Source organism: Leuconostoc lactis (genome assembly GCF_007954625.1).
Taxonomy (GTDB): domain Bacteria; phylum Bacillota; class Bacilli; order Lactobacillales; family Lactobacillaceae; genus Leuconostoc; species Leuconostoc lactis_A.
This window is the reverse complement of sequence record NZ_CP042420.1, coordinates 1,115,514-1,173,184: the sequence shown is the minus strand read 5'-3', so window position 1 is coordinate 1,173,184 and position 57,671 is coordinate 1,115,514. Positions and strand designations below refer to the sequence as shown.

Here is a 57,671-nt window from a genome sequence, read left to right as displayed (position 1 = left end):
TGCTTTAATCCTTTAGCCAGTTCAAAGACTGATTCTGGTACATCTGCTTTGGCTACCACAGCTTGAAAGAATGCTGTACCATCGCGTAATTGCAAAAAGGCCAACTTACCTGAACCGCGCTTTTGACGAAGCCAAGCCCCAATCTTGACCGTTTGGCCAACATAGTCTTTAGCATCGATAATTTGAATTGTGGGAATATCTTGTGACATGATCATATACACGTGGTTTGTTACCGCACCACCTGCTTCTCCTCTATTTTAATTAAATGTATTGTTGAAAAAATTCTGTTAAACGACGAACAGCTTCGTCCAAAACGGCTTGGTCTTTGGCATAGCCCATTCGCAAATAACCTGGCATCCCAAAGCCTTCACCAGATGGCATGGCCACACGTGCTTCTTTCAGGACTTTCATCGACAACTCACTGGTATCAGCTACCCCAGCCGCCGCCAGTACTTGTGGGTCAACCTTTGGGAATAGGTAGAAAGCACCTTCGGGCTTGACGGCCACTTCAAGGCCTGGCACGCTGTTAAGGGCATCAAACGTGGCGTTCAAGCGTTTCTCAAAGGCTTGTCGCATCACTTCAACAGATGACTGGTCACCTGTCAACGCCGCAATCGCTGCATATTGTGCGACTGCTGTTGGATTAGACGTCATGTGATCCAACAATTTATTCATCGCCGCAATAATGTCAGCACTAGCTAACGTCCAACCAATTCGCCAACCGGTCATCGCATAGGCTTTCGACACACCATCAACGATAATCATCCGACTATTTTCAAGCGGTTGGAGTTGCAAGCCTGACGTGAATGTTGCCCCGTTATAAACGAGCTGACCATAAATTTCATCCAAAATAACATACGTGTCATGTTCGTCAGCCCAATTTAAAATAGCCTGCAATTCATCACGCGTATAAACTTGCCCGGTAGGGTTAGTTGGCGAATTTACAATAATGGCCTTAACCGGTGTTGTCAGCGCCTCTAAATCAGCTACCGTTAACTTCAAAGCGGCATTATCTGGCACAATTGTTTGCAATTGGCCGCCAGCTAGCTTAATTTGTTCAACATAGCTGACCCAAAGTGGTGCCGCTGCAACCACGACGTCGCCTGGATTTAAGAGCACCTGCATTAGCGCATAAAGTGATAATTTAGCCCCAGTCGTCACCGTCACATTGTTACGAGCGATGGTGGCATCATACCGTTGCTGTACATGATCCACAATGGCTTGCTTTAAAGCGTCTAACCCACTTGTTGGGGTATAAAAGCTGGTTTGATGGGCTTCAATCGCCGCAATCGCTGCTTGGGCAATGTGTTCGGGTGTTTGAAAATCTGATTCGCCAACGCCCAAATTAATCACATCAATCCCATCGGCTTGCATGGCCTTGGCTAAACGACTCATTGCCAAGGTAGCGGCGGCTTCGACTGCTTGCGCTCTTTCCGAAATCATTTTTTCTCCTCGTTCCTATTACTTACAGGCCGTTAATAACCCGATAAGGTTTTCCAGTTTTAAAATCTAAGGTCAGGTAATTTAAAGCATTGTTTTGCCCTTTATAGCTGACTTCCCATACCAACGTTTTTTTGTACTCGCTGATATTTGCAGAATAAATTTTCTTTGGCTGATACGTTTTCAGTAATAATTGCCCTAATTGTTGATTGGTCATCCCGTCTCGCCGATCATAAACCGTGACGCGCGGACTATTCCCGTGGACAATGGCAACCTTTTCTTGACCACGAGCCGTTGTCCCAACAACCGCATAAGTCGTTCCTTTACGATAATCAGCACTAATTTGCTTAACCGTCGCGATGTCTGTTTTGGCCTTCACCAATTTTTGCAGTCGCGCCTCATCTTGTCGCATCGGACTTAACGACACATAAAAGTAACCTAACGTAATGGTTGCCACGACAATTCCGATACCCGCCCCGACAAACCAAATCCGCGCCCAATGAATGCGGGAACGGCGTTGACGTTGGCGGATTCGAATATCATCTTTAAATTGCATCATTTTGTTTAGTCCTCCAACGCATAGCTAGATTTATTATATCAAAAATCTGTCAAAATTTGGTCATACTGTGCCAGCAAATTATTTTTTAACGCCACGTTGGCTTTAATGTCTGCTTGTGATTTGAACCGGTGGCGTTGCATAGCATTTAATTGTGTCACGAGTAATGCTTTCGGATGACGTTGCATTTCAGTTAATACCAAGGCGAGACGTGACACTGGTTGCCAAACTTCCCGTTCCGGTACAATCACAATGTTGGGTAACTCCTGATCGCGTAACCACATGGTTGACATGATTTTTGGCGTGACAATCAGAATATTTTGCTGTTCGGTATGCCGTTGGCGTTGGATTTTTTCAAGTGAGCCGGTGACCCCTTCCGCAACGAGCCCGTAATCGGTTGTCAAAACATGTTTTAACTTTTGATACCAATGATTCACCCGTTCACTATCTGGCACAATCATCATAATTTCACCCACGTTATGCTGTGTGAGCGCTTGCAAGTGCGTGACTGGCGAGGTGCGACCCATTTGAATCACGGTTACTGGTTGATTATCATGGTGAATAAAATCACGTTCTGCCGTCATCTGTTCTGGCACCTCACGCAAAAAGGCACTCACCTGATTATCTAAGTACTCACTGACAACCAAAAGTTTATGGATATGCGCCAAAAAGTGTGTTTGATACGTTGTTGCGACTGGGACGAAGAATGTTCTCGTGAGCTGTGTTTGCCCGTTTTCGTCGTGTTCTTGATCCTGCACTGTCACAACTGGTTCTTGCTGCAACCGTTTGATGTTGGTCAGTTCGTGCGGTAAGGTCGCCCATGACGCCGGGACAACGCCATGCTCGCCAATATCCAAAATCGTCATTAAGCGCATGATGATCATTAATAGACGTTCTGCGCGCTTGAGTTGCGTGGCAACCTTGTCGGTTTGCAAAATTTGCTTCACTAATTTCAAGGCTTCCGCCACACTCTGTTTGACAAACAAACGCTGCTTATGCGTGAGCCCAGCAACTTCTTGATGCATTAACCCTTTCAAACTGTTTTTAATATCAGTCAAATTCAATTGTGCCCGATAATGTGCTGATAATTCATCAACAAACGCACTCGGCGTTTCCATGACCACGACCGGCCATTTTGTACGCTCACGCGCTACCAAAAGCGGTTGCGCCTGATTAAAGTAAGTTTCAAAATTCATCGTCAACACTTCAGCACGGTTGACTAAACGCTGGGCGCGTTGATAGAAAATCCCCTGCTCATTACCACGCAATTCATCTAGAATCGGCAAATTGGTAGCGCCGACTTGGATTTCGTTTAATAAACCAGTCTGTGTTTGTGTTAACCACACTAAAATGCGGGCTTTGAAGAATTGGGCTGGCGACGTGTCGTCAGCTGTTTTTAACAATTGGTTAAAACGTTCAACATCAATATACGCACTCGGATCATGCAAAATGGCTGCCGTAAAATGGATAGCCAATAATTTAGCGATTTTCTCCACCAATGCTTGTTGCTGTTGCTGCAAACTGTCATCATTTGTCAACAACACAATTGGCCGTGCTTGCGGATCAAAAATTAAAGGCACCAAATAACCCAAAGTTTTGCCAATTTTCGGCGCAGTCAATACTGTTAACACGCCATCAGTTTTTTTAGTTAAGAACGCATAGACGCGATTCATTAAATCATTTTGGGCCTCATTTGAGGTTAACCATTGCCCAAATTGTTGCTGCTTCTCTTGAGAAGATTGTGGATAGGCTGGCAACGTCGCTGGCGCCATTGGTGGCACGGGATCTGGTTTCGTCACGGCGACTTGGGCCACAATGTCAAAATCAGCTAGTTGTCGTTTTGATTTGACCACCCGTAAAAAATCCTGTGTTTGTCTCAGGAGCGGCCACTGACCAAATTGTAATTGTTGGAGGACAACGACGGGTAACTGTTCCGCCTTTTGCCATAATTTCAAAAATAGTAACGCTGTTGCTTGCGCATCAGCATTTGCCCGATGGGCGTTATTGAGCGTAATATTTAAAAATGTTGTCAGATCCAACAACCGATAGCCTGGCGCTGTTGGCAACAAAATTTGTGCTAATTGGACCGTGTCAATGGCAGGATTATTCAACACTGGAAAGCCTGTTCGTGCTAACTCGTCGTTCAAATAAGGATAATCAAAATTAATATTATGCGCAATTAGTACCGTATCTTGTAACATGTTACGTAGAACTGGTGCGATTTCTTCAAAATAAGGCGCATCGCGCACATCTTTTTCTGAAATATGCGTAAGTTGTTGAATGTTGCGATCAATTGGTTGCCCTGGATCCACAAAAGATTCAAAATGATCAATGATGCGGCGATTTTTGATAAAAGTCATCCCAATTTGGATGATGCGCCCACCGCGAGCAACACTTTGTCCAGTTGTTTCTAAATCGACAACAACAAACGTTTTATTGGCGTTCATAGCAAACACCTTTCTCTGGAATTTAGTGATGAATTGCGTTGTTAACTTTGCCCTAATCAGACAACACTACGACAAACTTAACAACGCAATTCATCTATCATTTTACACTATTTAGAAAAGTGCGGTACAATAGTAAAGGAAATTCGGAGAAAAATCATGATTAGTCAAATGCTTGGAGTGGGAATTGCCCATGCCAAAATTATTTTAGTCGGTGAACATGCCGTCGTTTATAACCAACCAGCTATTGCCATTCCATTAACGAACCTGACCGTGACTACAACAATTCGCCCAGCCTTTAGCGGGCAGACGATTGAAAGTAGCACGTTTCACGGCGACCTCGATGAATTAGGCGCGAATGTGGAAGGCTTACGTCAGCTCATCCTTAAATTACTGCAATCGTTAAATTTGGTTGATGCCCCTTTCACGCTAGAAATTGAAACCAATATTCCACAAGAACGTGGTTTCGGCGCGTCAGCGGCTTTTGCAACCTCGATCACAAAAGCCTTTTTTGATTACGTGAAGGCTCCCTTGTCACCTGACCAATTAAAACACTTTACCGATTTGGCGGAAGGCATTTCCCATGGCTCCGCATCTGGTTTAGATGCTGCCACTGTCGGTTCAGATGATCCCATCTGGTTCGTCAAAAACGATACCTTAACGGCTTTTAAAATGACCTTAACCGGGACACTTGTGGTCGCTGATACAGGCATTCATGGCCAAACGATGCACGCCGTTAATATCGTGAAAAGTAATTTGGATGATGATTACGACCTCACTTGGCAAAAAATTGTCCATTTAGGCCAAATCGCAGAAAAAGTTCGGACTGATTTAACCCATAATCAGCCCGAACACGTCGGTTTGTTATTTACGGCAGCACACCACGAATTACAATCACTCGGTGTGTCGCACCCCAAACTTGACAACCTTGTCAATGCTGCCCTACATGCTGGCGCATTAGGTGCTAAGCTGACCGGTGCCGGTATTGGGGGGGCAATGTTTGCCCTGGCCAAAAATAACGATGATGCAATTAACATCGCCAATGCCCTCACAAAAGCAGGCGCGCAAAACACTTGGATTCAACCATTATAAAAAGCATCCCCAACGGGATGCTTTTTTCTATTTCAAAATCATTTCAATTTGAGCCACTTCGTCATCAGTGAAAGTCATGTTATCACTAAAGGCTAAGTTATCTACCAGATGGTCAATCTTACTTGCCCCGATGACAACAGTGGCAACGCGACGGTCGCGGAGCAACCAAGCTAATGCCATTTGTGACAACTTCTGACCACGGGCTTGCGCAATGGCGTTTAAGGCGTTTAACTTGGCAATCAACGCTGCCTTCCCGTCTTCAAATAAGAATGCATTCGTCCGGTGAATTGGGTAATCTTCCGGAATATCCTCTAAGTAACGATCCGTTAACAAGCCTTCAGCTAATGGGCCATAGGCAATCAAACCAGCATGGTTCTCATCCAATACGTCCAACAAACCATCATCAGCAGCCGTTTGATTTAACATGTTATAAGACACTTGATTACCAATAAATGGTGTACCAAGTTCAGCAAACAATTTTGCAATGGCAGCTGTTTGTTCAGCATTATAATTGGATACCCCGACATATAACGCCTTACCTTGCTTAACCAACAAGTCCATCGCATAAGCAGTTTCTTCTAAACGCGTGTTGGGATCCCAACGATGCGCATAAAAAATATCAACATAATCAAGTCCCATGCGTTGGAGACTTAAATCCAAGGCGGCCGTCAACGTCTTTTTACCAGAAAACTCACCCAATGGCCCAGGCCACATGTGATAACCAGCCTTGGTCGTGATAATCAGTTCATCACGATACGGCTTCAAATCACTGCGATATACCTGACCAAAAGTTTCTTCCGCTGTGCCATTACTTGGGCCATAATTAGATGCATTATCAAAGCTAAAAATACCACTATCAAATGCCTTCAACATCACTTTTCGAGAATTTTCAAGTGGCATTTGGTCACCCAAGTTACGCCACAAACCAAATGATACGACCGGTAAAATTAAGCCAGAATCACTCACCCGACGGTAAGGTAATTTTTCATAACGTTGTTCATCTGCTGCATATACCATGATTTAAAGTCCTTTCATTATTTGCTCTGCAATAATTTGATGCGCTGCACAATTCGGGTGGACATCTGTCATGGCTGGTAACCATGACTTGGTTTCAATTAACGTGAATTGATCAAAGCGTGCCGTTTCGGCCAAAAATACCTCACGAAACGCCCCATTCAATGGCATCATTAATATAATTTTAGCATTGTGAAAGCGCTTTATCAATTCCAATAAATAGATGCGCAAGCCAAACGCAAACGCAGTCGGTGTGGCACCATAGTTAAAATCGTTGGTGCCATAATTTACTAATACAAGGTTAGTCGTCACTAATGGCCGCGACACATTGTCACCAACGTGCCATAAGGCTTCAATCGCTGTTGGGATTTGGTATGGCGCAGTAGCGGTTAAGCCAGTTCCCCCATACGCAATACGCGCTAACGGTTGACCTAAGGCATCAGCCACCAGTTGTGGGTAGCTCAATTCGGGATGATGCCCATCAGCGGCCATGGCTTCCCCAGCAGTGATGGAATCCCCAACAAACGTCACATAAGGCTGTACATTTTCAATTGGGGCCACTTCGCCCTGATCAATTGTCATGACTGTCACATAGACAGGATCTTGCCAGAAAGCTTCGCTACTGCCCGCGCGATCACGCAATACCATGCGAACCTCGGCCGTCTCTGTAGGTATGGTCACTTGCAAGGTTTGGTCTGTGACCGGCATCTCCTGCCAATCACTGGCATTGATTTGCACCGCAAAAGTCAACCCGTCGTAGTTTTTAGCAAACGATACTCGCACTACGTGAACATGGGTTGTCACAAAGGCTATTGACGCCCCAAATTGGGTAGTCATCATGCCATCATCCGCCACGCCCCATTCTGGTGACAATAGTCGTGTTATGTCAACTGTTTTCATAATTTAACATCCAAGTTATCCGGACTTCTCATAATGTCCTCAATACTTTCGCACGCATCGACCCGTCGAATCGCTTCGGCAAATGTTGCTGCAACTGATAGTTGTACTAACTTATCAAAGCGCTTATCATCGGGTACTTCAATCGTGTTCGCCACTAATGTTTTTGAAATTGCCGATGTGGCTAACTTGTCAACAGCTTGTTCAGACAACACTGCGTGTGGCGCAACAGCATAAATATCTGTCACGCCAGCCGCTGTTAACGCTTCGCTCGCCAGCGTCATGCTTGTGCCCGTGTCAATAATATCATCAATCAAAATCGCGCGCTTCCCCTGCACATTGCCAGTAATGCCAAATGGTGCCGTTTGCAAATCTTCACCGACGCGACGATCAATGACTGCCCATTCTGCATGGAGTAGTTTAGCAAACTTACGCGCACGACCAACACTCGCGTGATCTGGTGCTACAACGACTAAATCTGATCCCAACAGGTCATTTTCATAAAAGTAATGGCCTAAAGTTGGCATTGAAATCAAATGATCAACTGGAATATCAAAGAAGCCCTGCACTTGGTCGGCATGAAGATCCATCGTGATGACACGCTTAACCCCTTGCGATTCTAGCATGTTCGCAATCAAGCGTGCAGCGATTGGTTCACGTGAACGCGCCTTGCGATCTGATCTGGCATAACCAAAATAAGGAATCACGACATTAATAGTCTTAGCAGAAGCACGGCGTGCCGCATCAATGAAGATCATCAACTTCATAAAATTATCATTGACCGGATCGGAAATGCCTTGAATCACATAGACATCCCGACCACGAACTGTTTGTTCAATGCGTTCATAAATTTCATCATCGGCAAATTGCCGTACATCAATATCTGACAAGTTGGTGCCTAAAATATTGGCGATTTCATCAGCCAACTTTGGATTACTTCCAAGGCTAAATAAGCGATATTCAGGGGTCGTCATCTTCTATCTCCGTCTCGTTTTCTTAGTTTCATTATACCAGTATTCAGCTGGTTGCCATAAAATCATATGGGGTGACATCCGCCAAACCAATCATTGGCGAGATGGTTTGTGCGGCAATTAGTGCCGTAGTTAATTGATATTTCTCAGTTACCGGTGGTGGTGTTGGACGCACTACTGGTGTGGTGTTGGACGCATTTTCCGCTTGTAGCCGCTGCGTCAACCAAGTTGCCCGCATCGGCACTGGTGTCTGCGCTGCCCGATTAAATGCTGCGTATTCCCCAACCAAAATTAAAGCTTCTTTCGCGCGCGTCAGGCCAGTATACAACAAGTTTCGGTTGAGCATTAAACCAAAACGCGTGGTGAGTGCCATGACCACCAGTTTAAACTCATTGCCTTGTGCTTTATGGACCGTCGTTGCATAGGCTAACGTCAGTTGATTTAGCTGCTTCTTGGGATACACGAGCTCTTTGCCATCAAAATCAACGACAAGACTATCCTCATTTTCAGTATTGCCTGGATCTTTTTTATAGCGAATGGCGATAATTTTGCCCATATCGCCGTTGAAAATATCACGCTCACTATCGTTTTCAAGTTGCAAGACCTTATCACCCTGTCGAAAAATTGTCTCGCCAAACTGTAACGATTTTTGACCAGGCTTCAGTGGATTAAACAAAGCTTGCGCCATCGTATTTAACGCATGCACGCCCGCAGTGGTTTTATACATCGGGGCTAAAATTTGTAACTCATCAGCCGTATAGCCTTTGTTAATGGCCGCTTGCACGACTTGCTCAATCGCCGTCACCACCTGGTCTGGGCCGACCATAAAAGTCGAACGGTCACGTTGATTGGCCATAAAGTCCTCGGGCAGCTGACCATTTTTAATATGTTGTGCCAATGTGGTAATACTACTACCGCGACCCTGCCGATAAATCGTTGCCAGTTCGATATGAGCAATTCGCTGACTGGCCACAAAATCAGCCAAAACATTTCCTGGGCCAACCGACGGCAGTTGATCCGCGTCGCCAACAATAATGACTTTCATGCCACTCGGAATGGCAGCAAACAACTTTGCCGTCAATTCAATATCCAACATGGAGGCCTCATCAATGATTAACAGCCCACCTGCAATCGGATTTTCGGCATTAAATTCTGGTTCATCTAAATCTGAAATTCCCAGTAGCCGATGAATCGTCGTGGCCTCATGGCCAGTAACTTCGGTCATCCGTTTGGCCGCCCGTCCGGTTGGTGACGCTAATTTAACCGCATAATTTTTTAAAAAATCTTGGGTATTATCAGCATATTTCGCCTGTTGCTGCAACAATTTATGCCAAGTTGCCACAATTGTGCGGACAATTGTCGTTTTGCCTGTCCCAGGGCCACCCGTCAGTAGGAACACCTGCGCATTTAAGCCAGCTTTCACCGCCGAAATTTGCGTGTCATCTAACTGCAAGTGACCTGGAGTTGTGACCGCATCCGCAATCGCTTCCGGTGTGATATCAAACGGCATTGGCGCGCGTAACAAACGCTTAAGGTCTTGGGCAACTTGCCGTTCAGCTTGATAAAGCGTTGCCGCATATAAGCGACCTTCATCATCGACTAAAATGTGATTGGCAATTAACGCTTCAATGGCTTGGTCAATATCGGCTTGTAACTGCTGGTCATGCAATAATTGCCCCGTGGCTTGTAGCAGTTGTGCGCGCGATAGATAAGTATGGCCATATTGGAAACTGACATTCATCATCGTGGCGTAGACAGCCGCCTGCACTCGGCGCTGATCCGTACGTGCATGACCATTTTTTTGACCAATGGCATCGGCAATTTTAAAAGAAACCCCATCAAATTCAAAAACCAAACGATAAGGATCGGTTGTTAAAATTTCCTCAGCTTCATGTCCGTATTGGTCATAAAGACGCCCAGCCAAATCAGCCCCCAAGCCGTACTGATTACCAATTTGAAATAATCGTTCCAAACCAAGGTTCAATTGAAGACTGCGCGCTAATTTTTGCGCCGTTGCTGGTTTAACGATGCCGTCCAACACCTGTACATCATCTAAAATCAGGGTGACAGCGTCAAGGCCTAAATGGTCGACAATTTTTTTCGCCGTTTTTTGACCAATGCCTGAAAATTGGCCACTCGCAAAATACTTAATCAAGCCATTTTCATCGGGTGGCAATTCATTTTCATAATGCGATACTTTTAATTGTTGGCCGTACTTCGGATGTCGGACCACTTGTCCGAAGAAAGCATAAGTACTCCCTTCTTGGACATCAGCAAACGTTCCAGTCACAATAATTTCTGGGTTCTCCCAGTCGGTCAGCGTACTATCATCGATTTGCACGGATAAAATTTTAAAATAAGAATCACTGGACGCAAAAATGACGTGTTGCAACGTCCCAGTAACTTTGTCCAATTGGTCAGTTTCAAATGTCATCGTGTGCTTGTTTTAATCCTTCACTGCGCTCGTGTCAACTTAAATGGTGGTACCGTCATTTTGAAGCTTATTGAGATACGTTGTATTGTTCCAATCTTCGATTTCAAACTGTTGGCCATCAGTCGTTGACAGCACTGTCGTTGATGTATTACTTAAACCACCACGCTCACGAATCGCCATTCGCGGTGTTTGTAGGAGTTCATTGATACCAAAAGATAAGGCCATCCCGTGTGAAACAATCAAAATATTGTCCGTTGGATATTGCTGTGCTAGGTTTTTAATAAACCGCGCAAAACGCGCACTCGCTTTTGTATACCCTTCCCCACCAAACTCAGTACCTTCAAATTGATCTAAATCATGGCGATAGTTATGGTAGGCGGTCGCATAGTCGACTTGCACTTGCGCTACCAATTCGCCTTCCCAGCGACCTAGGCCAACTTCGGCAATATTTGAGCGCAGTGACAAGGGACCGCGATAGTTCATTTCGCGCGCAATTTGCGTAGCGGTAATCCGCGCACGCCGCAATGGCGAAGCAAATACCCGTGTGAATTCAACGTCCCGCAAAAAGTCGGCGACTTTCACCATATCATCATAACTTGAAGGTAATAAATCAGAATCACCATTGCCCCCTTGAAAGCGGCGTTCGAGATTCCAAGCCGTTTGGCCATGTCGTACAAAATAAAATTTAGTCATATTAAATCTTTTCTAGCACCCCACGTGCCACAAGCTCATCAACAAAAAAATGATACAAAGGCACCATTTCTGCTGCATGTTGATTTTTAAAAATGTCAACACGTACCACATCTCCAGCAGAAACGGTACTCATCTTGAAACCGGTCAAATCTGGGTTAACCGTCACTTTTAATTTGACTGCGTTAGCCAATGCTTTTTCCGGTTCGAGCGAGCGATGTAACGTATAGGCACCGGCATTATTCGTAATGAAGCCTAAGTCGCCAAGCGTATACTTTTTAATCTGTGGACTGAGACGGTAGGTGGCATCACCTGGAATCGTTACTTGTTGATCAAAAGCCATTTCTCATTTTGTGTCGCCAGCAGCATTTTCTGGTTAGGCATCTCACCAAAATCCGCCTGTGACAGACACTTCCTCCTAAAACATACTGACTTTATTATACCAAAAAAGCCCCGCTCACGCGGGGCTTGCTTGTGAAAATCTCTGGCTACTTCGATTAGAACTTTTGATTAAATTGTGAGCCAGCTGGGTGGTTTGGCACTTTAATCGTACCGTCAATAATACCCTTTTCCGCCTTATCTACTGCTGTCTTTTGTGCTGGTGTCAATTCTGACTTTGTCAAATAAACACCACGTTCCTTAAGGCCGTAGGCCACTGTTTTTCCACCTGGGAAACTGTGGTCTTTGTTATAGGCATCGGCGATGTTTTTAACACCTGCCCCAACGGATGTGATTGATGAGGCCATCGTTGAAGTTTCTGACTTACCATCTTTTGACTTATAAGCCCCATCAGCCTTCTGATCACGGTCAACACCAATAATATACAAACGTTGCTTTGAATCAGCATCCAACTTTGAATTTTCAGCTTTTGCTTCAGTAAAAGCACCATTCCCAACAAAACCAGCAGCAGCAAAGATTGTGCGAATGCCTGAGGCATACATTGCCGCAGCAATCGTCTTACCCTTAGCTGAGTCGGTAAATGAGTTGGCATATTGCTTTTCGACCGTTAATGTGGGATCAGTTGCCTTCACACCAGCTTCAAAACCAGCATCAAACGCATCAATAATGTTACCGTGAATACCGCCAATAAAGCCAACAGCCTTTTCACCGTTTTCCTTGGCCTTAATCGCGGCCGCTACACCGGCAAGATACGATGATTGTTCTGAACGAAACATGACTGACGCCACGTTTGGTTGCTTCGTCACAATATCATCGACTAATACAAACTTTTGCTTGGGGTTCAATTTAGCTGACTTTGTAATCGCTTGGTTTAACGAATACCCAATCCCATAAACAATCTGGTATTTATGATTTTTGGTTGCCAAATTAAAGTTTTGATCCAAATCTGAATGATCCGTGGTCGTGAAATACGTCACTGGCGCATTTTGTCCCGCCTTCATATGATGGGCTGCCGCATATTGCTTAGCACCTTCCCAGGCGGATTGGTTAAATGAATGATCATCCACACCGCCGACATCTAGGACCAAGCCAAGTGATGCGGCATTATTTGCCTGCCCGTTTTGCGTTGACTTATGCGACAAACCCGTATAAATACCGCCGCCAATAATGGCAATAGCTGCAAGACCTGCAATGATTTTAGTTGATTGTTTCATGGTGATTGTTCTCCCTTGTGAGGTATGCAAATGCATAGCACCGACCCCGTAATTTAAACTTTACGTTCACGCGACGTCAAACGTCACTGTAAAGACTAGAATCTATTATACGTGTTCTTTACTTAAGAACAAGGTCAAATCATGGGCTTGACATCACAAACAGCTGTTCGCTGTTTAATACATCTCTGCTGCTAGCGTAGTGTCTTCCGCTTTGACAGCAAAGCGAAGCCCCTTAGGGAAGAAGTTTTTAATTTGGCCATCAACGTACCGTCCCCAGCCCGCGCCATTACCGTTGGCCGTCATTAAGACCCATCCTTTTTGTAAAGGTGCAGCTGGTCGAACCACATCACCATGGACAAATTGTGCCCAATCATCAGGCGTCATAACATAAGTTTGGCTAACTGCCTGTGGTGGCAAAGCCAAGGCCAACGCATGCGCTGGCTCAAAGCGGTTTTTCTTAAACGTGCCCAACTCCAGTCCTAGTCGCAAAATTTTCATCCCTGAAATATCAGGCGTGCCCACTGGTGCCATATAAAGTCGATCACCAAATAAGGTTAACGTATGCTGGGTCATATCAAAGTCGGGTAGCGTTGTCGCCACAAAATCAGCAAAAATCTTTTCTTGGCTGCGACTCAATGGTGTTGGCACTAACGGTTTAACGACCGCGGTTGTCGGCGTTGCGTCAGCGTCTTTTTCTAATTTGGCAGCAAAGTGACCCTCACCTTGTAAGGCTTGTGGCCACAAACGAGCCGTCCCCTCAAGTACCGTGAGATCTACTGTCGTTGATACGGTGGTTTGACCAGCAGTGTAAGCCTGTTCAGCCCATGCTGGCCGACCATCTTGGACATGTGTATGGGCTGGTTTATCAATTGGTACAAGCTGCATTTCTGGATATTCTTGCATGAGCCAAGCAATCATTTGCTCATCTTCTTCTGGCGCAAACGTGCACGTCGAGTAAACGATTTGTCCACCAGGCCGAAGCATTTTCATGGCTTCGCGCAAAATCTCACGTTGTAAGTCAGCTAATTCTTGCGGGAAATCTTGATGCCATTGTGCCACTGCGGCCGGATTTTTACGAAACATCCCTTCGCCAGAACATGGCGCATCCAGCAAAATTTTGTCAAAAAATTGTGGCAACTTTGCACTTAATTCAGCTGGTGCATGCGAGCTGACGATACTATTTTGCACGCCCATCCGTTCAATATTTTCACTTAAAACTTTGGCCCGATTCATAAAGATTTCATTGGCCCAAAGTAAGCCTTCCTGTTGCATAAAAGCCGCAAGATGGGTTGTTTTCCCACCGGGTGCGGCGGCCAAATCTAGCACCCGTTCACCAGGTTTTGGCTGTAAGACTTCGCCAACAAATTGTGCAGAGGGTTCCTGAGAGTAAACAACGCCAGTGACATGGTCAACACTGTGCCCAGAAACTGCCCCAAAATGGCCCCATTTACCGTATGGTACTGGCCCGTTATCTGGGGTGTCACTGACCACGGGATTGGCTTTTAATGGATTAACACGGTAGGCTTTTTGCACCTGGTCATCAAAAGTGTCAAAAAAAGCCGGCGCTTCATCGCCTAATAAACGGGTATATTTAGTTGTAAACGCTTCTGGTAATTGTTGCATTAGAACTGATCCACTTCTTCACGGGTTGGAATTGACGGAATGGCGCCTGGTCGCGTAACGGCAATGGCACTGGCTGTGCTAGCACGATCAACAGCGTCGACTAAATTACTAAAATCGGCGGCAAGTTCACTTGCTAGGGTCCCAATAAAAGTATCCCCCGCAGCTGTCGTATCAACAGCCGCAACTTTTTTCGGCTTTGCCCACCAACGGTTGGTACCGTCAGCGATAAACGAGCCCGCTTCCCCAAGGGTAATAATACTGCGAGCCACCCCTGTTGCTAAGAGGGCATCACTGACTTGATTCAACACCGCAAGATCATTTTCAACAGTGATACCCGTTAATAATTGGGCTTCTGTTTCATTAGGCAAAATAATATCTGTCAAACCGGCCAAGGTTGGGGTGACCTCATAAACTGCTGGTGCGGGATTCAGCACAGTTTGCACATTGTGCGCTTTGGCCATTTTAAAGGCTGCGGTAATCACGGCCAGTGGTACCTCAAATTGCGCAATCAACGTATCGGCTTGGGCAATCAAATCCTCATCTAAATCATCAACAGTCAAGGCTTGATTGGCCCCACCATGAATCAAAATTGTATTGGCGCCGTTGTCTTGCAACATGATATAGGCTGAACCAGTTGGTACTGTTGCATTGGTTTGAATCGCCGCCACATCGACGGCTTGATCAGCTAAGGTCTGGCGCATAAAGTGGCCATTACTATCTTGACCCACTGCGCCAATAAAGGCCACTTGAGCGCTTTGACGGGCTGCTGCAACTGCTTGGTTGGCACCTTTACCACCAGGCGCTGTTGTCACGTCCGTTAAAGCCATTGTTTCCCCAACTAATGGCATACGAGGCATCTTCATAATGCTATCAACGTTGAGACTCCCAAGGACAACAATTTTTTTCGTCATATTTTCATTTTGGTCTTCACGCGCGCGTTGCACATGTACGAGATAACCTGTACACATGGCATCTTTTCTGCCGTGAATGACTCTCCTCCGCGTATTTTCATCTCTTATCATACCATGTTTAAACCATGCAAAAAAGCACGGCAAACCGTGCTTTTCGATTCAAAACTGGCCGATTAATGTGGTAGTTTCTGTTGCTTATCTTTTTCTCGGAAATAACGGTACACCGTCAAGGCGACCACTAAGATACCGATTGATAAGGCCAATAGCAACGTTTTCATCGTTTGATCATGATATACCAAAATCGCCCGAATCAAGGCAGTCACCCCGATATAAAGAAAACTTTCCATCGAAATATGAGCGTCCTTGATAAAATATTCGCGGACCAAACTCATAAACTCAAAGAACAAGAAGACGGCAAGCGTGGCATCCGTAATTTGATTAAAGTGTGACCGCATATCCCCCACTGTCAGGAGTAAATGCGCTAAATTATAAATTTCGCGCAACAAAAAGCCAAAAATCACAATCCCGATAAGAATCATGAGGCTATTTAAGACATATTCAAAATAATTAGCCACTTTTTGGTGCCATTCGTGTTTCATACTACACTCTCCGTTGTTGTATCTTGTTACACGCCGTAGCGCGATTGTGGTGACTGGTGGTTAAAAATCAAACAAATTCAATTGATTTTCGTCTGGCATGCCATCTAAGACTGAATTTTTCGTCAAATAATCAATGACTGTTTGGGAGACCTTCCCACGCTTTTTCAAATCTTCCTTACTCAAAAATGGCTTTTCTTGGCGCGCCACAATGATTTGCTTGGCCACGTTATCGCCCAAACTTGGGACTGCGGAGAACGGTGGGATGAGTGTATCACCATCAATCACCCACTCGCTGGCTTCTGACTTATATAAATCAACCATTGAGAAGGTAATCCCACGTTCTAAAGCTTCATTCGCCATCTCCAATACCGTCAAAAGGTTTTTATCGCCAACCGTGGCATCATTACCCAAGGCGCGTAAACGCTTTAACGCTTCTTTTGTCGCATTTTTACCGCGGCTCATGGCCACAATATCAAATTGATCAGCGCGGACTGAGAAGTAGGTCGCATAATAAATCGTTGGGAAATACACCTTAAAATAGGCAATTCGTAGGGCCATCAAAACATACGCCGCCGCGTGTGCTCGGGGGAACATATATTTGATCTTGAGCATCGATTGGATATACCATTCTGGAATCTTTGCTGCACGTAACTGGGCCTGATACTCATCCGTAATCCCTTTCCCTTTACGCACTTTTTCCATGACCTTAAACGCATCAGCTGCTGGGAAACCCCAGTTAATCAAATCCGTCATGATCTTATCACGGGTTCCAATCACGGTTCCAATCGTTGCGGTTCCGTTTTCAATTAATTCATTGGCGTTCCCTAGCCACACATCCGTCCCGTGAGACAAACCAGAAATTTGCAATAGTTCAGAATAATTGTGGGGTTGCGTTTCTTCCAACATGCCTCGCACAAAGTTCGTCCCAAATTCAGGCAAACCAAGTGTGCCTGTTTTAGAAAAAATCTGTTCTGGCGTCACGCCTAATGCTTTTGGCGAGGTAAACAGGCTCAAGACGCCAGGATCATTAACTGGAATTGATTGCGGATCAATCCCTGACATATCCTTTAATGTGCGCACCATCGTCGGATCATCATGTCCCAAAATATCCATTTTGAGCAAATTATCGTGAATCGAATGGTAATCCATGTGCGTTGTTTGCCACAATGATTTTTGATCATCGGCCGGATATTGGACCGGTGTGAAATCATAGACATCATATTCACGTGGCACAATCAAAATCCCACCTGGATGTTGCCCTGTTGTCCGCTTAACCCCAGTAATTCCTTGGGCCAAACGTTCTACTTCTGTCCCACGGTAATGCTTATCATGATCGCGTTCATAACCTTTGACATAACCAAAGGCGGTTTTTTCCGCCACCGTCGCAATCGTACCGGCACGGTACACATTGTGTTCACCGAACAAGACTTTCATGTAATTATGCGCAATCGGTTGATAATCGCCCGAAAAGTTCAAATCAATATCTGGCACCTTATCCCCTTTGAATCCCATGAAGGTTTCAAACGGAATATTTTGCCCATCACCGATCAACATTTCACCAGGATGATTTGGGTCTGGTTTATCTGGCAAGTCATAGCCTGATTCATAAACTTTTGGGTCAGCGAGTTCAAAATAGTCGCCATGGGCACTACGATAATGCGGGGCAAACGGATTAACTTCGGTAATCCCAGACATTGTCGCCACAAATGATGACCCGACTGAGCCACGCGAGCCAACCAGATAACCGTCTTTATTGGACTTTTCAACCAAACGTTGGGCGATCATATAGTGCGGCGCAAAGCCGTTACCAATAATGGCTTTTAATTCTTGATCAATACGGGCTTGAATGACATCTGGAATGGGATCACCGTACCATTTTTTAGCCGTCTCCAGTGTTCGCCGGGTTAATTCCTCACCAGCAGTCGGAATATTTGGCGGGTACGAGCCACTCTTAAGCGGCGCCACATCTTCTAGACTATCTGCAATCACATGCGTATTGTCAATCACGACTTTCTTCGCCAAGTCCTCACCCAAGAACGCATAATCGTCAAGTAGTTCTTGCGTTGTTTTGAAATGCAATTCTGGTAAGGTTGTCCGATTTTGCGGATTACCTGGCTGGGTGGCAATTAAGATTTGACGATAAATCCGATCTTCTGGATTCGTATACTTGATATCGCCAGTAACGACCACCGGCTTATCCAATTCATCACCAATCGCCACCATATCACGGAGAATATCATGTAATTTATCGGTATCAGCAATCAACCCCGATTCAATCATCGGTGCATAATTGGCGGTGGGCTGAATTTCAATAAAGTCATAATACGCCGCTTTTTCTAACGCTGCATCATAACCTTTTTCAATTAATGTGACAATCACGTCACCACCTGTATCACCTGTACCGACTAATAAGCCTTCCCGATGTTGTTCCAAAACGGAACGCGGAATACGTGGTACACGCGCAAAAAATTCAATATTTGAGCGCGAGACTAATTCATAAAGATGCTTTAAACCGACGGCATTTTTTACCAACAACGTAGCATGTACCGGTCGGCCATGTTTCCAAGCATCCCCTTCTGTCATATGATCATTTAGCTGTTGATGGCTGGTCAGATCATAGCGTTCTTTGACCTCTTTCATTAAACGCCACGCAATATGTCCGGTCGTTTCCGAATCGAAAATGGCTCGGTGCGCTTGTTCGAGGTTGATATTAAAACGCTTGGCGATTGTCCCTAATCGGTAAGATTTGTAATCAGGGTACAGCCAACGGGTAAATGGCAACGTATCAATTACCGGATTGCTGATGGCTGGTTTTTGATAGCGGGCATATGCAGCATTCATAAACCCAATATCAAACGTCACATTGTGCCCAATTAGGACCGCATCCCCAACCCAATCTCGGAAACGTTGGATGACGTCGCTTTCTGGATCGGCATTGGCAACCATTGAATCCGTAATTGATGTCAGTTCAGTCGTAAATTCTGACAAGGGAAAACCAGGATTGATGTATTCAGAGAATTGATCCACCACATTCCCGAGTTGCATCTTAACCGCGGATAATTCAATGATTTTATCCGTTACGGCTGAAAGTCCTGTGGTTTCCAAGTCGAAAGCGACAAAAGTTGTCTCTGGTCCGAGTAATGGCACATCAGCTAGATTAAAGGCAATTGGTTCCCCATCTTCAACTAAATTCGCTTCCATCCCATAAATCATTTTGAGATCATTTTTCTTGCCGGCAGCCACGGCTTCTGGGAAGCCTTGCACATTCGCCGTGTCGACCACGCCTAATGCTGTTTGGCCCCAACTTTTGGCCAATTTGGCTACTGCGCCATAGTCGGTCACCGAATCCATTGTTGACATATTGGTATGCACATGCAGCTCGATATGCTTTTTATCACCTGGATAGGTGTCAACGCGACTCTCATGGTCAATCACTTGCAAATCGTAAATGTTCATCACCAATTCACGCGCATAAGTGTCTTCTTGCACATTACCAGACAACCGGACCCACATGCCGGGTTTTAGCCCGTCAAAAACAGCTTCGTCCGTTTCATTATTTGAAAATTTCTTGGCCGCAATCGAACTCGAATAATCTGTGACTTTGATCGTCATGAGCTTACGCCCAGAACGCAACTCGCGTACTTCATGCGCAAAGATATAACCTTCGATCACTACCCGATTTTCTTCACCTTCAATCGTCTCAAGACGCGTGATGTCACCATCAGCAGCGATTTTACGTCCCAATGTCAACGGTACCCCTTCAGATGAAGCCTTGGGTTTAGCTTGTTCCGTTGCTTGGATGGCTTTTTGTAAATCTTCCTGCGCTTTGGCATGATGTTGGGCAACGCTTTCAGCAATTTGTTGGGCTAAATCTTCGTCTTGTTGCGGTGTCAACAGTAATTCTGGGAAGCCATAACGACGATAGGCCTGACTAATTGACTGCAAGGCCGTATCGGTCAGCGCGTTATACAATAATTGCGCGCCGACGGCAATGCCAAAATGTTGGGCATCAATTTGGCGCAACATCGTATTACTTGTTAATTGTTGACTCGCCGCGTGATTTAAGTCCGAGTCGGCTAAGGCAATATGCCAATATTGATTGACCTGTGTTGCATCAATGGTTTGGACCGGTGTCTCAATGTTTAATTGGGTCTGTGCAATATTGGTAAACGCCGCTTGTAATTGTTGCCGAAATTGCATGAAGACATGGACCGGTAAAATGTCATTTAATACGATATGAAAAGTCCACGTTTTGGCTTGTTTGGCGACGGTGACTTGCTTCAAACGTCCCTCAGCAAAAAATGGTTGCACATCATCAGCCAGCTGAATTTGTGAGATGAGATGTTGCAGTTGTTCTTCTTGGGATATTGCCATGGTTCCCCCTTCTTTTACTGATTAAAAAAGCCGATCAAATCGGCCTTTTGTGCGTGATTATTTATCGCCATTTAACAAAACTGAAACTGAGTCGACTACTTCACTGACCCGCATTTCAATGTTGGTATTGCTTGCACGTACTTTGACTTCGACAACGTCTTCAGCAGCTTTTTTACCGACTGTGATACGGATTGGCAAGCCAATCAAATCAGCATCGGCAAATTTAACGCCCGCGCGTTCCTTACGATCATCAACCAAGACATCAAGCCCTTGCGCTGTCAATTCAGCTTCCAGTTGACTCGTAATCCGTACTTGATCTTCATCTTTCAAGTTTACTGGCACAATGTGCACATCAAATGGTGCAACACTTGCTGGCCAAACCAACCCATCGTCGTCGGCCATCTGTTCAGCAATCGCACTCAACAAACGTGACACACCAATCCCGTATGAACCCATGATCATATCAATTTGACGACCATTTTCATCAAGAATTTGGGCACCCATTGTCTTTGAATAACGTGTTCCGAGTTTGAAAATGTGACCAATTTCAATCCCACGCGTGAACACCAAGTGACCCTTGCCATCAATGGCTAAATCACCTTCACGCGCAGTACGGAAATCACCAACATTTTCTGGATCTAGTGCCACATCACGTTGCCAGTTAATGTTCACGTAATGCTTGCCATCTTCATTAGCACCAGCAGCAAAGTTAACCAAATCAGCAGCTCGTTCGTCGACTAACAAACGCACATTTTCTGGCAAGTTCACTGGTCCTAATGAGCCAAATCCAGCCCCAATTAAGTCACGCACTTGTGCCTCATCCGCTAGTTCAAGCGTGTCGGCTTGCAAGAAGTTTTGCACCTTCACATCATTGACTTCATAATCACCAGTTGTCACAACTGCGACTAATTCGCCATCGGCAATAAAGGTAATGGTCTTAGCCAATTCCGATGCTGGCACTGACAATAATGCTGACAATTCGTCAATTGTCTTTTCATTTGGTGTGTTAATTTTTTCCAATGGCAAAGGTTCAACTGTTGACACTTGACGTTCGTAGTAATCTTTTGCCATTTCTAAGTTCGCTGCGTAGTCTGACGCATCAGAATAGGCAATGATATCTTCACCAGCTGCCGCAGGCGCTGAGAATTCTTTAGAATCTGAACCACCCATGGCCCCAGCATCCCCAACGATTGCACGGTATGACAACCCAATGCGATCAAAAATATTGGTGTAAGCCGCTTCCATGTCGTGATAAGCTTGGTCCAAACCAGCTTGATCCGCACTAAATGAATACGCATCCTTCATAATGAATTCACGTGTCCGCAACAAACCAAACCGTGGGCGATTTTCATCACGGAACTTTGCTTGCAATTGGTACACGATTAATGGCAATTTCTTATATGACTTGATGTCATCAGCCATCAATTGCGTAAAGGTTTCTTCATGGGTTGGCCCCAAAATAAAGTCACGCGCTTGACGGTTTTTGAACTTATACAAGGCAGGGCCATAAGTTTCATAACGCCCTGACTTTTCCCACAATTCTGCTGGCAAAATTTCTGGTACCAACATTTCATTGGCATCAATCCGATCCATTTCCTCGCGAATAATGGCTTCAATTTTATTCAATACCCGTTGCGCTAATGGCAAATAAGCAAACATTCCTGCTGCCACTGGGCGAATAAAGCCTGCTTTGAGTAAGAGTTGGTGACTTTTAACTTCCGCATCAGCTGGTACTTCGCGTAAAGTTGGCATTAATAGTTTAGATTGTTTCATGAGAATCCTCGTTTTTCCTTTTACAGTATGTACGGCGCTAAGCGCCTTATTATTTGAACAACTAGTTATCTAAGTAAATCATTAATGGTTACCGCGACCAGCAAGACCACCATAAAGGCTGCCCCAGCAACGGTCACCGCATTTTCGATATTTTCTGGTAATGGTCGACGCCAAATGGCTTCAATCAAATTCAAGAGCAACTTGCCGCCATCTAAGGCCGGAATTGGAATCAAATTCATCATCCCTAAATTAATGGATAGCATCGCCATATAAACCAAAATATTTAAGAAACCAGTTTTGGCAACTGTTGAGGTCGTCTTAGCAATTGATACCGGCCCCCCGAGTTTGTTCAGGCTAAAGCCACCACTAAACAAGTGCGTGATGGCATACCAGATGCGCTGCGTGGTACTACCCGTTGCTAATATACCATACTTTAGGCGTGCACCAAAGTCGGTATATGTTTTTGGCGTAATCCCAATTAAACGCGTAGTCACCCCGTCAACTTGAACTTGCTTTGGAGTCAATGTCAGTGTTGCTGGCTTCCCCTGCCGTAACACGGATAGGGTTAACTTTTGGTTGGTTGACTGGCTAATAGTTGTTGCTAACTGTTCCCAAGAGTGGATCTTTTGGCCATTAATCGTTTGCACTTGATCATTTGGCCGTAGACCAGCCTGTTGCGCCGGCATGTTAGATTGAACTGTGCCAACGATTGGTTGATTCAGGGTCACACTAGGTTGTAAGAAACCGAGTAAACAAAAAACAACCAAAGCTAAGACAAAATTCATGACTGGGCCCGCAACGTTGATCAAGGCACGTTGATAAACTTTAGCACTTTGTACCCAAGTATCACGCGGCGCAATTTGAACGGCGATGCCCTGTTTATCAATGATGGTTGCATCATGATCAACTTTAACCGTCACCATATCGGTCTCGTCCGCACGGTAACCCGTCAACGTGAGCGCGTCAGTCAAATCAAAACGATCAATTTGAAACGGTACCCCCTCGCCCAATTCCTCAATACGAGTGTCAATTGTGGTCACAATCCCCTGCGCATCAAAAATTAAGCGGACGCGTTGACCTGCGTCTAAGTCGGGTGTTTCATCCATTCCAGCCATCCGTACATAACCACCAACCGGTAAAACACGAATGGTATACGTTGTATGGTTGCGACGCCAACTGAGTAATTTAGGTCCCATCCCGATTGCAAATTCACGGACAAGCACCCCAACTTTTTTGGCGGCAATAAAATGGCCAAATTCATGAACGGTCACCAAGACCCCAAAAATAACAATAAAAGCAATGATGGCTGTTAAATTCATAAGTTATCCTAACATGCCCAAAAGTGACATCAATGGCATCACAATCAACATTGAATCAAAGCGATCCAAAATGCCACCGTGACCAGGCAAAATGTGTCCTGAATCTTTCACACCATAGTGACGCTTAAAGGCTGATTCAATCAAATCACCAAGCTGACCCGCAATCGATAAGAGCACCGTAAAGGCCAGTAATTCAATAAAATTATAAGCAGGTAACCAGTGGCAAATCGTGTACAACGCTGGGACAATGATGACGGCAACAACACTGCCACCAATTGACCCTTCCCAAGTCTTATTCGGACTAATTTTAGGCGCCAGCTTGTGCTTGCCCATTGCCCGACCTACCATGTAAGCCCCTGAGTCAGTAATCCAAACAATCAACATGCCAAACATCACCGTCGCCAATCCGACGCTATCTGCTTGATAGAAATAATGGAAGCCAGTCCCAATATAAAGCATAGCCAATGTCAAAGCGCCCGCATCATCAAAATTAAAATGATTACGCACAATGATGGTATTGAGCAACATGAGGAACGCTAGAATGTAGAAAACAACATGCGCACTTTGGACAACAGGTACCCCTTGCCAAAATTGGTTAGGCAAGATCAAGGCAACCACCCCGACAAAGGCAATCAAAGCTTCAATTGATACCAAGAAACGATGCTTCATACGTAGGATTTCACTCATGCCAACAATGCCCATTGCCAAAGTTAACACAAGTAGCGGAATACCGCCAATAATCAAGAGTGGTACAAATACAATTAAGGCCACAACGGCCGTGATGACACGTGTTTTCATATCTTAGGACTCACTTTCATCCGTCTCATTTAAACCGCCAAAGCGCCGGTCACGTTGGGTAAACGACGCAATAGCCGCCAGCAAATCGTCAGCCGTATAGTCCGGCCACAAAACATCCGTAAAATAAAGTTCGGCATAAGCTGCTTGATAAGGCATAAAATTACTCAAACGCAGTTCGCCTGACGTTCGAATTAACAAATCAGGTGCGGCAAGCGCCCCTAAAGCAGCCGTTTGTAAGGCCGCAGAGAAATTCTCAGGGGTAATATCAGCCGGATCAAGATCGCCAGCTGACACTTGTTGTGCCAATTGCTTAGCTGCTTCAACAATTTCAATTTGCCCACCGTAGTTCAGTGCGAAGTTCAACACCATGCCGGTGCCACCAGCAGTCTGCGTAATCGCATTTTGGACTGCACGCTGTGTGCCTTCCGGCAACTGAGCAATATTCCCCATCACTTCGACCCGAATATTGTTTTTAATCAAATCAGGGACAAAATCATTGAAAAAATCAATGGGTAACTGCATTAAAAAGTTCACTTCGTCATTGGGTCGTGACCAATTTTCCGTTGAAAAAGCGTAAAGTGTCAATACTTTAACGCCAAGATCACTGGCTGCCGTTGCAATCCGCTTAACGGTATTCATCCCAGTTTTATGACCCGCAATCCGCGGCATCATGCGTTTTTTAGCCCATCGTCCGTTACCATCCATGATGATGGCAATATGGTCAGGAATTTTAAGTTGTGCTGGTACAACTTTAGGATCTGTTTTTGTTTTAAAAAGCGCCAAGAGGCCCCCTCCTTCATGCGCAAAAGCGCAATGGTATCTCATTTATTTTACCAGATGTCTAGCCTTGGCACAAAAAAACGTGATAAGAATTTTCTTATCACGTTTTGGGCTTATTGCACTGTCACTGACTTCGCCAAGTTACGTGGGCGGTCAACGTCCAAACCACGATCAAGCGTTGCATAGTAAGCAATCAATTGTGCTGGGATCACCACCAACAATGGCATCAAAAGTTCATTAACTTCTGGCAAAACGTAGGCATCCCCTGGCTTTGCTAATGACTTTGTCGCAAAGACAATTGTGTTTGCCCCACGAGCTGCGACTTGGGCAATTTCACCACGCACAAGACCAGCTGTTTTCGCTTGTGTTAACAAAGCAAAGACTGGTGTGCCTTCTTCAATCAATGAGATTGTCCCGTGCTTTAATTCACCAGCAGCAAAACCTTCTGTTTGCACGTATGAAATTTCCTTCAACTTCAAGGCTGCTTCAACGGCAACTGCGGCATCCAAACCACGACCAATGTAAAAGGCTGAATGACGACCACGCAAAGCTGATTCAGCAATTGCCTTGAATTCATCTTTTTGATCGATGATGACTTGCATTTCAACTGCCACCTTCGCCAATTCATGCTTCAAGTCAAGACCGCTGTCCCCTACGGCATGGGCCAAAATGGCTTCAACAATGATTTGAGCTGTATAAGCCTTCGTTGAGGCCACGGCAATTTCTGGACCTGCCAACAATGGCAAGGCAAAGTCAGCTTCACGTGTCAAAGTTGAATTCATCACGTTAGCAATTGTCAATGAGCCATAACCTTGCTTCACCACGTTATCCAACACTTCACGAGAGTCGGCTGTTTCCCCTGATTGACTCAAGAAAATAAAGAATGGCTTCTCGCTCAACAAAGGTTGGTCATAAGCAAACTCTGATGAAATGTGAACTTCCGTTGGCTTACCAGTCCATTGTTCAAAGTAACGCTTGCCAACCAAACCAGCGTGGTAAGACGTCCCAGCAGCGACAATATAAATACGGTCAGCGGCCTTCATGGCGTCAATAATGGCTGGATCAATATTTTGAATTTGGTTGTTGTCATCAAAATAATATTGTGACAATGAACGCGCCACCACAGCTTGTTCATCAATTTCTTTCAACATGTAGTAAGGATAAACACCCTTATCTGTTTCTGAAGCATCAATGTCAATGTGGAAAGGTTCACGTGAGATTTCGTCACCTTCAGCGTTGAACAATGTCACGGCATCCTTATCGATTACCGCAATTTCACCATCCATCAATTCGATGAAGTCCTTCGTTACATCAAGCATTGCGGCGGCATCTGATGTCACCACGTTAGCTTCTTCAGACACACCAATCAACAATGGTGACTTCTTCTTAGCTGCATACATCACATCTGGTGTTTCACGATCCATCAACAAGAAACCATAAGCTGAGTTTTCATCCAACAAGCTAATCATTTGACGGAAAGCATCGAGTGTTGATAAGTTGTTTTCTTTTGAGAACTTATCAATCAATTGCACCGCAACTTCAGTATCAGTTTGTGAATGCAATTTCACACCTTGCAAATACTTTTCACGTAATTCATCATAGTTTTCAATCACGCCATTGTGGACCAAATAGAAACGGCCATCTTCTGACATATGTGGGTGGGCGTTTTCAACAGAAACACCACCATGGGTTGCCCAACGTGTGTGGGCAATACCAGCAGTTCCCGCAATCCCTTGGTCTTTCGTTGCTTCTTCTAGCTTGGCAACGCGTCCTTGTTCGCGAACTAAATAGTCACCAGCTGATCCGTTGCTGACATAGACACCAGCTGAATCATAACCACGATATTCAAGTTTTTCTAAGCCTTTTAACAAGTTTGGCAACACTTGGTTCACACCAGTATATCCAACAATTCCGCACATAGTTTATTTACCCTCTTTATTAAATTGGTCAATACGTTATATTAACCTAACATTCACTATTCTACGGCAATATTTTTACTTTGTCAACAAATTTTAAAAATTGGTCTAGTTGAAATCAAGACTTAAATTACCCGTTATCAACCCAATATTTCAGGCTGCATCACCGCCCATTTGTGGTAAACTATTAAAAAATTGAAAGCGAGTGTTATTGTGGCAAAAACCGTGTCATGGCATATTATTAACGCCAAAATATTAGATGTCTTCAACTTAACTTTTGATGAAACTGAACTCTGGATTGATGATCAAAAGATTGTCTATCGTGGGCAACGTTCCGACTTACAAGCCGCGCATACCTATGATGCCAAAGGCCAATATATCGTCCCTGGTCTCATTGATGCCCACGTCCATATTGAAAGTTCATTGCTCGCCCCCAGTGAATTTGGTAAGCTGGTCATCCCACGTGGGGTGACGCGTATTTTTGCTGATCCGCATGAAATTGCGAGTGTTTCCGGCGTTTCCGGCATTCAATATATGTTAGAAGAAGCGCGTCAGTCACCACTACACATTCATTATATGCTCCCGTCTTCTGTGCCAGCGACGCCATTTGAACACGCCGGCGCAAAGCTACATGCCGATGCGCTTAAACCTTTTTATAGCGTGCCTGAAGTCAACGGTTTGGCCGAAGTCATGGATTTCCCAGCGGTCTTTAATGAAGATAGTGACATGCACCAAAAAATTCATGACGCCCAAGCCGCCGGCAAACAAGTCGATGGCCATGTGTCCGGCCTTTCACGTAAACAGCTGGCGATTTATCGCAAGTACGGGATTAGCACCGATCACGAAAGTGAAAATGCCAAGCAAGCACTGGAACGTTTGAACGCTGGTTTTGCTGTTTTTGTCCGTGAAGGGACCGTTGAACGTGATGAATTAGCGATTTTACCAGCAATCACCACGGCTAACCAATCCCATTTTGCGTTTGCAACCGATGATAAAACTGCCAATGACCTGCAACGTGAAGGCTCAATTGACTTTAATGTTCGCCTAGCGATTCAAAACGGCATGTCGCCTGCCATGGCCTTTACGATTGGCAGTTACAATGCCGCCAAAGCTCAAGGGTTAACTGATGTCGGCGCCCTCACCGATGGGTTTGTCGCGGATTTGGTCATCATCGATCAATTAAACGACTTTACCGCACAAAAAGTCATGGTTAACGGCCAATGGTATAACGAAGCCGAAACCACGGTGTTGCCCCTGGCCAATCAGTCACTGAATTTCACCTTAACGGCGGCGGATTTGACACTACCTTTGGATCCCGAGAAACCAGCTCATGTGATTGGCATTATGCCGCATCACATCACCACAACACATCTGGTTGAAAACGTGCCAACCGTTGATGGTCAGTTTGTCGCTGATGAGACTTACGCTAAAATTGTCGTTGCTGAGCGTTATCACAACCTCGATCACGGGATTGGCATCATTAAAGGGCTTCACTTAAAAAGTGGCGCGATTGCTTCAACGATTGCCCATGATTCACATAACGTGATTATTGCTGGTACTAATGATGAGGATATGATTTTGGCAGCCAACACACTACGTGATATGGGCGGTGGTGAAGTGGTGGTGCACAACGGCCAAGTGACCACCCTGCCCTTGGCAATTGGTGGTTTAATGTCAGAGGCGCCCTATCAAACTGTGATTGAGAACGATCACAAACTGCAAGCGGCCTTTGCTGAACTCAGCGACATTCCATTTGATCCGTTTTTGACCTTGTCTTTTATGGCACTACCAGTTATTCCAAGTCTTAAAATCACTGATCAAGGCTTATTCGACTTTAACCGTTTCTCATTTATTACAATTCAGGATTAATTATGAAAACATACAGCATTTCACCAGAACACTTATTAAAAATTTTTCTCGGTCAACCCGACAAACTTGACATTGATGACACTGGTCTTGTGCTACTCGCTACCAATCAACACGACCAACCCAACCTGCCGTCAGAAATGGCGGGTGGCATTGTTTATTTAGAAAATCATCAACCAACTTTGGTTTCATTGGTCCATCCATTTGCCGTCCCTGAACAAACGGGCGTATTTGAAACGGCTGATCAACTGATTCATCGTGAATCCATTAACTGGTTTGGGCCCCAAGCCATCGTGGTTGAAAAAAAGTTACAAGACTTTGCCAAACAATATGATGGCCCACGTACTGATAACGGGCAAATTCCCCGCGCTTATATTCCCGATAATATTGCTGAACCCGCGATTTTATCAGATCGTTATTGGCAAGATTATGCCAAGTTTGTCAATGATCCAGACGGTCAGTTTCAAGCGCAAATCAAACCCCTCTTTAACGACTAAAAAAAGATCGACGCAAGTCGATCTTTTTTAATGTTCTACACCAGAACTGCCATCACTAATATTAACATGTCGTGGTTTAGAACCTTCGGCAGGCCCAATATAACCTCCTGCTTCGAGGTCATCAATCAAGCGAGCTGCGCGATTATAACCAATGCGGAAACGCCGCTGCAACAATGAGGTAGAGGCTTTTTGTTGTTCAATAATGAACTGTAAAGCTTCTTGGAACAACTCATCTTCACTGTTGCCTGCACCGCCACCATCACCCGCATCTTGAGCAATTTCTTCATCGGTCACTGTCATCGCTTCTGAGTATTGGACTTCTTGTTGTGCCTTGACAAAGGATACTACGTTTGTCACGTCAGTATTACTAATAAAGGCGCCTTGGACACGCTGCGTTGGCTTACCTGGTGGGGCAAAAATCATATCGCCACGCCCCAACAATTTTTCAGCCCCGTTTGTATCGATAATCGTGCGTGAATCAATACCAGAGGCTGTTCTAAAGGCGATGCGCCCTGGAATATTACTTTTAATCGTCCCGTTAATTACTTTAACATCTGGTCGCTGAGTGGCCAAAATCATGTGAATCCCAGCCGCACGGGCCTTTGCGCCTAGTCGGGCGATGGACACTTCGATTTCGGAACCGACTGTACTCATCAAATCCGCAAATTCATCGACAATCGCAACAATATAAGGCATTTTTTGCATCACAGATGCGCCAGTTGTCTTAGCTTCCGCATTTTGTTGCTCGACCGCAGCATTGTATTCCCCAATGTTACGCTTCCCAAATTGGGCAAGCAATTTATAGCGATTTTCCATTTCGTCAACCACTTTTTGGAGTGAACGCGCCGCTTTGCGCGGATCAGACACTACCGGTGTCAACAAATGCGGAATCCCATTATAAATCGATAATTCGACCACTTTGGGATCGACCATCATCAACTTAACTTCATTTGGCTTGGCTTTCAACAAAATCGAAATAATAATGCCATTTAACCCAACCGACTTACCCGATCCAGTTGAACCGGCAATCAACAAATGCGGCATGTCGGCCAAATTAGCCATAATGATATTACCCGTCACATCACGTCCCAATGGCACATTTAATGGATGGTCATCATCCTTTGGTGCCTGTTCAATCATATCGCGGAAACCAACTGTCGCTTGCGTATCATTTGGCACTTCAATGCCGACGTAAGGTTTCCCTGGAATTGGTGCTTCAATACGGATAGACTTGGCTGCTAAGGCCAACGCTAAATCATCAGCCAAATTGGCAATTCGGTTAACTTTGACCCCTTGACCTGGTTTCAATTCATACTGAGTCACGGTTGGCCCAAGTGATACACTCGTTACTTCCGCTTCGACACCAAAGCTTAACAGCGTATCATGCACGAGACGTGATTTTTCTGTCAAACTTTGGAATTCCTTGGTCTGATCAGTTGGCGATACCTTGGTCAACAAATCAGCCGTTGGCAATTCATAATCTGGATTATCTTGGCCTGACGTTTCTGTCGCCAAAGCCAATGGCTCGTCATCATCGCCTGTATCAGATACTGGCGGCGTCGCGCTTGCTGGCTTAGGCGTTGACACAACTGGTGCCGGCGTTGGTGACGTTTCAGCTGGTGCCACTGGTCCTTGCCATTTGATTTCTGGTTCGACAAACTCAGCAACTGGCGTGGTGGCTGGCGGTACCACAGGGTCAGCTGTGGCTGTTTTGGTTGATTTCACACCTAACGGATCATCACCAAAGTCTGTAATACTCTTTTTGGGACGTTCCCGACGTTTAAATAAAGGTTCGCGTGGTGGCATGTTCGCGCGCTGTTCTTGCACATAAGCCACCCCATTTTGTGCTTTTTCAATCCCTTTTTGCGTCAAATCACGCGCCGGAATTCTAAAGAAGATGATGACACCACTCAACAGTAAGATTAGGGAGAGCAACCAAGTCCCAATGTTGGCGACTAATGTAAAGCAGCCGTTATAGAGCATGGCACCAACTACCCCACCACCGACGGGGGTATTGGCAGATTTATTGGCAAAATCTTGACCAATCAACGTCATCACAGTTTGGACATAACCATTACTATTTTTCACAGTATAGGTAAAAAATAACAACGACGACAATGTTAACAGTGCGACAAACGCCATGATGGCACCAAGCCAAAAATGCCGCGCAATTTTTGGTAGCCGCTTATAAATCATCGCATAGCCCAGTAACACCGTCATTGGGACTAATACGCCGAGATATAAATTACCAAATCCCAATCGGAAGACATTGGCCACATAGGCGCCTAACAAGCCCAATTTAAACGTCCCCATGACGCCTAAAAAGATGCTTAGAAGCAAGGCAATGTTTTTGCCAATCACAGCATTCATGCTTTTTTTTCGAGTTGATGCAGTTGTTCGTCGGCGTTGCGGTGTTTTACGAGTTGCCAAAATCAATCCCCTCTAAATCTGATCGTTATGTCTTTTATTTTATCATGAAACCAAATCAAACTGGTGTTCGCTTTTTAATGATTATCCTGAAAACATAAAAAGCCGCAACCGAAGTTGCGACTTGATATAGCTCGTGAGAGAATCGAACTCTCGATTCCGCCGTGAAAGGGCAGCGTCTTAGCCACTTGACCAACGAGCCATGGTCAGTGTGTTTCATAACTGAAACAACTATATTATAGTAGCAAGATTTTCGCCCTTTGTCAACACTTTATTTCAATTTATCTTGTTCGTAGGTGTGCGTTGTTTCCAAATTAGGGAAACTTTGTTGACGCAGTGCCTCATATAAGACAATCGCCACAGTATTTGATAAGTTTAATGATCGAATATGCGTGTCATCTTGTGGAATACGAATCGCTTTATCTGGGTTTTGGCGCATAAAGACTTCTGGCAAGCCAGTCGTTTCTTTACCAAAGAGGAAATAATGATCGCCATCAGTAACCGAATAATCGGGTTGGGTATAGTCGTAGTTCGCAAACTTTGAAACTAAATAGAGATGATCCGTCTCACGCAAAGTGTCTAGAAAGTCTGGTAGACTATCATGCTTGACCAATTGGACATGTTTCCAGTAATCCAATCCAGCACGCTTAACATGCTTATCATCTAATTCAAACCCTAAAGGTTCAATCAGATGTAATACGGCATCCGTTCCTGCAGTTGTTCTGGCAATATTACCAGTGTTGGCCGGCATTACCGGTTCAAATAACACAATATGATTTGTCATTGTTCTACTTCTTCCGTTCCTTCTTTAAATAAGGCAGAGTTACTACGCCACCATGTATAAATTCGCGTCACAAGGACCTTGAGGACCGCGTAAGTTGGCACACCCAAAATCACGCCGAGCACCCCAAAAATATGCGCACCAGTTAACAATACCACAATAACGGTCACCGGATGAATCGCCAAAGCATCCCCTAAAATTTTAGGCGCGATAACATGTCCTTCAATTGGTTGTTCAATCACTAGCACAATAATCACCAAAATGAGCAATTTAGGGCCACCAGCAATGAGGGCCACAATGAAAACGGGTACCTGAGCTAAAATTGAGCCGACGTAAGGAATCATATTGAAGAAACCTGCCATCATCGCCAGTAAAATGCCATAAGGTAAACCAATAACCGTATACCCAATCCCAAACATAATCATGACAGCCAAACCAACGCCCAATTGTCCACGAATATATTTAGCAATTTGCTTACTAATATCGGTTAATAATTCCCGTAATGAGTGTTGTGCTTTAGGGGGAAACTTTTCAGCAACAAAGCCTGAAAACTTATGCCCATCTAGCAACATATAGTACAAAATAAACGGTGTCGATACGGCTGTAATCCCAACCGATGTCAGTGTTGACGCCAGTGAGCTAATGCCAGCTACCCCTGTTGTCAGGTATTTTTTACTCCAGTCAATCACATTTTGGTTAATGCCGGTGTTGGTCGTATTTAAGAATTCCCGTACCGGTTTAAATTGACTAGACTTAAACGTTTCGTTAATAAAGTTTTGACTGGTATGCCAATAACTTGGCCAATTATCAATAAACGTCATCACTTGAAAACGCAAAACGACGACTAACATCGTGATTAAGCCAGCAGCAAGCCCAATAATGGCAATTAATATCAAACCAATTGCCAACGCTCTTGGAATATGGGTATAACGTGTGAGTAATTTTACCAAGGGGCTCAACAGATAGTACAAAACCCCAGCGATTAAAATTGGCGCCCCAACAGCCGTAAATAAGGCACGGATAGGTTCCAAAATAAACCGCACTTGCCAACTCAAAAAAATAATTAATAAAATCAGTAAAATCACCAATAACCCGTTCAATAAGTTATTGCCTGACAGCCAGCGTCGATACCATGATTGTTCTCTCATTCTAGCTCTTAACCTCCAATCTCGTATGACCGTTTTGCAACAGTTGCGTTAGTTTATCAACGACAAACTACTATTACTACCATAGTACCATATTTAAATGGTGCATTTTATTGCAAAATTTTACCTCTGCCCACAGCTGCTCACCCCAGCTGTGGCTAAATTATGATAATATTAAGATAACTCAATTTTTGATAGAAAGAACGTTTATGACAACCACAGCAACTGCCCATACCAACATTGCCCTCATTAAATATTGGGGGAAAAAAGATCCTATTTTAAATCTACCAACCACGAGCTCAATTTCACTAACGCTCAATGAATTTTATACACGCACGACCGTAAGCCAAAATGCTTCAGCTGATGAATTACTGATCAACGGGCAACCTTTTGATAGCCAACGTATCCACCGCTTCTTAGATATGCTACGCGATACTTTGGGTGACTTTGCCCCACTGACTGTTGCATCAGAAAATCACGTGCCAACCGGTGCAGGACTCGCGTCCTCTGCCTCAGCTTTTGCGGCTTTAACTGGCGCAGTAACGCGCGAATTGGGACTCGATCTCGATAACATGACATTATCGCGTTTAGCCCGTCGGGGTTCTGGTTCCGCTTCACGCTCGTTTTATGGTCATTTTGCCATTTGGCATGAAGGTCATGATGATGCCTCATCATTTGCCGAAAGTTTGCATGCCCCCGACATGCCCATTGCCTTAGTGGTCGCGGAAGTCTCAACGGCCATGAAAAAGGTGGGGTCGACTGAAGGGATGCGGCGCGCGGCAACATCGCCTGATTATGCGACTTGGGTTAAAAATAGTGCGGCCCAATTACGTGATATGCAAGCCGCAATTCAAGCCAGTGACATTGAAAAAATCGGCACGATTGCCGAAGCCAATGCCTTAGCGATGCATGATTTGAACCGAACAGCCCGCCTGGAACCATTCACTTATTTTACCAATGACACAACCGACATTTTGACCTTGGTCGCTGACATGCGCCGTCAAGGGTTACTAGCTTTTGCAACGCTTGATGCCGGTCCAAATGTTAAAATCATCACCACGCAAGCACACGCACCACTGATTGTGTCACAGTTACAAGCCGCTATGCCTGATCTCCATCTTGAAATCACCACTAGCGGTGCAGGTATTCATTATGATAACTAAATGCTCAGTTCCCGGTAAACTCTTTTTAGCTGGCGAATATGCCATTACGGCACCTGGCCATACCGCAGTTATCGCTGCCACAGCGATGGGGCTAAACTTAACCGTAACCGATGCCCCTACCTCATCCGTCACGTCTAATAGTATTGCGACAGCTTGGCATTTTAACATGGCGGAGCCGATCACCGTTGGGCAAGATCACTGGCGTTATGTGCAAGCCGCCATTAAAATGCTTCAAGACTATACCCAATTTGAAACAACTTTACCAACGCTATCAGACGTTAACATCACCATCGAAAGTGATTTAAACGGACCATATGGCAAACTGGGGCTCGGCTCTTCCGCAGCCGTCGTTGTTGGGATTATTGCCGCCCTTGATGCCCATTTTTCACTGCATTTGCCACGCCTAACTCGCTTTAAGCTGGCTGGTTTGGCTCATTATTTCGTGCAAAAAAATGGCTCCCTTGGCGACATTGCCGCCATTACATACGGTGGCGTGATTGCGTATCAAAGTCCGGATTTAGCCCAAGTGATCGATACGGCACAACAGTGGCCAACGCCGGGAGCGATTACACGCGACTGGCCAGCCCTCAACATTACCCCCTTACCTTGGCCAAACCACTGGCGCTTATTACTCGGCGCTACCCATGAATCAGCTGATACCAAATCAGCCATTCATCAGCTCGACCTTAGCGCTACTTTCTTGACGCAGAGTCAACAAGCCGTCTCACGTGTTATTCAAGCCTTAACGACGCATAACTATTCCCAATTAGTTCAGGCATTCCAAGCAAATCAAAACTTACTGCAAAAACACTTGCCAGCAGGTTATGTGACGCCAAAACTTGCCCATTTCCTCGCCAGCTTAAACCAAGTTGCCGGAAAAATTAGTGGTGCCGGTTATGGCGATAATGGTTTTGCCGTGGTCACTGATGATGCAGCGGCACTCATCAAAGTTTGGCAAGCGGGCGGTATTGATCCCCTATTTATGACGATTTTTCCCGAAAACGAGGTGCACTATGACTGAATCTGCACAAGCCCATCGCAAAGATGAACACCTATCACTTGGTGTCAAACTGTGGCGGCAACAAGAAAATAACCCCATTGGCGCAACTTTTGCCGATGTCCGCTGGTTACCAGCCACTTTCCCTGAAATGGCGGTCGCCGAAGCGGATGTTCACACAACATTGTTTAATCATACGTTTGACTGGCCTTTTTATATTGAAGCGATGACGGGTGGCTCAAGTCTGACCGGCCGCATCAATGGTCAACTCGCAAGCGTTGCTCAAAAAACTGGTTTAGCGATGGCCGTTGGCTCACAATCGATTGCACTCAAAGAACCGGAAGCCGCACAAACCTTTAAAATTGCCCGCGAAATGCATCCTGATGGCTTTTTAATCGCGAATCTAGGCGCTGATCATCCAATTGCCCATGTTCGTGACGCCATTGACATGATCGATGCCAATGCCATCGAATTACATGTCAATGTGGCACAGGAATTAGTGATGGCTGAAGGTGATCGTGCTTTTTATTGGCTTGATAACTTAGCAACTGTCATTGCAAAGTCGCCGGTACCGGTCATTATCAAAGAAGTTGGTTTTGGCATGAGTCAAAGTGCTTTTGACACCTTAAAGCAGTTACAACCTGCTGCTATTAATGTTGGTGGGGCCAATGGCACAAACTTTGCAGTGATTGAACGACGGCGTAATCGTCAAGCCGACAATTTTAATATTGATCAGTTTGGTTTATCAACCGTTGAAAGTTTACTATCAGCACAATTGGCGCAGAACACGCTGCCGGTGATTGCCACTGGTGGCATCGCGTCGGCTAATGACATCATGACAAGTCTCATGCTAGGCGCAACAATGACGTCCAGTGCAGGTTACATGCTCAACACTTTAATGACGCATGGCGAAGCCGGCCTCGTTGATGAAATTATCTCATGGCAACGTGCTTTACCACGCCTCATGACCCTACTTGGTGCACGTCACATCTCAGAGTTACAATCAAAACCGCGGTTGTATGCCCCAAATCTACAAAACTTTATCAACCAAACTAAAAACGCAACGCCTTAAGGCGTTGCGTTTTTAGTTTGGTTACTTAATCAAATCAATTTTATCAAAATCAATAATGGCAATAACCGGTAAATTACGGAAGAAATTATTGTAATCCATACCATAGCCAACTAAGAATTCATCGGGCACATCAAGGCCAAAGTAATCAACGTCAAAGTCAACCACCCGAGCAGCCTTTTTATCAGCTAAAGCCACTGTCGTGACACTGGCTGCCCCTTTGAGTTCAAAATAGTTTTGCAACCATTGCATTGTCCGACCAGAATCAATAATTTCATCGACAATCACGACATCACGTCCTGTTAAATCCATGCTCACGTCATGGACCACTTTAACTTGACCAGTTGAAGCAGCGCCTGAATAACTTTTGACATCGACAAAGTCAAAGTCAACATCCAGTGGCATTTTCCGGAGTAAATCCGTGGCAAAAATCACCCCGCCCTTGAGGACTGCAATAAAAACTGGCCGCTTGTCATTATGCGCAAATTTACTGGTAAGTTCATTCGCCACACGTTGCACTTGTGCTTGAATATCTGTTTCTGTTGCTAAAACTGTCTTAATTGCTGGATGGTTAATTAGTGATGTCATGCCAAACCTACTCTCATAAAAATTTCATCAACATGACGCAAGTGATAGTGATAATCAAACGCGTCATCAATTTGTTCTTTAGTCAAATGGGCAGTGATTGTTGGGTCCGCGTCAACCAAGTCACGGAACATCAATTGTTCATCCCATGAACGTGCTGTCAATGGTTGCACCGTATCATAGGCTTGTTCACGTGATAAGCCGGCGTCAATTAAGCTCAACAACAAACGTTGTGAATAAATCAAACCATAAGTGCGATCCATATTGTGACGCATTGTTTCAGGGAAGACACCCAAATTCTTCAAAATACCTGTTTGACGATTCAACATGTAATCAAGGGTTGTCGTCGCATCAGGCAAAATAATGCGTTCGGCTGAAGAATGTGAGATATCGCGTTCATGCCACAATGTCACATCTTCAAGTGCTGTTACGGCATAGCCACGCAAGACACGTGCCAAACCAGTAATATTTTCATTACCAATTGGGTTACGCTTGTGTGGCATTGCTGAAGAACCCTTTTGCCCTTTAGCAAAACCTTCTTCAACTTCATGGATTTCTGAGCGTTGCAATGAGCGAATTTCCGTTGCCAATTCTTCCATTTGTGTTCCAATCAACGCAATTGTTTGCACGTAATCAGCATGCAAATCACGTGGCAACACTTGTGACCCAATTGGTTGTGGCGTCAAGCCCAATTCCTTCATGGCCACAGCTTCAACATAAGGTGGCACATTGGCAAACGTTCCTACGGCACCAGATAACTTACCTGTTTCGACTTCAGCAGCCACGCGATCAAAACGTTCAATCGCGCGTGTTGCTGACGCATAGAAACGCGCCATCTTCAACCCAAAAGTGGTTGGTTCGGCATGAACACCGTGCGTGCGTCCCATCATGACAGTGTCTTTATACTTCAAGGCCAAATCTTTAATGGCTTCGCGCCATTCTTGCAAATCTTGCTTAATAATATCGTTGGCTTGGCGCAAACGTAATGCTTGCGCTGTATCAACAACATCAGTTGACGTTAAGCCATAGTGAATCCACTTACGTTCTTCGCCAAGTGATTCTGACACGTTACGCGTAAATGCCACAACATCATGGCGCGTTGATAACTCAATCTCTGCAATGCGGTCAACGTCAAAAGTGGCGTTTTGGCGGATTTTTTCCAAATCTTCTGCAGGAATGTGCCCTGCAGCGACCCAGCCGGCATCCACAGCAATTTCAACATCGAGCCAAGTTTGATATTGGTTTTGGATTGACCAAATATCACGAAGCGCTTGACGAGAATAACGTTCAATCATGTTTAAGATTCCTCTACTTCATTAGTGTTCTAGCTTTCAATTCAATTGTAACAGGTAAAACACGAGTTGCGTTCGTTATTTTATGAGGTTTATCTCACAAAGTTAACGAACAGTTAGTAAAATACGAACAATCACGTCGTTTATCTAAGACAAAACGAACGTTAGGATTGTAAGCGTTTTACTCGATAATGGTTTGCGTTGGTTTCACCACAAACGTGGCAATCCCCAAAGCCACCGCATACAAAATCGCAATCGCGATAAAGACATTTTGATACGGCATCCCCAAACCATGCACAATCAAACTCGCTAGTTGATTTCCCGATAAACCGGCTGCTGCCCAAGCCGTTAACGCTAGGCCGTGAATTTTTGAAATCGCATGCATACCAAATCGATCTGCTAACAAAGGTGGTAAGGCTGAAAAACCACCACCATAACCGGCATTAATCACAAAAAATGTTGCCACAATCACAACCGGCATCACCGCACTCTGATCCGGTAAGAAAAAGGCTAATAACGCCATCACCAATGACAGGATGAAAATCACTTGATAAATCGTATTGCGGTCTTGTAAGCGGTCTGAGAAGCTCGCCAACCCAATGCGCCCAGCGGCGTTAAAAAAGGCATCCACACTCACTACCACCGCAATTGCTGCCAGCGAAAAGGCCGCCGTCCCCGACGGGGTACGTAACCCAGCTAAAATATCTTTTTCTTGGGAGATAATGGCTAGACCGGCAGTAATGTTTAAATAAAACATCAACCAAATCCCCATAAAGTTACCATTTTTGAGCAATACCAGGGGATTAAAAGGCTGCTTGAGGGGCTTTTCTTGCCAATCAGCCGGCTTACGAATCAACCAAGCCCCTGCCAGCATCATCACGGCAAACACGCCACCCAAAATGACAAACATTTGCCAGAGGCCAATCCGTAGTTGTAGTTCGATCATCACGGGTGAAAAAATCATCTTGGCTAAGCCAAAACCCGCTACTGCCAAGCCCGTTCCCAAGCCCTTATTTTCTTTAAACCATAACATCAAATTTTTGACTGGTGTTAAATAACCAATCCCTAACCCAATGCCCATGACCACACCATAAAAGAGATAAATTCCGAGTAATGATTTTTGTTGAATGCTGATGCCAGTGCCGATCATCCCCGTCACAAAAAAAATCGTCGCCAAGATGGCGGATTTCTTAATATCTTGTTCCACAAAGTGACCTAAAGCTGCTGCCGATAACCCTAAAAATAAGATTGCAATTGAAAAGGCCCACTCCACGTTAGCCACCGATGCCCCGATATCATCGGCAATCGCCTGCTTAAACACACTCCAAGCATAGACCGTTCCAATACTGCCATGAATCAATAACGCTGGCAATGCCGCCCGCAGCCATTTATTTTCCATTTATTCGTCTCCTCACGATTTATCTTATCATTTAATCATACATTTCTTTTTTTTGTAAACAAATGACGTACAATTATAAAATATAATATGAATTAAATAAAAAAACACGGACTTTAAGCGTTCATGCTTAAGACAACCGTTCTTCTGGTTGATAGTTAATTGGCAGCCATTCGAGGACGCGTTCGATATGTTGATCCCAATAATACCAATCATGAGTGCCGGGACTTGTTTCAAACGTCACGTCATAGCCTAAGGCCTGAATTTGTGGGATAGTGGTTAAATTATTGTGATATAAATAGTCCTGCTCCCCAATCCAGGCGTAAAGTTTCGGGCGTACAGGTTGCGTTTGGACTTGTGTTTTGGCAAGCGCGATAACATCATTTTCTGAACCTTGTAACTGATCCATATCGCCAAAGATACCGGCCCAGTAGGCCGGACTTTGCCAAGTTGTGCGTCCAGGAAAATTTGGATCGCCCAGTAGCGCGCCAGAAAGTGAGGCAGCATAACTAAACTGGTTGCTAGCCAAGGCCATTTTAAAGGCCCCGTACCCACCCATTGACAAACCAGCCACAAAATTTTTCTCACGTTTTTGTGAAATTTGTGGGAACAATGTTGCCACTTTTTGCGGTAACTCATGGCACAACGCATCAAAATAAGCCATCCCATATTGTGTATTGGTATACCAAGCTAAATCAGTCGACGGCATGACAATGGCTAACGGCGTTTGTCGCACGAGACGTTCAATACTTGTCCGCCGTGACCAGACCGCTTGATCGCCCGACATGCCATGCAATAAATACAAAACAGGAATATCTTGCAGGTCAGCTGCTGTCCATGCCGGCATGTGATCAGATAGTTCTGGTAAAATCACTTGCATCACGCGATCCATTCCTAATACTTGTGAGTAATAATTCACTTCAAGCTGTGCCATGGCGTATCCTTCGCTTTCTTTAATGCATCGCCAAAAACGTTAGCAGTAACCTGCTAACGCCGCTATTTAAAAGAGTCCAGTTATTTTACCAGTCTCGTCAATATCAATGTCGAATGCTGCTGGGTGTTTTGGTAAGCCCGGCATTGTCAAAATTGTTCCCGTCATCGCAACTAAGAAGCCGGCACCTAATTTCGGCACAAACTCACGAATGTGAATCACAAAATCTTTTGGCGCCCCGAGTTTTTTGGGATCGTCAGAGAAAGAATATTGTGTTTTAGCCATGATAATGGGTAATTTATCCCAACCACGTTGCTTAAATTCTGCGAGTTGTTTTTGCGCTGTGGCAGATAATTCAACCCCTGCACCCCCATAAATCGTGGTCACGATGGCGTTGAGCTTCGTCAGTGCGTCATCGTCAGGTTGATAGAGTGGCGTAAAGTCGGCTTCTTGATCAGCCACTTCAATCACAGCAGCAGCGAGTTCTTGCGCCCCAGCACCACCTTTGGCCCAAACTTCGGTGGTGTACGCTGTTGCCCCAAATTGTTCAGTATAAGCTTTAATGGTTTGAATTTCTGCTTCGGTATCGGCAGTAAAACGATTAATGGCCACCACCACGGGCACACCGTAACGGCCCATAGCCATCAAGTGTTGCCCCAAGTTTTCAAGCCCGGCAGTCAGTGCTGGTATATTTTCAGCATCTAAATCAGCTAAAGCCACACCGCCATGATGCTTCAAGGCGCGAACCGTCGCCACGACAACAATCGCATCTGGTGTCTTGCCCAATAATGGCACCTTCACATCCAAGAACTTTTCACCACCAAGGTCAGCGCCAAAGCCTCCTTCAGTCACCGCATAATCTGCTAATTGCAACGCCGTTTTAGTTGCCAAAATAGAATTTGTCCCTTGGGCAATATTGGCAAACGGGCCACCGTGAATGATGGCTGGTGTATGTGCTAACGTCTGGACTAAGTTAGGCTTAATGGCATCTTTCAACAAAACCGCAATCGCACCGGCAATACCCAAATCTGCTACCGTCACGGGTTCTTTGTCGTAGGTATAACCAACCACAATGCGCGCCACACGAGCTTTCAAATCCATTAAATCAGTTGATAAGGTCAAAATGGCCATCAACTCTGAGGCAACTGTAATGTCAAACCCATCTTCTCGCGGTACGCCAGAAGTCGGTCCGCCCATCCCAATGGTGATATGGCGCAACGCACGATCATTAATATCTAACACGCGCTTCCAAATAATACGACGCGGATCAATATTTAACGGATTACCTTGTTGTAAACTATTATCCAATACGGCAGCAATCGTATCATGGGCTGATGTGAGCGCATGAAAGTCACCAGTAAAATGCAAATTAATATCCGCCATGGGGATGACTTGTGCCATCCCACCACCAGTCGCACCACCTTTCATCCCCATCACAGGGCCCAGTGAGGGTTCCCGAAGGGCAATCATGGTTTTCTTACCAGCCATTGCCAACGCATCTGCCAAGCCAACCGTCACCGTTGACTTCCCTTCACCAGCAGGCGTTGGGTTAATCGATGTGACCAAAATAAGTTTGCCCAACTGCTTTGATCGGGGCATCGTTGGATCTAATTTAATTTTGGCTTTATCAAAACCGTAAGGTTCAATTTCATGGCTGGCCAAACCGGCAGCAGCAGCAATCTCTGTAATTGGCTTAACGGTTGCGGCTTGGGCAATTTCAATATCTGTTTGCATCTCTTTATCCTCGTTTAACTGCACTTCTCACATCTTATCCATCTCATGTTGGACAGCCTGATAGGCAATGTCATGACGGTACTGTAATGTTAATTGTAATTGATCAATAGTCTCATACACTTTTTGTTGCGCTGTTTGCGTATCTTGCGCATGGGCGACAACCGTCGCTACTCGGCCACCGCTGGCAAGCCCATTTTTCACACCGGCATAGTTAATCTCTAATGGTGCCACATCACTTGGTGTTGGGACACTAGCCCCTTTTTCAGGTGCTTCTGGATAACCAGCAGCCGCCAAAACAACCCCGATATAGACGTCATCTGTTTGCCATTCTGGGTCAACTGCCTGACCTTGGAGTAAATCAACAATTAATTGATAAAAATCACCCCTGTATTGTGGCAACACAACTTGTGCTTCGGGGTCACCAAAGCGCACGTTAAATTCAATCACTTTAGGTCCTTCAGCCGTTAACATCACCCCTGTATATAAGATACCGGTGAACGGTGTGCCCTCTTTTGCCATGGCGGCAATCGTTGGCATGACGAGCGTGTCAATGGCTTGTTGTCGAACTTCTTCAGACAACCAACGCACTGGACTATACGCACCCATACCGCCAGTATTTGGCCCCTTATCTTGATCAAAGCGGCGTTTGTGATCTTGTGCCAATGGGGCATGCGTGACTACGCCATCTTGACCCACTAATGAAAAAATTGAAAACTCAACGCCGTCAAGATAACTTTCAATGACCAATTTTGCTTCTGGCTGACGTGTATACAGGTCAGTTAAATAATCCGCTGCTTGGGTAGCTGTTGTGACAATCGTCACCCCTTTGCCCAAGGCCAAGCCATCTAATTTAAAGACAATTGGCAATCCAAATTCAGTCACAGCGACTTGGGCAGCTGTGTGATTGGTCACCGTCCGTGATTGCGCCGTTGGAATATTGTATTGGTCAAGTATCCGCTTCGTGAATGACTTAGACCCTTCTAATTGCGCTGCTGCTTGCGTTGGGCCAAAAATTTGCAACCCTGCTTGGCGGAACGCATCCACCACGCCCAGTGTCAAGGGTTCTTCGTTCCCAACAAAGGTCAAATCAACCGCTTCAGCCACTGCTAAGTCACGCAAGCCTTGTAAATCTGTGACGGCGACGGCTGCGCGCTGCAAGCCGTCATCCGTCATGCCATCATTACCAGGCGCAACAATGACTTGTTCAACCTGGTCACTCCGCAAAAAGGCCTGAGCAAGTGCATGCTCTCGCGCACCTGAACCAATTACTAATACTTTTTTCATATTATCCTCTAAACTGACTACTAAATATCAAACTATATACTTAGTTTAGCAGAATTTTATCGGCTTGTGTTCGTGTCTAAATTATCTTTTTCTCACAAATATAAAAAACGTTCGTTAATAACGAACGTTTTGGCGATTAGCACGAAACAAAACGAACATTAAGGATGTATGCGGTTACAACCATGATAACGACCGTTCACCAGCAATCCTTGGCCCCAATGCCAATTCATTAATTTGCGGATCATCAAAGACGGGCAGCATTTCTTTAAAAGTTGGGGGTAACAGCATGTCGTTTAACGCTTCACGCGTCGTCCAAAAAATTTGACCTTCACGTCCAGATTTAATGTCACCTTGAAACTGGGTTGCCTTAAACAAAAAGACGATGTACCGCTGACCATCTTGTAAAGGCCATTCCTTCAACCCGACCAGCTGGGGCTGTGAAATCGTCAACCCTGTTTCTTCATATACCTCACGGATAGCACTGGCCACAATTGTTTCACCCGCTTCGATGTGACCACCAGGAAAAGTCACACCTGGCCAAGTTGGGTTTTGTCGATCTTCGACTAAAATTTCATGCGTCTGTGGATTTTCAATCATAATCATGTTCGTTAATTCGACTGGGGTTGTTCTTGTCATCTGTGTACCTCTTTTGGCATTATAGCATAAAAAAAACGCCCCAAAGGACGCTTAAAAGGTTTAATGCTTAAAATGACGTGTACCGGAAAAGACTAGTACAATGCCCAATTCATCGGCTTTAGCAATCGAATCTTTATCCTTAATTGAACCACCTGGTTCAACAATCGCCTTGATCCCATGTTCGGCTGCATATTGGACCGAATCATCCATGGGGAAGAAAGCATCTGATGCCAAGACTGCTTCATCAAAGCCTGGCTTTGTTTCAGCTTTTTGAATCGCATAGACCACTGAGTCAATACGATTTGGCTGACCTGCCCCCATTCCCAAAGTTTGACCATCGCGCGCCACAATAATCGCGTTAGACTTCACGTGCTTGACAACTTTTTGCGCAAAAATCATCGCCCGTAGTTGTTCGGCTGTGGGTTGGGCCTTTGACACAACTTCAAAGTTTGTTTCAGCATCCGTATACAAATCACGTTCTTGCACCACAACGCCACCCAAAACAGACGTGACTTCTAACTTTTGTGGTACTGTCGTTGTAAATGGCACCGTCAACAAACGTAAGTTTTTCTTGGCTGACAAAATTTCAAAGGCTTCCGGTGTGAAACTTGGCGCAATAATGATTTCTAAGAAAATCGCGTGCATCTTTTCGGCCGTTGCGGCATCAACTTCACGGTTCAAAGCGACAATCCCACCAAAAATGGATACATCATCAGCGGAAAACGCCTTGTCCCAGGCTTCTTCCAAGGTTGACCCTTGCCCGATACCTGCTGGGTTCATGTGCTTCACAGTGACAACTGTTGTTTCGTCAAATTCAGCAATAATGCGCAAAGCGGCATCAGCATCGCGAATGTTGTTGTATGACAATTGCTTACCATGCAAAATGTTAGCATTCAGCACAGAATAAGCTTCTGGCAAAGCTGTCTTATAGGCCGCTGCCTTTTGATGTGGGTTTTCACCATAACGCATGTCATCAAACTTGTCGTATGGCAAAGTCAAGTTCTGAGGAAATTCTGTTGTCGTCAAATAATCCGCGATTAAGGCATCATACGCCGCTGTATGTTGGAACACTTTGGCAGCTAATGATTTTCGGTAATCCGCATCCACAGTGCCAGTTTGCAACTTGTCAATCACAACATCATAATCGGCTGGATCAACAATTGGCAAGACAGCTGCAAAGTTCTTGGCGGCAGAACGCAACATTGATGGGCCACCAATATCGATATTTTCAATGGCTTCAGCCTCTGTCACGCCATCTTTTTGAATCGTTGACTTAAAGGGATACAAGTTTACGATCACCATATCAATTGGTGTAATGTCAAATTCACTTAACTTGGCCATATGTTCTGGCAAATCACGACGTGCCAATAATCCTGCATGGACGCGGGGATGCAATGTCTTGACGCGACCATCTAACATTTCAGGAAAATCGGTGACGTCATCAATGGCAATCACGTCTAGTCCTGCTTCGGCAAGCACTTTATGGGTGCCACCCGTTGAAATCAATTCATAGCCTAAGGCAACCAACTTTTCAGCAAATGGTACCAAACCACTTTTATCAGAAACACTGAGTAATGCACGTGTCATTTTAAGAAAACTCCTTCGTTAAGTAACTGTTCTAAAGTATTGGGATATAAAACATGTTCGACCTGGTGGATTCGTGTTTCCAAATCCAACAACGTATCTTCTGGATAACGCGGAACGGCTTGTTGGGCAATAATTTGGCCCGTATCAATGCCGTTATCGACATAATGAACGGTCACTCCAGTCGTGTCAACGCCTGCCTCAAAAGCATCCAAGATACTGTGTCGGCCTGGAAAAGCGGGCAACATGGCTGGATGCAAATTGATAATTTTACCAGCATAGGCATCAATTAATTTTGGGGTCAAAATCCGCATATAGCCAGCCAGTAAAATACCATCAACTTGATCATCGGCCAGTTGGTCTAAAATCGCCTGCTCTGCTGCTGGCTTTGAGTCATACGATGAGTATTTGATAAAAATCGCCGGCACACCGAATAGTTTGGCTAAGTTTAAGGCCCCAGCTGATGACTTATCCACGATTAACCGCACAATTTCAGCATCTAAATGCCGTTGTAAAATGGCATCATACAAGGCTTGAAAATTAGTCCCTGTCCCCGACGCAAAAACGGCTAAGCGTACTTTTCTTACCATGGGGCGTCTCCTGAATAAACGACGCCAGCCCCAGCGTACGGCACCATTTCACCGATCACGTAAGCGGCTTGATCTTGCGCAGCCAATGCCGCTAATACCGCATCACGATGAGCAGGCTTCACAATCAAGACCATGCCCAACCCATTATTGAAAGTCAATAACATATCGTCAAGGGCAAGTTGCCCAGCGGCTTGTAACGTGTTGAAAATTGGCAAGATTGGCCATGAGCCCCAGTTGATTTGCGCTGAAAGTGTGGCCTCATAGGCGCGTGGTAGGTTTTCCGTCAAACCACCACCCGTAATGTGTGCCATCGCTTGCAACAAACCGGCTTCAACCAGTGGCCAAACAGGCTTGGCATATAGAGCGGTTGGTGTGAGTAAGGTTGTCTTGAGGTCTTCAGGTAATTGATTAAAGTCATCATCTGATTGAATGCCTAAGACATGGCGCACTAATGAGTAACCATTTGAGTGAATCCCAGACGATGGCAAACCAATCAAAACATCGCCAGCCGCTACATTTTGAGGATTTAAGAGTTGGTCTTGCTCAGCCACACCAACAGCAAATGCCGCCAAATCATAATGCTTAGGTGCATAAAGTCCTGGTAATTCTGCACTTTCACCACCAATTAATGCCATCCCTGAAGCTTTGGCAGCCTTGGCCACACCCGTGACAATTTCTGCCACGACTGCTGGTCGCATCTTATCCACGGCAAGATAATCCAACATAAATGCCGGCTTGGCCCCTTGGGCCAAAATATCGTTAGCCACCATCGCCACAAGATCTTGCCCAATGGTATCGTGTTTATCAGCCGCAATCGCTAGTAACAACTTTGTCCCGACACCATCAGCACCCGATACCAAGACAGGGTTTTGGTACTGATTACCTAAAGCAAAAGCTGCCCCAAAGCCGCCTAAGCCATCCAAAACTTGTGCATTATACGTATCAGCGACCGCATCTTTCATCAATTCGACGGCTTCTTCACCGGCTTTAATGTCGACGCCGGCTTGCTGATAAGCGTTTTGTTCGGTCATGCTTCTACTCCCTGAATTGTTTGTGAATCTAAATGAATCGTCCCATCAGCCATGATTTCTTCGTTGCGTAACGAAGCGACTTGGCGGGGATGGTATGTGGTCGTTGGTTCAGCAGTAAAGTCTACCGCACCCGTTGCCACAAAGTCAGCTAGACTGTCTTCATAATCATAAATTGGACTTGGGTAGTGACCGTCAAAATAAGCCGTTGTCAAACCAGTGCCCTCGCCATCGTAGGGTAAATCAATCGCCTTGACTAAAGCATCGACAGTCAAGAAACCAAGCGAATCCGCCTCAATCTTGTCGCGCATTTCATCTAACGTGTTATTGGCACCCATCAATTCTGCGGTGGTTTGCATATCAATCCCATAAAATGATGGGAATTTAAAGACTGGGCTAGCAATACGCACATGCACTGACTTCGCGCCGGCTTCTTTTAACATCCGTACAATAAACATTGAGGTTGTCCCACGGACAATTGAATCATCAACCAGCACAACATTTTTGCCACGAACAACATCTTTAACGGCACTTAACTTCATGCGGACGGCCCGCTCGCGCTTATCCTGAGTTGGTTCAATAAATGTTCGGGCAATATATTGGTTTTTTACCAAACCCATTTCATTGGGCAAGCCAGTTGCTTCCGCAAAACCAGCCGCTGCTGAAAGGCTTGAGTTCGGTACCCCAACCACAATATCTGCTTCCGGCACGGGTTGTTCTGCAGCAAGAGCCGCGCCCATACGCTTACGCGCCTTATGCACGTTGACGCCGTAAATAGTTGAGTCAGGTCGCGCAAAATAAATGTATTCCATCGAATCAATATTAAGTGTCGTCTTATCGGTGTAACGATCAATCGTTAAGCCGTTATCATCAATCGTAACCAATTCGCCAGGTTGCACATCACGGACAAAGCGTGCACCAGCAACATCCAAAGCAGCCGTCTCCGATGTGACCACATAATGACCATCAGGCATTTGTCCAATCACAAACGGCCGAAAAGCATGCGGATCTAAAGCGGCATATAGGCCATGTGGTGTGAGCAACAGATAAGCAAACCCACCGCGCACAATGTTCAAGGCTTCTTTCAACTTGTCCACAAACTTATCCGCCTTTGAGCGGCGAATCAAGTGCAACAAAATTTCTGAATCTGATGAACTTTGGAAAATAGCGCCCTCTTTCTCCAACCCTTGACGGAGTGACTTAGCATTCGTCAAATTCCCATTGTGTGCCAATGAAATTTGCATGTCGTGAAAATTCACCATCAAGGGTTGAATGTTTTCAATCCCGTGAGAACCAGCCGTTGCGTAACGGACATGCCCGATAGCACTTTCCCCAGCCAACGCTTCAATCCGCGTTGGATCACGGAAAACATCACTCAACAAGCCTAAGCCGCGTTCTTGCCAAAGATGTCCATCATGGTTGGACACGATGCCGGCACCTTCTTGACCACGGTGTTGCAAGGCGTGCAACCCGTAATAAGTCAATTGCGCAGCATCTTGTCGGCCCCAAACACCAAAAATCCCACATTCTTCGTTTAAGCTCCGCACATTGACACGTGCTGTTTCCGCCTGTCGCGCCAAATTAGCGGCCATTTCCTGTGCGGTTACGCTTGTAATTGCCATGAGATACTCTCCTGATAAACCTTTTGTGCTGCCTGACGTGACAACACAATTTCGTCGGTTGTTGTTGCCAAAACCACATCATCGCCGGTTGTGACGTCACCAATACGTGTGGCTAAATCGCCCGCCAAGGCTTCAAAAGCAGCCACTTTATCTGCCGCCACACTCACCACGAACCGGCTTGGTGTTTCGGCAAACAAATATGGTGTCGCTAAGTTTGTGTTGACATTGAAGCTCAATTGCCCAGCAAAACTGCTTTCCAACAACCCAACAATCAAACCACCTTCAGCCAAATCATGCGCGCTAGCCAGTAACTGTTGCCCAATTGCTTGACGGACAAGCGTTTGAGCAGCCATTTCTGCTGCATCATCAAATGCAAAGAGTTGGCCGTCAATCGTGCCTGTTTGCATTTTTTGGATTTCTGAACCGTTGAAACTAGCTTGTGTTGCCCCAATCACATAAATCACATCGCCGGCTTGCTTAAAGCCAATCGTCGTCGCAAGGTCAACGTTATCCAGTAACCCAACCATCCCAATCATTGGCGTTGGGTAGATGGCTTGACCATCTGTTTCGTTATAAAGCGAGACATTCCCCGAAATAATTGGTGTGTTGAGTTGCTTAGCCACCTCATTAATACCGGCAACCGCTTGATCTAATTCATAATACACTTCTGGATTATCTGGTGACCCAAAGTTCAAGCCATCCGTAATTCCAATTGGCAAAGCACCCGTTGCGACAATGTTACGGGCCGCTTCAGCGACTGCCATTTTTGCCCCAACACGGGGATTTAAGTACAAATAACGTGCATTGACATCGGTCGTCATGGCTAGCGCCTTCTTTGTGCCACGCACGCGCACCAAGCTGGCATCGCCACCAGGCTTAATAGCCGTATCCGCACGCACCATTGAATCAAAATGACGAAATAGACTGGCCTTTGAGGTAATCGTTGGCTGGGCCAACAGGTCAAGGATTGTCTGTTTGACATCAGACAAGTCAGGTTGATACTGATCGGCCGTAAAGGTTGCCAAACGCTTTGGTTCGGCCATTGGCAAATCTTGCTTTGGCGCATGTGTCAAAAAGTCAATCGGTACATCAGCGACAATTTCATCATTAAATGACAATACGTAGCGACCATTGTCTGTTACTTCACCAATCACCACGGCATCCAAATCCGCTTCATGGAACAAATCCAAAATGGCTTGTTCTTCACCGCGCTTAACCACCAACAACATGCGTTCTTGTGATTCTGACAACATCAGTTCATAAGGTGTCATGTGCGTTTCACGTTGCGGCACTTTATTCAAATTCAACGTAATACCCATGCCAGCTTTAGCGGCCATTTCAGAACTTGATGACAGCAGACCAGCGGCACCCATGTCCTGAATACCAACAATAATGTCGGAGTGTTCATGAACGGCTTTTAATGTCGCATCCATGACCAACTTTTCCAAGAAAGGATCTCCAACTTGGACTGCTGAACGATCTGATTCGTGTTCAGTTGAGAACTCTGCTGAGGCAAATGACGCCCCGTTAATCCCATCGCGACCAGTTTTGGCGCCAACATAGATAATCGCATTACCGACACCTTTGGCTTGACCGAGTTGCATGGCAGCTTGATCCATCAAACCCACCGCCATGACATTGACTAAAGGATTACCTGCGTAAACGTTGTCAAAACTGATTTCCCCACCGACTGTTGGAATGCCAATCGCGTTCCCATAACCGGCAATACCGGCAATCACACCATCAACAATGTGCTTCGTGTGCGCATTGTCTAATTCTCCAAAACGGAGTGAATCGAGTACAGCAATGGGTTGCGCACCCATTGAGAAAATATCACGCAGAATCCCACCAACACCAGTTGCCGCCCCTTCATAAGGTTCAACGAAACTTGGATGATTGTGACTTTCGGCCTTGAAAACGACCGCTTGACCATCACCAATGTCTAAAATACCTGCCCCTTCACCTGGTCCTTGCAAGACGCGTTCATTTGTTGACCAGAACTTACGTAAAATTGGCTTTGATTTCTTATACGACACGTGTTCAGACCACATGCCGGAAAAAATACCCGTTTCCGTATAGTTAGGGAGGCGTTTGAGTTCAGCAACGATCAAATCGTATTCTGCTTCAGTTAGTCCCCACTGTGTGTAAATTTTTGAATCACGAACTTGCTCAGGTGTGAGTTCGTTACTTGTGACTGTTGTCATGTTTTTTTGCCTTTCAATAAAACGTCAATAATTGCCAAACGGCATGTCCCGATGTTGTCTCAACCTCGTCTATGCGCGTGCCAAGATACCAGAAAGAATACTTTTGAAGAAGTTTTGACCATCAATGTTACCAGTCACAGCATCCACTGCCCGTTCAGGGTGTGGCATCATGCCAAAGACATTGCCCTGTTCATTCATGATCCCAGCGATATCGTTAGCTGACCCATTAGGATTTTCGACATAACGGAAGACTACTTGTTGATTTTCTTCCAACAGAGCCAAAGTGGCTTCATCGGCATAGTAATTGCCTTCACCATGCGCAATAGGAATCATAATCGTTTCTGCTGGATCATAAGCATTTGTAAAGGCAGTTTGTGCATTAGCGATGCTGAGTGGCACTTCATCACAGATAAAACCAGGGGTAGCATTAACCAATAATTGACCTGGCAACAAACCAGCCTCAGTTAAAATTTGGAAACCATTGCAAATCCCAACAATCAACTTCCCGTCATTGGCTGCTTGCGTCACTGCACTCATAATTGGTGAAAAACGGGCAATCGCCCCAGTTCGCAAGTAATCGCCATATGAAAAGCCACCTGGCAAAAAGATGGCATCAAAACCAGTTAAATCATTGGCTTTTGCGGAAATAATTTGCGCATCAACACCGAAATCTTGTAAAGCATAGAGCATATCAAAATCACAGTTTGAGCCAGGAAAACTAATTACTGCGGCCTTCATGCAGTCACCTCATCTTCAACTAAACTCAAATCAAAGCGATACGTTTCTGTATTTTGATTAATCAACAAAGCATCTGTAAAGCTTTCAACTTCTGCTGTCGCTGTATCAACATCCTTAGCATGCAACTTCACTTCAAAATACTTACCTTGGGCTACTTGTTCAACACCGGCGTAATCCATACGTTGGAGGGCTGCCTTGATAACTTCACCTTGTGGGTCCAAAATTGAGGGCTTATAAGTTACATAAATCTTTGCTAAATACATTTTTTCTCTCCTTAAATCGCTTCCTGTAATCGTGTGAGGACGTCGTGATAGCCAACAGTGACATCACCTGTGTGTTGCCGGAAAACATCTTTATCTAATGACTTACCAGTGGCAATATCCACTAAACGCATGTTGTCGGGTGATAATTCATCGGCTAAGACAATTTTGCCAGCGGCTGTACGGCCAAATTCCAGTTTGAAATCAACCAGGCGAATGCCAACTTGTTCAAAAAGCACGCTGAGTAACTGGTTAACATCTTGTGATTTTTGACGTAATTGGGCTAATTCAGCGGCAGTCGCATGACCCAACGCCAAAATCTGAGAATCATTCATGAAAGGGTCATCAAGCGCATCCGACTTGAAATAAAATTCTTGCACCACAGGCGTTAAGGTTTGCATCGGTGTGGCAGCAAACTTGCTGACAAAGTGTCCTGAGGCATAATTACGTGTCACAACTTCAATCGGCAAAATGTCTAAGGCTGTCACCAATTCATCGGTGGCTGAAATCGACTTCAAGTAGTGATTGTCAATCCCATGTCGCGTTAAATAGTCAAATAATAACTGGCTAATGGCACTATTAAGCTCCCCTTTACCAGTGATTGTTTCCTTGACTTTACCGTTTAAAGCAGTGGCTTGATCAAGATAATGCACCCATAAAATTTCTGGGTCATTGGTGGTATAAACCTGTTTGGCTTTACCCGTATATTTAAGAGTGGCTTGTGTAATCTCACGATTTTCAAATTCAACGCTGGCCATGTGTCTGACTCCATTCATATAGTTTCTGGCTATTATTATCACCAATCACCGTAATATGCCCCATTTTACGATCGCGTTTGATCGCTGCCTTGCCATAATCATGGAAATGCCATTCCGGATGATTGACGAAATCTTCACGTGCTTGCTGGATTTCATCGCCCAAAAGATTAAGCATGAGGGCTGGGGCTTGCGCGGTAATCACTGGTAGTGATAAGCCAGTAATACTGCGAATATGCCCTTCAAATTGGGAAATATTCGTTGCTTCAATGGTGTAATGTCCTGAGTTATGCGGGCGTGGCGCCAGTTCGTTGACCCAAACATGATCATCACTGACAAACAATTCAATGCCCAATACCCCACGTAAGGATAAGCTATTGGCGATACTCGTTGCGATTTGTTGGATCTTGGCTGTATCTGACGCACTTAACACGGCTGGGACAGCACTAGTTTTTAAAATATGATTGACATGGACGTTTTCAGCAATTGGCCAAAAGACTACGTGATCATTGGCGTCACGTGTCACCATGATACTCAATTCTTTTTTAAATGGGACGCGTTGTTCCAAAATCAGCGTGCCTGACGGAAAATCAGCTAGTAGTGTTGCAACATCTGCTTCATTCTCGACTGACCACTGACCGTGGCCATCATAACCACCACTGACAGTTTTTAAAATGGCTGGTAAGGTAATCCGACCAATCGCATCGGCAAATTCTTTGGCGGAATGAATGGCCATAAATTGCGCAACCGGCACCTTCGCCACATCACGGATAAATGTTTTTTCGGTTAAACGATTACTGGTAATTTCTAGTAATTTAGTCCCTTGTGGCACTAAATCAGCATGTTTCGCCAGTGCCGTCACGTCGACATTTTCAAATTCGTAGGTCAACACGTCACTGCGGGCAGCTAATTCATCGATTGCTGCTTGATCATCATAGGCGGCCACGATTTGAAAATCGGCTACTTGACCTGCCGGTGCAGCCTCCGTTGGATCAAGCACACCAACTTTATAGCCCATGGTCTTTGCGGCCAGTGCCATCATTTGGCCAAGTTGCCCACCGCCAATAATGCCGATGGTTGCCGGTGGCAAAATAAGATTGGTCATACGAGATCAGCCTCACTATCAATCGATTGTTGTGTTTGCTTGGCACGGAACGCCACCAAATTAGCCAAAATGGCTGGCTGTCCTTGCGCGACAATTTGCGCTGCTAAAATCGCTGCGTTCTTGGCGCCGGCTTCACCGATGGCCACTGTAGCGACTGGAATACCAGCTGGCATTTGCACAATTGACAAGAGCGAATCCAAACCATTGAGTGCCCGTGACTGCATCGGTACGCCAATAACTGGCACCAACGTATTGGCCGCTAACATACCAGGTAAATGCGCTGCACCACCAGCACCAGCAATGATCACTTGTAACCCATTGTCTTGTGCTGCTTGCCCAAAGGCTTGCAACTGCTCTGGCATGCGATGGGCTGAAATCACATGCTTTTCATAGGTGACGCCCAACATCTCTAATAATTTGACTGTTTGCTTCATTGTTGGCCAATCACTCGTTGATCCCATGACTACCGCGACTTGTGGCATAATATCCTCCATTGTTCGTGTTTTAACGATAATTCAATCTAACATTAATTATTCGTTCGTCTGCTATTTAAATTTAACAGAAAAAAGCGCAAAATAGTACGATTTTAAATAAGAAAATTCACACAAATAAAAAAAACGTTCGCTATACACGAACGTTACCGTTAATTTAAGCTTGATAAACGAACGTTTGCTTTGTAAGCGTTTCCATAACATCAAAACCTGAATATTCGTTTTCTATCTTGCAATCAAAAAACGGTTTGACATTTTGTCAAACCGTTTTGCACATTAGCGACTGGTACGTGCCATACGCTTTTCAGCATAACCTAGAGCACGACTAATCGTAAAGGTTAATACAAAGTAAATGAATGAAGCAATCAAAAGTGGGAAGAATGGCTTAAAGCTAGCCCCTTGTACCACCCCTGTTTGGAACATCAATTCGCCAACACCGATGACGGATACCACAGAACCTTCCTTAATGACTGTGACAAACTCGTTTCCCAAAGCAGGTAAGATATTCTTAACCGCTTGTGGTAAGACGATGAAACGCATCGTTTTGCGCTTTGACAGACCAAGCGACCTTGCGGCTTCTGTTTGGCCACCATCAATCGAGTTAATACCGGAACGAATAATTTCGGCAACATACGCAGCTGAATTCAAGCCCATTGCCAGTGAACCGGCGGCAAATGCTGATAAGTTTAAGCCAATCACTTGTGTCCCGAAGAAGACCATGAACGCTTGGACCAACAATGGTGTCCCACGAACATATTCAACGTAAACATTACCAATCACTCTTAAAATAAAGTTTGGTGACAACTTAAAGAGTGCTAAAATCGTTCCCAAAACAACCCCGATAATGACGGCAACTGCTGCTAAGGCCAGTGTGATCAAAGTCCCCTTGACAAACAAGTTACCATACTTTGCCCAGAATGATTGCTTGGCAAACATCAACGTGTTAGCTTCTTTTTTGAATTTATTGAGTTGACCAGAAGAGACCATTTGATCAATTGCAGTGTTGATTTTGGCTTGCAAAACTGGCGAATTCTTTGGCATGGCGATAGAAACCGCCCCTTCAGATTCGTTTGGTTTTGGATAAATAACCGCTAAGGCTTTATTTTGCTGCGCATACGCTTCTGAAATTGGATCATTTAAGACAATACCGGCAATCTTACCTGTAGACAATTGTGACACGAGATCAGGTACTTTTTGCAAACTAACCAACTTTGAATTTGGCATATTCTCTTGCACAAATGTTTCTTGGGTTGTCTGGCGTTGCGCCCCAACCTTCTTACCAGCAAAAGAACTCACATCAGTCGTAAACTGTGGGGCATTTTTCTTGAGAATCAACACCGTTTGTTTTGGTGACATATAAGGTTTTGAAAAGGCCACCACCTGTTCACGTTCTGGCGTCGCATTGATACCAGAAACAATGACGTCAATCTTACCCGTTTGCAACGCGCCGATTAAGCCATCAAAGCCCATTTCCTTGATTTGCATCTTAACGCCTAAATCTTTGGCGAGTTGCTTGGCCATGGCAACTTCAAAACCGACAATTTCATCACGACCATTGATTGTCGTGTGAAATTCAAACGGTGCATAATCAGCTGACATCCCGACAACTAAGACACCGTTCTTTTTAATTTTGGCATAAGTTGCATCCGTGTCATCCGCATGCGCTTTTGGCACAAAGACCAACAACGTTGGTATCAGCAACATCACGCTAACTAAAACCATTAGCATCCGCTTCATCTGTTTAAATTTCATATTTAAATCTCCCATCAACAATTAACGTAACTAATCATAACCCGATATGAATTTTTATGCAATGATTTTTTAGTGATATGCAACCATATCCTGTATATTGCCACTATTTTTGTATACAAAAAAAGACGCCACAATGTGACGTCACCTGATGTAAGCATCTATAGGCCATGTTTTGTTCCAGTGATATGCAGGTACATATCACCTTCGGTAATCATCTATCTAAGTTTGTCGCCAAACCATACCAACCATCGCTTCAGTTCGCTAGATTAGCCGCCCCTACCAAAAGTTTGGGTTGCCCGCTTGCGGGGTTTACCTCGTCTCAAACGCTAGCTTTCACTAACGTATACGTTTCTATGGCACCTTCGAGCCTATTAAGACATAGCCTAAGCCTTAGCCTGTTCGACCGCCGTGACATTACTGCCCCTGGGTTTATTCTTTATCCCAGCACAAACACTACAACCATCACAGGTTGTGCGAGCATGGACCTTCCTCACG

The 57,671-nt window shown here is 45.0% G+C and carries 47 protein-coding genes, 1 tRNA gene and 1 other RNA gene (2 of these 49 cut by a window edge); 6 read left to right on the top strand and 43 right to left on the bottom strand.

Annotated features, from left to right (window positions below; genetic code table 11):
- The 4 genes in view from asnS to FGL80_RS05855 are tightly spaced (at most 52 nt apart) and all read right to left on the bottom strand, a layout consistent with a single transcriptional unit that may run on beyond the window.
- On the bottom strand, window positions 1–209 hold the 5' end (the start) of the coding sequence (gene asnS, locus FGL80_RS05870) for an asparagine--tRNA ligase (protein ID WP_055308124.1). Its footprint begins 1,099 nt before the window's first position; 209 of the gene's 1,308 nt are visible here — the first part of the coding sequence; the start codon lies at window positions 207–209; its stop codon lies beyond the left edge, outside the window.
- A gap of 52 nt (window positions 210–261) precedes the next feature.
- Window positions 262–1,443, bottom strand: a complete 1,182-nt coding sequence (locus tag FGL80_RS05865) for a pyridoxal phosphate-dependent aminotransferase (RefSeq protein ID WP_055308046.1) — start codon at window positions 1,441–1,443, stop codon at window positions 262–264.
- A gap of 22 nt (window positions 1,444–1,465) precedes the next feature.
- On the bottom strand, window positions 1,466–1,999 hold the full coding sequence (locus FGL80_RS05860; RefSeq protein WP_055308047.1) for a cell wall elongation regulator TseB-like domain-containing protein: 534 nt from the start codon (window positions 1,997–1,999) through the stop codon (window positions 1,466–1,468).
- Window positions 2,000–2,037: 38 nt separating this feature from the next.
- On the bottom strand, window positions 2,038–4,443 hold the full coding sequence (locus FGL80_RS05855) for an exonuclease domain-containing protein (RefSeq protein ID WP_147001854.1): 2,406 nt from the start codon (window positions 4,441–4,443) through the stop codon (window positions 2,038–2,040).
- 156 nt (window positions 4,444–4,599) lie between these two features.
- Between FGL80_RS05855 and mvk the strand changes: the two genes are divergently transcribed.
- Window positions 4,600–5,532 carry a mevalonate kinase gene (gene mvk / locus FGL80_RS05850; RefSeq protein ID WP_055308049.1) on the top strand — a complete coding sequence of 311 codons (933 nt, stop codon included), beginning with the start codon at window positions 4,600–4,602 and terminating at the stop codon, window positions 5,530–5,532.
- Between the two features lie 27 nt (window positions 5,533–5,559).
- Here mvk and FGL80_RS05845 read toward each other — a convergent pair whose 3' ends face one another.
- The 16 genes from FGL80_RS05845 to glmS all read right to left on the bottom strand — a co-directional run bounded on the left by FGL80_RS05845 (window position 5,560) and on the right by glmS (window position 27,247).
- Window positions 5,560–6,549 (bottom strand): aldo/keto reductase, encoded by a 990-nt coding sequence (locus tag FGL80_RS05845; RefSeq protein WP_055308050.1) that lies wholly within the window; start codon window positions 6,547–6,549, stop codon window positions 5,560–5,562.
- A 3-nt stretch (window positions 6,550–6,552) separates the two neighbouring features.
- Complete coding sequence (locus FGL80_RS05840; protein WP_055308051.1) at window positions 6,553–7,446, bottom strand: GDSL-type esterase/lipase family protein; 894 nt, start codon at window positions 7,444–7,446, stop codon at window positions 6,553–6,555.
- Window positions 7,443–8,417 carry a ribose-phosphate diphosphokinase gene (locus FGL80_RS05835; protein WP_010000264.1) on the bottom strand — a complete coding sequence of 325 codons (975 nt, stop codon included), beginning with the start codon at window positions 8,415–8,417 and terminating at the stop codon, window positions 7,443–7,445. The genes FGL80_RS05840 and FGL80_RS05835 overlap by 4 nt, the downstream gene beginning before the upstream one ends.
- A 43-nt stretch (window positions 8,418–8,460) precedes the next feature.
- Window positions 8,461–10,848, bottom strand: coding sequence for an SF1B family DNA helicase RecD2 (gene recD2, locus FGL80_RS05830; protein ID WP_055308052.1), 2,388 nt, complete (start codon window positions 10,846–10,848; stop codon window positions 8,461–8,463).
- A gap of 39 nt (window positions 10,849–10,887) precedes the next feature.
- Window positions 10,888–11,541 carry a histidine phosphatase family protein gene (locus FGL80_RS05825; protein WP_055308053.1) on the bottom strand — a complete coding sequence of 218 codons (654 nt, stop codon included), beginning with the start codon at window positions 11,539–11,541 and terminating at the stop codon, window positions 10,888–10,890.
- Window position 11,542: 1 nt separating this feature from the next.
- Complete coding sequence (locus FGL80_RS05820; RefSeq protein ID WP_010000266.1) at window positions 11,543–11,881, bottom strand: DUF1831 domain-containing protein; 339 nt, start codon at window positions 11,879–11,881, stop codon at window positions 11,543–11,545.
- Window positions 11,882–12,035: 154 nt separating this feature from the next.
- Window positions 12,036–13,151, bottom strand: a complete 1,116-nt coding sequence (locus FGL80_RS05815) for a BMP family lipoprotein (RefSeq protein WP_048701865.1) — start codon at window positions 13,149–13,151, stop codon at window positions 12,036–12,038.
- A gap of 174 nt (window positions 13,152–13,325) precedes the next feature.
- Window positions 13,326–14,774 (bottom strand): RsmF rRNA methyltransferase first C-terminal domain-containing protein, encoded by a 1,449-nt coding sequence (locus FGL80_RS05810; protein ID WP_147001853.1) that lies wholly within the window; start codon window positions 14,772–14,774, stop codon window positions 13,326–13,328.
- Window positions 14,774–15,685 (bottom strand): ribokinase, encoded by a 912-nt coding sequence (rbsK, locus tag FGL80_RS05805; RefSeq protein WP_055308125.1) that lies wholly within the window; start codon window positions 15,683–15,685, stop codon window positions 14,774–14,776. Before rbsK ends, FGL80_RS05810 begins: the two co-directional genes overlap by 1 nt.
- Window positions 15,686–15,858: 173 nt before the next feature.
- On the bottom strand, window positions 15,859–16,284 hold the full coding sequence (locus tag FGL80_RS05800) for a phosphate-starvation-inducible protein PsiE (RefSeq protein ID WP_055308056.1): 426 nt from the start codon (window positions 16,282–16,284) through the stop codon (window positions 15,859–15,861).
- Window positions 16,285–16,344: 60 nt separating this feature from the next.
- Window positions 16,345–20,658 carry a PolC-type DNA polymerase III gene (locus FGL80_RS05795; RefSeq protein WP_147001852.1) on the bottom strand — a complete coding sequence of 1,438 codons (4,314 nt, stop codon included), beginning with the start codon at window positions 20,656–20,658 and terminating at the stop codon, window positions 16,345–16,347.
- Between the two features lie 57 nt (window positions 20,659–20,715).
- Window positions 20,716–22,431, bottom strand: coding sequence for a proline--tRNA ligase (locus FGL80_RS05790; RefSeq protein WP_055308058.1), 1,716 nt, complete (start codon window positions 22,429–22,431; stop codon window positions 20,716–20,718).
- A 65-nt stretch (window positions 22,432–22,496) separates the two neighbouring features.
- Window positions 22,497–23,750: an RIP metalloprotease RseP gene (rseP, locus tag FGL80_RS05785; RefSeq protein WP_055308059.1), complete on the bottom strand. Its 1,254-nt coding sequence runs from the start codon at window positions 23,748–23,750 to the stop codon at window positions 22,497–22,499.
- Between the two features lie 3 nt (window positions 23,751–23,753).
- Window positions 23,754–24,548, bottom strand: a complete 795-nt coding sequence (locus FGL80_RS05780; RefSeq protein ID WP_147001851.1) for a phosphatidate cytidylyltransferase — start codon at window positions 24,546–24,548, stop codon at window positions 23,754–23,756.
- A gap of 3 nt (window positions 24,549–24,551) precedes the next feature.
- Window positions 24,552–25,331, bottom strand: a complete 780-nt coding sequence (locus FGL80_RS05775; protein ID WP_055308060.1) for an isoprenyl transferase — start codon at window positions 25,329–25,331, stop codon at window positions 24,552–24,554.
- A 110-nt stretch (window positions 25,332–25,441) separates the two neighbouring features.
- A complete protein-coding gene (gene glmS / locus FGL80_RS05770) occupies window positions 25,442–27,247 on the bottom strand; it encodes a glutamine--fructose-6-phosphate transaminase (isomerizing) (RefSeq protein WP_055308061.1) in 1,806 nt (601 codons plus the stop codon).
- Window positions 27,248–27,457: 210 nt separating this feature from the next.
- On the opposite strand from glmS, the gene ade reads away from it, so the two are divergent.
- Both ade and FGL80_RS05760 read left to right on the top strand, forming a co-directional pair.
- Entirely contained in the window at window positions 27,458–29,113 is a 1,656-nt protein-coding gene (gene ade, locus FGL80_RS05765) for an adenine deaminase (protein WP_055308126.1), read from the top strand.
- A gap of 2 nt (window positions 29,114–29,115) precedes the next feature.
- Window positions 29,116–29,607, top strand: coding sequence for a hypothetical protein (locus FGL80_RS05760; RefSeq protein WP_055308062.1), 492 nt, complete (start codon window positions 29,116–29,118; stop codon window positions 29,605–29,607).
- Window positions 29,608–29,634: 27 nt separating this feature from the next.
- Here FGL80_RS05760 and FGL80_RS05755 read toward each other — a convergent pair whose 3' ends face one another.
- From FGL80_RS05755 to FGL80_RS05740, 4 genes are all read right to left on the bottom strand, one after another.
- Window positions 29,635–32,037: an FtsK/SpoIIIE family DNA translocase gene (locus tag FGL80_RS05755; RefSeq protein WP_055308063.1), complete on the bottom strand. Its 2,403-nt coding sequence runs from the start codon at window positions 32,035–32,037 to the stop codon at window positions 29,635–29,637.
- Between the two features lie 127 nt (window positions 32,038–32,164).
- Window positions 32,165–32,236 (bottom strand) — tRNA-Glu (locus FGL80_RS05750).
- A 69-nt stretch (window positions 32,237–32,305) separates the two neighbouring features.
- Window positions 32,306–32,818, bottom strand: coding sequence for a tRNA (cytidine(34)-2'-O)-methyltransferase (locus tag FGL80_RS05745; protein WP_147001850.1), 513 nt, complete (start codon window positions 32,816–32,818; stop codon window positions 32,306–32,308).
- Window positions 32,815–33,963 carry an AI-2E family transporter gene (locus FGL80_RS05740; RefSeq protein WP_010000284.1) on the bottom strand — a complete coding sequence of 383 codons (1,149 nt, stop codon included), beginning with the start codon at window positions 33,961–33,963 and terminating at the stop codon, window positions 32,815–32,817. The genes FGL80_RS05745 and FGL80_RS05740 overlap by 4 nt, the downstream gene beginning before the upstream one ends.
- A 206-nt stretch (window positions 33,964–34,169) precedes the next feature.
- Between FGL80_RS05740 and mvaD the strand changes: the two genes are divergently transcribed.
- From mvaD to fni, 3 genes are read left to right on the top strand one after another with little or no spacing between them, the layout of a single operon-like run.
- On the top strand, window positions 34,170–35,123 hold the full coding sequence (mvaD, locus tag FGL80_RS05735) for a diphosphomevalonate decarboxylase (protein WP_147001849.1): 954 nt from the start codon (window positions 34,170–34,172) through the stop codon (window positions 35,121–35,123).
- A complete protein-coding gene (locus FGL80_RS05730) occupies window positions 35,116–36,144 on the top strand; it encodes a phosphomevalonate kinase (protein ID WP_055308127.1) in 1,029 nt (342 codons plus the stop codon). The genes mvaD and FGL80_RS05730 overlap by 8 nt, the downstream gene beginning before the upstream one ends.
- On the top strand, window positions 36,137–37,192 hold the full coding sequence (fni, locus tag FGL80_RS05725; RefSeq protein WP_055308066.1) for a type 2 isopentenyl-diphosphate Delta-isomerase: 1,056 nt from the start codon (window positions 36,137–36,139) through the stop codon (window positions 37,190–37,192). Before FGL80_RS05730 ends, fni begins: the two co-directional genes overlap by 8 nt.
- Before the next feature lie 21 nt (window positions 37,193–37,213).
- Here the strand turns inward: fni and hpt are convergent, their stop codons facing one another.
- The 19 genes from hpt to rnpB all read right to left on the bottom strand — a co-directional run.
- Window positions 37,214–37,777 (bottom strand): hypoxanthine phosphoribosyltransferase, encoded by a 564-nt coding sequence (hpt, locus tag FGL80_RS05720; protein ID WP_010000290.1) that lies wholly within the window; start codon window positions 37,775–37,777, stop codon window positions 37,214–37,216.
- Window positions 37,774–39,069: an adenylosuccinate lyase gene (purB, locus tag FGL80_RS05715; RefSeq protein WP_055308067.1), complete on the bottom strand. Its 1,296-nt coding sequence runs from the start codon at window positions 39,067–39,069 to the stop codon at window positions 37,774–37,776. The genes hpt and purB overlap by 4 nt, the downstream gene beginning before the upstream one ends.
- 178 nt (window positions 39,070–39,247) lie before the next feature.
- Window positions 39,248–40,465, bottom strand: coding sequence for an OFA family MFS transporter (locus tag FGL80_RS05710; RefSeq protein ID WP_147001848.1), 1,218 nt, complete (start codon window positions 40,463–40,465; stop codon window positions 39,248–39,250).
- 127 nt (window positions 40,466–40,592) lie between these two features.
- Window positions 40,593–41,396 carry an alpha/beta hydrolase gene (locus tag FGL80_RS05705; RefSeq protein ID WP_055308069.1) on the bottom strand — a complete coding sequence of 268 codons (804 nt, stop codon included), beginning with the start codon at window positions 41,394–41,396 and terminating at the stop codon, window positions 40,593–40,595.
- A 66-nt stretch (window positions 41,397–41,462) separates the two neighbouring features.
- Window positions 41,463–43,127 carry a formate--tetrahydrofolate ligase gene (locus tag FGL80_RS05700; RefSeq protein WP_055308070.1) on the bottom strand — a complete coding sequence of 555 codons (1,665 nt, stop codon included), beginning with the start codon at window positions 43,125–43,127 and terminating at the stop codon, window positions 41,463–41,465.
- Window positions 43,128–43,154: 27 nt separating this feature from the next.
- Complete coding sequence (gene purD / locus FGL80_RS05695) at window positions 43,155–44,411, bottom strand: phosphoribosylamine--glycine ligase (RefSeq protein ID WP_055308071.1); 1,257 nt, start codon at window positions 44,409–44,411, stop codon at window positions 43,155–43,157.
- Window positions 44,412–44,585: 174 nt separating this feature from the next.
- The gene (locus FGL80_RS05690) at window positions 44,586–45,047 is read right to left on the bottom strand and encodes an 8-oxo-dGTP diphosphatase (protein ID WP_055308072.1); all 462 of its coding nucleotides are present in this window, start codon (window positions 45,045–45,047) and stop codon (window positions 44,586–44,588) included.
- A 60-nt stretch (window positions 45,048–45,107) separates the two neighbouring features.
- Window positions 45,108–46,634, bottom strand: coding sequence for a bifunctional phosphoribosylaminoimidazolecarboxamide formyltransferase/IMP cyclohydrolase (purH, locus tag FGL80_RS05685; RefSeq protein WP_055308073.1), 1,527 nt, complete (start codon window positions 46,632–46,634; stop codon window positions 45,108–45,110).
- Window positions 46,631–47,221, bottom strand: a complete 591-nt coding sequence (gene purN, locus FGL80_RS05680; protein ID WP_055308074.1) for a phosphoribosylglycinamide formyltransferase — start codon at window positions 47,219–47,221, stop codon at window positions 46,631–46,633. Before purN ends, purH begins: the two co-directional genes overlap by 4 nt.
- A complete protein-coding gene (gene purM / locus FGL80_RS05675) occupies window positions 47,215–48,252 on the bottom strand; it encodes a phosphoribosylformylglycinamidine cyclo-ligase (RefSeq protein WP_055308075.1) in 1,038 nt (345 codons plus the stop codon). The genes purN and purM overlap by 7 nt, the downstream gene beginning before the upstream one ends.
- Window positions 48,249–49,871 (bottom strand): amidophosphoribosyltransferase, encoded by a 1,623-nt coding sequence (purF, locus tag FGL80_RS05670; protein ID WP_055308076.1) that lies wholly within the window; start codon window positions 49,869–49,871, stop codon window positions 48,249–48,251. The genes purM and purF overlap by 4 nt, the downstream gene beginning before the upstream one ends.
- A complete protein-coding gene (gene purL, locus FGL80_RS05665) occupies window positions 49,853–52,075 on the bottom strand; it encodes a phosphoribosylformylglycinamidine synthase subunit PurL (RefSeq protein WP_147001847.1) in 2,223 nt (740 codons plus the stop codon). Before purL ends, purF begins: the two co-directional genes overlap by 19 nt.
- 69 nt (window positions 52,076–52,144) lie before the next feature.
- Window positions 52,145–52,813: a phosphoribosylformylglycinamidine synthase subunit PurQ gene (gene purQ, locus FGL80_RS05660; RefSeq protein WP_010000306.1), complete on the bottom strand. Its 669-nt coding sequence runs from the start codon at window positions 52,811–52,813 to the stop codon at window positions 52,145–52,147.
- Window positions 52,810–53,076, bottom strand: coding sequence for a phosphoribosylformylglycinamidine synthase subunit PurS (gene purS / locus FGL80_RS05655; RefSeq protein ID WP_010006383.1), 267 nt, complete (start codon window positions 53,074–53,076; stop codon window positions 52,810–52,812). The genes purQ and purS overlap by 4 nt, the downstream gene beginning before the upstream one ends.
- Before the next feature lie 11 nt (window positions 53,077–53,087).
- On the bottom strand, window positions 53,088–53,831 hold the full coding sequence (locus FGL80_RS05650; protein WP_055308078.1) for a phosphoribosylaminoimidazolesuccinocarboxamide synthase: 744 nt from the start codon (window positions 53,829–53,831) through the stop codon (window positions 53,088–53,090).
- Window positions 53,818–54,933: a 5-(carboxyamino)imidazole ribonucleotide synthase gene (purK, locus tag FGL80_RS05645; RefSeq protein ID WP_055308079.1), complete on the bottom strand. Its 1,116-nt coding sequence runs from the start codon at window positions 54,931–54,933 to the stop codon at window positions 53,818–53,820. The genes FGL80_RS05650 and purK overlap by 14 nt, the downstream gene beginning before the upstream one ends.
- Complete coding sequence (gene purE, locus FGL80_RS05640; protein ID WP_055308080.1) at window positions 54,930–55,415, bottom strand: 5-(carboxyamino)imidazole ribonucleotide mutase; 486 nt, start codon at window positions 55,413–55,415, stop codon at window positions 54,930–54,932. Before purE ends, purK begins: the two co-directional genes overlap by 4 nt.
- A gap of 285 nt (window positions 55,416–55,700) precedes the next feature.
- Entirely contained in the window at window positions 55,701–57,176 is a 1,476-nt protein-coding gene (locus FGL80_RS05635; protein ID WP_055308081.1) for an ABC transporter substrate-binding protein/permease, read from the bottom strand.
- Between the two features lie 156 nt (window positions 57,177–57,332).
- An RNA gene (gene rnpB, locus FGL80_RS05630) (RNase P RNA component class B) lies at window positions 57,333–57,671 on the bottom strand; it runs 31 nt beyond the window's last position.

What these genes read in the sequence shown, in the direction of transcription:
- FGL80_RS05865 (WP_055308046.1), bottom strand. Translation starts at nt 1,443, where the DNA reads ATGATTTCGGAAAGAGCGCAAGCAGTCGAAGCCGCCGCTACCTTGGCA.
- FGL80_RS05860 (WP_055308047.1), bottom strand. Translation starts at nt 1,999, where the DNA reads ATGATGCAATTTAAAGATGATATTCGAATCCGCCAACGTCAACGCCGT.
- FGL80_RS05855 (WP_147001854.1), bottom strand. Translation starts at nt 4,443, where the DNA reads ATGAACGCCAATAAAACGTTTGTTGTTGTCGATTTAGAAACAACTGGA.
- mvk (WP_055308049.1), top strand. Translation starts at nt 4,600, where the DNA reads ATGATTAGTCAAATGCTTGGAGTGGGAATTGCCCATGCCAAAATTATT.
- FGL80_RS05845 (WP_055308050.1), bottom strand. Translation starts at nt 6,549, where the DNA reads ATGGTATATGCAGCAGATGAACAACGTTATGAAAAATTACCTTACCGT.
- FGL80_RS05840 (WP_055308051.1), bottom strand. Translation starts at nt 7,446, where the DNA reads ATGAAAACAGTTGACATAACACGACTATTGTCACCAGAATGGGGCGTG.
- FGL80_RS05835 (WP_010000264.1), bottom strand. Translation starts at nt 8,417, where the DNA reads ATGACGACCCCTGAATATCGCTTATTTAGCCTTGGAAGTAATCCAAAG.
- recD2 (WP_055308052.1), bottom strand. Translation starts at nt 10,848, where the DNA reads ATGACATTTGAAACTGACCAATTGGACAAAGTTACTGGGACGTTGCAA.
- FGL80_RS05825 (WP_055308053.1), bottom strand. Translation starts at nt 11,541, where the DNA reads ATGACTAAATTTTATTTTGTACGACATGGCCAAACGGCTTGGAATCTC.
- FGL80_RS05820 (WP_010000266.1), bottom strand. Translation starts at nt 11,881, where the DNA reads ATGGCTTTTGATCAACAAGTAACGATTCCAGGTGATGCCACCTACCGT.
- FGL80_RS05815 (WP_048701865.1), bottom strand. Translation starts at nt 13,151, where the DNA reads ATGAAACAATCAACTAAAATCATTGCAGGTCTTGCAGCTATTGCCATT.
- FGL80_RS05810 (WP_147001853.1), bottom strand. Translation starts at nt 14,774, where the DNA reads ATGCAACAATTACCAGAAGCGTTTACAACTAAATATACCCGTTTATTA.
- rbsK (WP_055308125.1), bottom strand. Translation starts at nt 15,685, where the DNA reads ATGACGAAAAAAATTGTTGTCCTTGGGAGTCTCAACGTTGATAGCATT.
- FGL80_RS05800 (WP_055308056.1), bottom strand. Translation starts at nt 16,284, where the DNA reads ATGAAACACGAATGGCACCAAAAAGTGGCTAATTATTTTGAATATGTC.
- FGL80_RS05795 (WP_147001852.1), bottom strand. Translation starts at nt 20,658, where the DNA reads ATGGCAATATCCCAAGAAGAACAACTGCAACATCTCATCTCACAAATT.
- FGL80_RS05790 (WP_055308058.1), bottom strand. Translation starts at nt 22,431, where the DNA reads ATGAAACAATCTAAACTATTAATGCCAACTTTACGCGAAGTACCAGCT.
- rseP (WP_055308059.1), bottom strand. Translation starts at nt 23,750, where the DNA reads ATGAATTTAACAGCCATCATTGCTTTTATTGTTATTTTTGGGGTCTTG.
- FGL80_RS05780 (WP_147001851.1), bottom strand. Translation starts at nt 24,548, where the DNA reads ATGAAAACACGTGTCATCACGGCCGTTGTGGCCTTAATTGTATTTGTA.
- glmS (WP_055308061.1), bottom strand. Translation starts at nt 27,247, where the DNA reads ATGTGCGGAATTGTTGGATATACTGGTGTGAACCAAGTGTTGCCAAAC.
- FGL80_RS05760 (WP_055308062.1), top strand. Translation starts at nt 29,116, where the DNA reads ATGAAAACATACAGCATTTCACCAGAACACTTATTAAAAATTTTTCTC.
- FGL80_RS05745 (WP_147001850.1), bottom strand. Translation starts at nt 32,818, where the DNA reads ATGACAAATCATATTGTGTTATTTGAACCGGTAATGCCGGCCAACACT.
- FGL80_RS05740 (WP_010000284.1), bottom strand. Translation starts at nt 33,963, where the DNA reads ATGAGAGAACAATCATGGTATCGACGCTGGCTGTCAGGCAATAACTTA.
- mvaD (WP_147001849.1), top strand. Translation starts at nt 34,170, where the DNA reads ATGACAACCACAGCAACTGCCCATACCAACATTGCCCTCATTAAATAT.
- fni (WP_055308066.1), top strand. Translation starts at nt 36,137, where the DNA reads ATGACTGAATCTGCACAAGCCCATCGCAAAGATGAACACCTATCACTT.
- hpt (WP_010000290.1), bottom strand. Translation starts at nt 37,777, where the DNA reads ATGACATCACTAATTAACCATCCAGCAATTAAGACAGTTTTAGCAACA.
- purB (WP_055308067.1), bottom strand. Translation starts at nt 39,069, where the DNA reads ATGATTGAACGTTATTCTCGTCAAGCGCTTCGTGATATTTGGTCAATC.
- FGL80_RS05710 (WP_147001848.1), bottom strand. Translation starts at nt 40,465, where the DNA reads ATGGAAAATAAATGGCTGCGGGCGGCATTGCCAGCGTTATTGATTCAT.
- FGL80_RS05705 (WP_055308069.1), bottom strand. Translation starts at nt 41,396, where the DNA reads ATGGCACAGCTTGAAGTGAATTATTACTCACAAGTATTAGGAATGGAT.
- FGL80_RS05700 (WP_055308070.1), bottom strand. Translation starts at nt 43,127, where the DNA reads ATGCAAACAGATATTGAAATTGCCCAAGCCGCAACCGTTAAGCCAATT.
- purD (WP_055308071.1), bottom strand. Translation starts at nt 44,411, where the DNA reads ATGAAAAAAGTATTAGTAATTGGTTCAGGTGCGCGAGAGCATGCACTT.
- FGL80_RS05690 (WP_055308072.1), bottom strand. Translation starts at nt 45,047, where the DNA reads ATGACAAGAACAACCCCAGTCGAATTAACGAACATGATTATGATTGAA.
- purH (WP_055308073.1), bottom strand. Translation starts at nt 46,634, where the DNA reads ATGACACGTGCATTACTCAGTGTTTCTGATAAAAGTGGTTTGGTACCA.
- purN (WP_055308074.1), bottom strand. Translation starts at nt 47,221, where the DNA reads ATGGTAAGAAAAGTACGCTTAGCCGTTTTTGCGTCGGGGACAGGGACT.
- purM (WP_055308075.1), bottom strand. Translation starts at nt 48,252, where the DNA reads ATGACCGAACAAAACGCTTATCAGCAAGCCGGCGTCGACATTAAAGCC.
- purF (WP_055308076.1), bottom strand. Translation starts at nt 49,871, where the DNA reads ATGGCAATTACAAGCGTAACCGCACAGGAAATGGCCGCTAATTTGGCG.
- purL (WP_147001847.1), bottom strand. Translation starts at nt 52,075, where the DNA reads ATGACAACAGTCACAAGTAACGAACTCACACCTGAGCAAGTTCGTGAT.
- purQ (WP_010000306.1), bottom strand. Translation starts at nt 52,813, where the DNA reads ATGAAGGCCGCAGTAATTAGTTTTCCTGGCTCAAACTGTGATTTTGAT.
- purS (WP_010006383.1), bottom strand. Translation starts at nt 53,076, where the DNA reads ATGTATTTAGCAAAGATTTATGTAACTTATAAGCCCTCAATTTTGGAC.
- FGL80_RS05650 (WP_055308078.1), bottom strand. Translation starts at nt 53,831, where the DNA reads ATGGCCAGCGTTGAATTTGAAAATCGTGAGATTACACAAGCCACTCTT.
- purK (WP_055308079.1), bottom strand. Translation starts at nt 54,933, where the DNA reads ATGACCAATCTTATTTTGCCACCGGCAACCATCGGCATTATTGGCGGT.
- purE (WP_055308080.1), bottom strand. Translation starts at nt 55,415, where the DNA reads ATGCCACAAGTCGCGGTAGTCATGGGATCAACGAGTGATTGGCCAACA.
- FGL80_RS05635 (WP_055308081.1), bottom strand. Translation starts at nt 57,176, where the DNA reads ATGAAATTTAAACAGATGAAGCGGATGCTAATGGTTTTAGTTAGCGTG.